Raw genomic sequence first — 57,671 nt, 5'->3', positions numbered from 1 at the left:
TACAAGCTTTTGAGCTATTTAAGTTAACTGTATAACCTTGTTTGTAGCTAGTCGGTTATGTGTTTATGTGGTGGCTGAGGAGCGAAATGGCAATTGTTTGTCTGATCTCGGCATTATCATGGCAGATCATGCAATCATTAAGCATGTAGTGACTCAGTTAAATCAAATATCATAAACTTTTACTGAGGTGGCTGTATGCGATTATGATCTAAGACTTAAAACATTATTGATAAGAATAAAAGAAGCGCTAAATTTAGAGATGATTCTAGCGGTTTATTTAAACTCAGCTGGGGTTATATCGCTCATAATCACAACGAAATATCTTCATTTTTTGTGCAAAGCTAAAACATAATAAGCTATTAATTTTTTATTATTAAGAAAATAAGTTGCTATTTTATGCATAAGGGGGGATTAATGTTTTAGCTTCGGTAACAAATTCCATCAAGGAATAAAAATGCGCTACTTTGCATATGAAAGACATCTATTACTTCTAGTAATATGTTCAGCCTTTAATTTAAAGATATTTCACAAAATTTTTTGGTGATACAAATACTTTTTTAATATCTATAAAGATTTTAAAAAAATCCGCATCATAGATATTTATGCAAGTTCATTTTATTCAAAAATAAAGTTGCATTGGGTAATCATTTGAAAAATTTTAGTAAAATTCCCTTTATTATGAATTCAAGATTCACAAGGATAGTTCATGCCTTTTTCAATAAGAATAAAGGTTTCGTCAAGTACATCATAGAATGAAGCGCGGTCTTTATGCTCTTTCCATATATCATAAGTAGCACTATACACATACTCTAATAAAGTTGATAATATCGTTGGTCTAACATCATATAAATAATCTACTCCCATTTTTTTTGCTATTAGTTCTGTAAGAAGCTGCTTTTTAGCTTTTAATATTTCATGATTCTTTGCGCGGATTGATGGATGGTTTCGGATCAAATCTCTAAGTGTTTTAAAACGATTTGGATCAATGCCATAAGCTCCTTGTTCACAAGATCTTGTTACATTTACCGATGCTTTTCTCATTGCTAGTAAAATAGGTTCATTTGCTGGTCGAGATTCTAATGCTGTGATAATTTCATCATATTCAACTAATTGATAATCCAACACAACATCCTCCTTACTTGAAAAATAACGGAAAAACGTCCTAGGAGATACATCAACAAGGTTTGCAATATCGTTTATCGTAGTATTATCAAACCCTTTTTGTACAAATAATTTAAATGCAGCTTCAACCAGCTCTTCACGCATTTTAATTTTTTTTCTTTCTCGAAGTGAGTCATTTAATTTCGTCACGTATTAATGCTCCGTTAATAAATAAGTTGCGTATTACAGTTTATAATTTATACCTTGTCGACTCACCAGCTTATAGTATAAAACCAGATTAGATATGTAAGCAAATATAGTTCACTAATTTCTTGTCAATCACAAGTACTTTGCATATACTTTATTTTATGTCATCAAATGACATTTTACATAAAGAGAAATGTTTCATTTTATGACAACTTGTATGATTAGCTATTCTACGAGCCTTTATAAATCACAATTTCGATTGTTAACATAATTAAAAGAGGGCATTTTTTATATAGAATTTATATCTTTTAACGTTAAGAATTCATTTAAAAAAGTCGTTGTTACGTATTTAATTCTGTTAGATGGGATGACTAAAGAGCAAAGCGTATTTTTAGTTTTTTAAGGAGAGAGAAGAGAATGGTTTATGAAGAAAAAGTCATTCCTGATGAAATTTATCACTTTTACTCGGAATTCTATCCTATTAGGGCTCATATAAAAGGCCATGGAGTGATTAGTTGAAATAAATAAAGGCATCCAACTAATGAAAAAACAAGTATTAAATAACAAAAATTTTTCATCGATGCAATTTCATCTGATTTAGTTTTAACTCCTAAAGGTACCAAAATTCAAAAAAATAAGCTCACTATTCTTAGTGACAATCAACCATTACAACACAAACTTTATCAGTTTAAGGAATGAATTATGATAGATAGAAATGAAGCGTGTTCTTTTGTAAACACAAAAGCGGATAACAAAGCATGGTTTGGTTTAATGACTATATTAGCGTTAGTTCTTTTAGTTTCAATGGATGGCTCTATACTGTATTTGGCTATGCCCAAAATTACATCATCAATTTTACCTACAGCTGATCAGTCATTATGGATCTTAGATATTTATGGACTTATTGTTGGTTCTTTATTAGTAACGTTCGGAAATATAGGTGATCATTACGGTAGGCTAAAATTAATCATATTTGGTTCAATAACTTTTGGTATTGGTTCACTTTGTGCAGCATTTTCTTCTAATCCAGGAATGTTAATTATCAGTCGAGCAATTATGGGGCTAGGAGGTGCTACATTATTGCCATCCGGACTTGCCATTCTCAGTAATTTATTTTTAAATCCAAAACAGTTAGCACAAGCAATTGGAATATTTGCAGCTACTTTTGCGGCGGGATTTGCTATTGGACCAATTATAGGCGGATTTCTTCTTAGTAAATTTGATTGGGGTGTGGTTTTTTTTATTAATCTGCCGATCATTATCTTGTTTTTAATTTTTTCACCTATTTATCTGAAAGAAGTTAAACAATTAAACTATGGAAAGATCGACATATTAAGTTTAGTTTTATCGTTTGTAGGGATTTTATTTTTTACTTATTCGATAAAAAGCGCTGCAGCTTATGGTATATCAACTTTACAAATCACAATTGGTTTGATTGGTATTATAAGTTTAATTTGGTTTATCACAAGACAACATCATATTAAATATCCTTTATTAAATATATCCTTATTTAAAGATCGTGTTTTTTCAATTGCGATTGTTACTGGTTTATTATCCTTGGTTGTATGGTCAGCTTCAGGTTATTTGACGGGTATCTATCTTCAATCTGTTCTAGGATTTGACGTTTTTACCGCTGCATTATTTGCTCTACCGGCTGCATTGGTATTAATCATAACATGTATCGTTACCAATAAAGTTGCTGATCGTATTGGCAAAAAAACTTCACTCATTATGACTCATTTACTAATTAGTTTAGGGGCAGCAACGCTATTATTTACCAATACAGCACACGGAGCCATAGCTGTAATAGTTTCATCAATTATAGCGGGTGTTGGATATGGTTTATCTTTTAGTCTGGTTGCTGAAATAGCTGTTTCAGCAGTACCTTCAAAAAATGCAGGTGCTGCTGCTTCTTTAGCTGAAACAAGTAATGAAATAGGAAATGCTTTGGGAATTACGATCTTGGGTTCTTTAGCTGCATTTTTCTTCAGAATTTCTGGCCCCCAAATTGCTGGAACATTAAATGAAACGCTTGATTATCCCAATTTAGCAATTGCATTAATAAATCAGGCAAAAGAAGCCTTTGTTGAAGGAATGCACATTGCCATTGGTGTGGCAAGTACGCTAACTTTTATTGTCGCTATACTAGCAATTTGCTGGATTCCTAAATCAGTTGCCAAATAAACCTTTAGTGTAATTATGCTTTGCTCCATATGATATCAACAACATAAGAAAATATTCAGCGATTACGGCTATTGGCGAGATTATAAATATTTCGAAGCCCTATCTATAAATAAGTAGCAATAAAATATTGCCACGATATAAAACTGTAATTTCTGAATAATATCGCTAAAGATTCAATTTTATTTCTAATCATGGGTATTGCTATTAGAAAATCCATTAAAGGAGGGAGCAAAATTTGCTAAACTTGCTTTTGATAGCAGTGACTATTTTTTTTAAAAATTAGGCGGTGCTTTTATTTACCAGCAGGCTCAACAAAAAACAAATATAATATTTAAAAGGGAAAAAAGTTATTTTTAATTATTAGTCATACTGCAATTTAAGTGGGAATATTGCGTGTTATTACAATATCCTCGGAGCTTGAATTTATGCTCTATAAATTGATAGATAGACAGTAAATGTTATTATGATTAATTGTACTATTATTATTGGATTTATAGAATCATATGTTAATTGGAAGATTATAAAGAAGTACTTTTTATAAATATAGAATATATAACTCTCATCATTTGTTTGATACGTAATTTTTTTAGAATCTATTCAAAAAAGCTATTAAAACTTATTCACTACAATAAGTTTGATTTAAGATATATATCGTCAATGTTTTTCAATGAAAAGCTAAATTGTAACGCTATTTTTGTATAATGACTTTTATTTCCAATTTATTATTTAACTTAATTTAAGTTAATTTTTTTGCAAAATAATCAATGAATACTTTAAGTTTGATCGATTTTTTATAAGCCGAAGGATAAAGAAAGCAAAACTTCCAATTATTTTCTTGTTTATAATCTGGTAAAATTTCAATTAATTCATTCTGTTGTAGTTCCTCTTGTACAGAAAAATTAAAGAGCTGAACTATGCCGCCATCATTTAATGCTAAAAATTTAGTTGATTGGATACTATCAAAAATTTGTATTTGACTATTGTTGATAGTATCTTTAATGGTGTCTTTGTTCAAGGATACCCATTGAAATCGCTTGTTATTTTGACTTAAACTAAAATTGATACATTTATGATATTTCAATTCAGAAGGGCAAGTAATCATGCCATTTTTAGCAAGGTAATTTGGGCTAGCGTAGAGCCCAGTTGTTGCATTAAATAAGTTTTTTTTGATTAGAAATGCTTCTAGTTTGGTATTTTCTCGTATAAGCCTAACAGATAGATCATATTCTTCAGCAACAAAATCAATATTTCTATTAGTGATATAAAAATCAAGTTTCAAATAAGGATACTCTTCGGAAAAATTAGCTAGAAAAGGCGAGATTTTATAGTTGAAAAAAGTCTCTGGTACACTAATTTTTAATTTACCACCGATAGTATTTTTTTCTGTTTTTATAAAATGTTCAGCGTTATTTAACATATCTAATATTTCGGAACATTTTTTATAATAGATACGCCCCTCTCGTGTTAATTTGACTTGCCGTGTTGTACGTGAAAATAAATCAAATCCGATTTTATCTTCAAGTCTTCTAATTGAACGGCTGACAGCAGCAGGAGTAATATTTAAATATTCAGCAGTAACTGAAAAATTTTCATTCTCTGCTGCAATTAAAAATAATTCAAGACTAGCGATATGCATATTCTTTAGCTGCTTTTTCACTGGATTGCCTTCATAAATCTAAAATAACTACCACAATATTCTATAATTTCGATTAAATGAACTCAAGTTAAACAAAAATCAAGATGTTATCTATTATTTATTTGCTAATCTCATGAAATAATTATTAAAAATAAGTGCAATAATAGTGATTGTTGAACCAATTACCTCGAAATATGAAAGACAATGACCTTGATATATGCCAATAATGAAAGAAAACACAGGTACTAAATTTACAAATAAAATACCATTGATAGCACCAAGACCATTGATTCCAGCATTCCAAGTGACGATTACTAATGTTGTGATAACAAGTATAAAAATATCAAAGCTGCAGGTGATGAATGCTTTTGAACTTGGTGGGCTGGCTATATTTAAATAAGATACTATTAAAGTAATAACAATAATACTTAACACGCCAAGAGAAGAACTTAATGCCGTCACTCTTAACGCACTCCAATTATGCTTTTTAAGCATTGTATTTGCAAAATAGGTATAAATAACCCAGCAAGTTGTAGCAGCTAACAGCATTAGGTCACCAACGACGCTTGATAATACTATCAGATGATTAAAATCCCCATTCGTAATAACTAAAACAATTCCTACAAAAGCTAATAAGGTACATAATATTGTTTTAATATTTGGTATGTTTTGATTAAGGATAGATGATAAAATCATGGATAACATTGGCATTAATGCTAATATGATTGTTGCATGTTCGGCAGAAGAGAACCCAATGCCAATGAAAGTCAGAAAGTTTAAGCCAGCAAAACCTATTGTTCCAAAAAGCCATAATTGGAAAGTTTTACCCTCCGTTTTATAACTTTTTTTACCTTCTATAATAAACAAAACAAAGTTTACCAGAATGGCACCGAGAATATAACGAATAAACGTAAGATAATAGCCATCTATGCCTGAAGATACTGCATGTTTTGAAGCGGGGTACATAACCCCCCAGCCAAATACAGTGATTAATAAATATAATGTGTATTTACCGTTTTCTATTCTAATGTTTTTCATAACAGTCAGCCTTTTTCACTTATAATTATTTTATTGACTTTTATAATCTTTTTAGAACAAAAGAGCATTATATAATGAGTAATATCATTTATTACAAAAGGTAATAAATGTGTTGATTGTCATAATAGTTTTTTTTTATTTTTAAATAAGGCAATTAGGTGACTTTGAAATGAAGTATTGTGTTGATAAAGAAATGGCTATGCAAGTAGTCAGTTATTTTTATGAAAATAAAAATTTTGATAAAACTTTAGAATGGGAATTTTTATAGTTTAGAGAAATACTATCAAAGTAAAATTAATTACCTGCATATCAATATAGAAGATTGATCCTCGCCCAAAAAATAGATTGATGGACCCTATAAATAAATTAGTGTATTTGTCTATATTTGAACTACTCTAATGAGAAAAAATAGGTAGATATAAATGGACGAAAAAAGACTAAGAGAAATGGCCGCAGAGCTCGCCAAAGGCATAAAAACTCAGGAAGATTTAGGTAAATTAACGGGCTTTATGAATAAGTTGGTGATTGAGACGGCTTTAAATGAAGAAATGGCACAGCATCTAGGTCATGAAAAACATCAGAAAAAACGAGGTAGCAATACTCGTAATGGTTATAGTAAAAATACCGTTATAAGTGATGATGGCGAGTTAGAGCTTGCCATTCCACGAGATAGAGAAAGCAGTTTTGAACCTCAGCTAGTTAAAAAGCATCAAACACGCATCGATAAAATTAATCATCAAATTCTCTTTTTGTATGCCAAAGGTATGACGACAAGGGAAATTACCAACACATTCAAAGAGATGTATGATGTTGATATCTCTCCGACTCTGATTTCTAAAGTGACAGATTCAGTAAAAGAGCAAGTGGTCGAATGGCAAAATCGTCCGCTTGAGAATCTGTATCCAATTATTTATTTGGACTGCATTGCGGTCAAAGTGAAACAAGATGGAAGTATCATCAATAAATCCGTTTTTCTTGCGCTAGCCATCAATGTGGAAGGTAAAAAGGAACTGCTTGGCTTATGGATGGCAGAAAATGAAGGTGCCAAATTCTGGTTGTCAGTACTCACAGAACTTAAAAATCGAGGTGTCGAAGATATCTTAATTGCTTGTATAGATGGATTAAAGGGCTTTCCAGATGCGATTAATACGGTGTATCTGGATACTAAAATTCAACGCTGTATCATCCATATGGTGCGCAGTAGTCTGAAATTGGTGAGTTGGAAAGATTACAAAGAACTAACCAAAGATTTAAAGATGATTTATCAGGCTCCAACCGAAGAACAGGCATTACAGGCACTCGCTCATTTTGAGGAGATTTGGGATGATAAGTACCCGTATATTGGTCAATCCTGGCGCAGACAGTGGGAAAACCTCAGCACCTTCTTTGTTTATCCTCAGGATATTCGCAAAGCGATTTATACCACCAATGCAATAGAGTCTTTGAATAGTGTTATTCGTCATGCTATCAAGAAAAAAAGGTATTCCCGACCGATGACTCAGTTAAAATGGTCATCTACTTAGCGATACAACAAGCATCTAAAAAATGGACTATGCCTATTCAAAACTGGAAGAGTGCGATAAATCGATTTATTATAGAATTTGGTGACAGAATGACTCGTCACCTCTAACTGGCAAATACACAAAATCTAGGATAGGGTCCTTCGCCAACCTGAATTTTATTGTTTATATCACATAGCTATCTTAAAAAATTTTTATAGAATATTGTAGAGCTTTTTTGTTGGCGTTGAAGTACAGGACTAATTTTGATTAAATTAATATTATTTTTAATCAAGTTCAAAGCTAGGTTTTGAGTATCACAAATTATTTATTTGCTAACTATTCTAGCTTCCCTTTTAATGAAACCGGTTATGAAAGTACCGCCTACTATATTCGCACAAGCTATTTTAAAAATTATTTAAAATAACAGTATTTACAGCTTTGTCTTTTCCTAAAATATTAACCGCAGCTTCAACATCACTATTAACTATAGTCTTTGTACCTATTTGTTAACCTATCCAATAAATATTTATCTCAAGTAAAGTCATATTTATTACTCCTTCTTTTTATCATTAAAAAATGCTAACCAATAAATTGGCCACTGGTTTTTAGATAGTAGATTGTTAACAGCATAGGCTATTATTACCAGAGAGATGGAGCCTGAAAGCACGGGAAACAATAAAAAACTGAAATCGTAATTAACCTGACTTGCTGTTAATAATATAACCAACGGATTCGCACCTGCTGGTGGATGTACACATCTTAAGAATTGCATTGCTGCAATAGCACAACCCACCGCTAAAGCAGTAATAAAAATTGAATCACCAAATAATTTCAAAAATATAAGACCAATAAATGCAGATATAAGATGCCCAAAAATTACATTCCTTGGTTGTGCAAGAGGAGACTGAGAAACAGCAAATAAGATAACACATGAAGCTCCAAACGGAGCCATAATAAAATAGCTACTAGAATAGATAGTCAGATATTCCAGAGTTAAAATTGCCAAAGTTCCGCCTAACAGTCCTTGAAATAAATCAAGTAATTTAGGTCTATTAGGTAGTTTTTCACTACCCCAAAGAAAGAATTTCATTAATTGTTTTCCTTATAAGTTATAATATATGAATAGAAAATATGAACAGATCTGTACACAAAATTGATAGTAGTACAGATCTGTTCACTTTGCAATTTATTTAGGTGATTTATTTTGAAAAAAACAGATGAATTAATTATTAAGACAGCAGAAAAACTGTTTTATCGAACTGGTTTTTCTAGTGTAGGAGTAGATGATATTAGGGATATATCAGGATGTTCTAAAACTACTTTATACAATCACTTTGGAAGCAAAGATAAACTTATCGTAGAAGTGTTGAAACATAGAGACTCAATATTTCGTTCAAAACTTGAGGATTCTATCAAAGGACTCAATGGAAAAAATGCTATTTTGGAAATATTTAAATGGCATAAAAAATGGTTTTCTGAAGTGGATTATAATGGCTGTTTATTCATGCGAGCAGTTGAGGAAATGCGTGAAACCTTGCCTTGCGTATCAGATATACTTATGGAGCATAAAGAATTTGTTAGACATCTAATTTATTCAAAACTTGAAGATTATTCATATAAAGAGTCTTTGACAAATAAACTGATGGTGATTCTTGAAGGATTAATTAATATTAGTGTAGTGTATAAAAATGATAGGGATCTTAATGAGCAGATTGAACAAGATACCATTAATTTAATGGCAGAGTTGTTGAATAGGAATTAAGTATACAAATTAAAAATGTTTAATTGAAAGTAACTGTCAAATCAGAAAAATAATAATTTTCGAATTCACTTAGTGCATTGTGTGAAATGAGGGATACTGATCAAAGTTATAAAGCCGCATTGAAATCGTTAATTCGTCGTCGAGCAGCATCGTTGTATCAACATTTAGGACTTGAACATAATACTGATGAAAATAGTGTCGATTATTATACCTTAATTGATCTCGAACATATTTGTCGTGAACTTTATGATGATAAGTTTGCTAAATGGATCTTAAAAAATAAAAATCCATCTGAAATGTTATTTAGAATTGCTGATGAAGCTGGTGTAGTTTTATTACCAGGTAAAGGGTTTGCAGTGCAACATCCATCTGCTCGGGCTTCATTAGCTAACTTAAATGAATATCAATATGCGGCAATTGGTTTATCTATGCGTAAACTTGCACAAGAGTATTATGCAGAGTATCAAGGTAAAGCTAATAAAAAATAGATAATCATACTGATTAACTTATCAACTCTACTATCAAACCCTAGTTTATCTAGGGTTTTTTATTGTGATTTTATTTAATAATTTAAGAATAGTGTATTGGTTTTTATTATTAATTTATGCTAGTAACAAAATAAAAAGCTTAAGGAATTTTCTGGATAAATTTATGATCTAAGGTTAATAAAAATAGAAACTATCGTTAGTTTAAGTTATCAATATTATTGATAACCTTGTAGTTTAGGTTCTACCAGGGATACAAGATAAATCTGATAAACTTATTTAAAACAGCTAAATAATTTTATTGGTTAATTAAATTAGATTATTATTTAAAAATTATATATAAAAAAGTAACACCCATTATTAAGTTATAAATAATGTATAAGGATGTATTATGAATACTAACCATCTATCAGCAGCAATGTCTAAAAGTATCAATCACGTCAATCAAGAAGCTATAGAAAACAAAAGAATCGTTGGTTCTGTTGTTATAGTGGCTAAAAATGGAGAAATTATCTATCAGCAAGCTTGTGGTTATGCTAATCGTGAACAAAAAATACCTATGCATACTGACTCGCTATTTTTATTGTCATCTGTTACGAAGCCAATAGTGACAGCTGCTGCATTATGTTTAGTAGAAAAAGGATTACTTAATTTACAATCGCCGGTTACCGATTATCTTCCTAGCTTCACTCCTAAGCTTGACAGTGGTGAGCAACCGATTATAACTTTACATCATTTACTGACTCATAGTGCTGGGTTGAAGTATCGATTTGATGAACCTAATGGTAAAGGTAATTATAATTCTTTGCAGATTTCTGATGGTTTTGATCAAATTGCTATCAGCTTGGAAGAGAATCTTAAGCGCTTATCTCAAACTACACTTATTTACCAACCAGGGACGAGTTGGTGTTATTCATTAGCACTAGATGTATTAGGAGCAGTAATAGAAGCGGCCACAAAGCAATCATTAGCAAGTGTCATCAAAACTCTAATAACCGAACCTTTAAACATGCCACACACTGGTTTTACTATATCTGAAAGCAGTCTATTGGTAACTCATTATTATGATGCCACTCCAGAGCCCTTACCAATGCCAAGTCCATATTTTATGCATTTAGGTGCGGAATGGAATAATGGAATTTTATCTTATGATCCTAAACGGATATACAATAATAATGCTTACCAATCTGGTGGCGCAGGTATGGTTGGCAATGCGTGTGAGTTTATACAATTTTTGTTAGCATTAACCGCAAAAAATAATCCAATAAGCGAACAAAAATTAATGGATAAAATGGCTAAATGTTATATTAGTAGTGACTTTGCTACTCAAGGTCCAGGTTGGGGATTTGGTTATGGCGGTGCGGTACTTGATAATCCAGCTATAGCTCAAACACCTCAAGGTGAAGGCACAATAGAGTGGGTTGGTGTGTACGGACATGATTGGTTTTACGACCCTCAACAAGATTTAGCAGTTGTTATTTTTACTAATACAGCGATAGAAGGAATGTCAGGCCTATACCCCAAAAAAATCAAAGAGGCGGTATATCGTTGTATTTAAAGTAATAGCTAACAAAATCGATAACTACATTTATTATTCTAAGTTAATATAATATTAAAAGTTCTGTTCTATCGTAATGAATTGATTAATAAATTGTTCTTATTGAGATTAGCTATAGTATCGTTTCTAACATTAGCTAACAACAGCACTGGTACTTTGTTAATGGTGAGTTATATTCTTTGGAAACAGAAGCTCTGATTATCATCGACACTAAAATCGATGTCTCATATCAATTTTAGAATGTAACAGAGCATGATGTTACTGAAACTATTTCCTTCACCTGTTTCAAATGGACAAAGTGAAAGTGATTTTGCCTATCCGACGATCTGCTTAATAATTTTTAAGTTTGGTTAATGGTATAAATATTAAACCTAACAGTCACCACAGCATTAATGTCATATGGCGTTACACGACCAATATTCCTAAACACTTCGACTTTCAGTAGCCATTGATTTAAAACAAGCAATGCTACGACTTGCCTAAACAATTTAGTTATATTTTTACAATTGGTACCAACTGATTAATACTGATTGGATAAATTACATTAACTATTGAAAGAGATACAGGTGAATTGATTTTCCCTTGTTGAGAATTATTTATACAAAAATCAATGAAAATCGATACCCAATTATCAGACAAATAAGGTAGTGTAATTAATTTATTAATTTAGCATTAGTATTTTCTCGTTGTTGATAACGACAAGATGAGTTAACTTGATAGTATCGATCAATTCAAAACTTGATTATAAACATATAAATAATTTGCTATTCACTATTATTGTCATGATAATAATATGAAAATATAAAATAGCTGAAAATATATAAAATATGCGAATTTTTATTACAATTTTGCTCTCAATTGAATACCTTTTAATTTTTTTTCGACTTGGTCAAAATAGAAACCTTATACTTAGCGATCAAAATGTAACTACAGGTTTAATTATCATTTTATTTATTTTTAATGCAATTATCGGGTTATGTTACTTACTAATCAAATCCAATAAAAAGACAAGTGACTACATAACAATTACAATGTTATTTACAATTATCTTTTTTATCCCGATAAATAACTTAATCATAGAAAATAAAAAGCAAAATTATAGGCAGCAAAAAAAAGCACATGAAGAGGAATTACTTGGCGATACTTTAAAACCTTTTTATGAAGATAAAGGAACATTAGATGAAAGACGGATTCAAAATCTAAGAGAGAATTTCGCTAAAGGTTATGCAACAAACGGTGGTAAATTTTATTATGGTAGTGCTAATTATGACAAACCAATTTGTCATAAATTTAAACACTCTTTTGTTACCGATGACCAAATGTACATTATTTTAAGTTGTCAAAATCCGGATAACAGCATATTAAGTTATGCGCTAGCTACTCAAAAAGGTAATTCCTCATTTGTTAATCCTTGGAATGGTGGAAGATTAGATCACTATGAAGATTATTTAGTTTCAGAATATCCTTATATCAATTTACTCGATGATAATGATTATACTATTATCTATAAAGATCCTGTTGATGGAACTAGATATGGCAAATATTATGACCAACTATATGTTCTACCAATGTTAGACAAGAATGAAAATGAACTAAAATCCCATATTAGTGATCGTATTATTGAATTTCAAAAACAACATACTCATCAATTCCCTAATGATAAAGTGATTAAATTAGCTTACTATTTACTTGGTTCAAATCAATGCCAATCAGTAGATGATGTCAGCTTATTTGGCGATGATAATTTGATAATGAAATGTAATCAAAAATCTTTTACCGTCAATTATGAAAAACTTTATCAATCAGTCCCTGTTCCATCTTTAATGATTCCATTAGAAGTATTGGGTGATAATCATGATCAGCAAGACTGTTTAATTTGTGCTTGTTCAAAAACAGGTCAGGTACAATTGGAAGAAGCGTCTGATTTTGATGCATCAGCTCTAAAAGAGAGAATTGCTGAACAATGTCAAAATGATAACCAATGGCCTTATAATAAGTGCGTTGGTATTTATTATGAGAGTTTATTAAAAACCGATTTTGGCAATTACTTAAGAGCATCTATCGTCCATGTAAAAGAGGGGACTAAAGTGGCTCAATGTATTGTGGAAGTGTCAGAAAAGAAGTTTACAGAAATACAAACTGGACTGAAAACGAATGGTAACCTGCGTAAAGCTAATTAGTTTAATTGCTAGATGGTATATTGAATAGTATTTTTATTTTATCTTGTTGGGTTTTGATTGGTATTTAGGAAAGATGGCGGAAGGGCTAACTTATCAAAATTATTTTTATACGATTGATTTAAAATCATATTTTAAATAAAAAATAAATCTGCACCCGTTTTAGTATCCGTTCACTGTCTGTACCTTAACTGATCTAAACAGAAACTAGCATACATATATTTTATTTTTTAACAAATGTAGTATAGCAAAGTTTACTTATTTTTAGCTGGTATCTGTAGTTAATTTTTCAGCATATTTTGAACAATAAATAAAACATTCCTTTTGACATGAATATGAAAATTTTTCATACACCTTTGCATAGATATCTGTCAGTATTTTTTGCATTTTAATTGTTCTAATTAGCTGCAATGCAGCAAAAGAACATAAATGTTAATAATCTAATCATTTAATATTATCTAACTCATTATTTCTTAAATTCTTCAGCACTAGCACGAATTTATTTTCAAAGATTCCAAAGTAATCTTCTAAAAGATTAGCCTGATCAGCCCCTGCCTTTTTAATAATTAACTCATCAATCTTAAGATAGGGTAATAATTTATAAAGTTTATTTGCTGCGTAGAAACTCTGATTTAAGCTTATAATTTCATAAACAACCATGCTGGTTGTTACATTCGATAATACTAATGGTAGATTTGTTTTGGTAAAAACAATGGAAACAACAAATTATAATCATATTGCTAGCAACACATATTATGTTGTCATTCCAGCGCACGCAACATTTAGTGTTAGTATGCACGAGAGCGATAAACATCATAAAACGGGCATTCCCGATATCATTACGCTTATGACATTAAAAAAATAAAAAAAACGCTTTAGTAGCGGTTTTTTATTATCTGGAGAAATTAAAATTATGGCAAAAATTTCGGGAGTTTTAACCGACGGTGCAGGTCAAGTTATTAATTAAACTTATTTAATTTTTTATAATAACCACATGCAATTACAAATTTTTGGTCACAAGATTTTTTAAACCATTCTTTTGCAATAGATAAATTTTTAGGTACTCCTTTGCCAAAATAATACATTACGCCTAAGTTGTGTTGAGCATATAAATTACCTTGCTCTGCGGATAATTTATAATAATTTATAGCCTTCTCATAATCTGTAATTGTACTGTTGCCATCAGAATATATCTTACCTAACTTATTTTGAGCTTCTGCGTCTCCGTTGTTTGCTTTCTTAATTAACTCATCAATATCATAAGAATAAACACTAAACGAAAATAAGATAAAAAATATCGCTATTATTTTTTTCATGGTTGATCTCAATAATTAATAAGATGATTATTAAATCATATCCAGTTAAAAGATTCATCTTCAATCTTCAACTTAACATACTCTACCGCATCTTGATACGATTCAAAAATTCCGATTTTGTTTAATCCGTTATTCCGATAAAAGCACTACCAGTCATTGTGTATATCGAGAGAGAGGAAAAATCAAATACGAATCAATTTCGCAATCGTAAATTGAATCGGTGTCAGGGTCGGTTAGTATGTAAATTGTTTTGTGTAGTTTATTGTGATCATGTTATGAAAGATTAGTTAGTTTTATTCATCATAACTAATAATTTTCTTGAGTGTGAATTGAAGTGAAAAGCTGGAAAGCGGATCGCAGAAATTTGCTAAAAATGGTATGAGTTTTACCCCAGCAAAAAAATTGATGATGATTTTCACTGTACGTAAAACAGGTATTTTAGGGAAAATAGATATGTGAGAAATATATTCTAACTGTATATTCTAAGTGATATATTTGGGAAGAGAGTTATTTATTGAGTTTTGAATTGTAACTATTTGATTAATCTTTAGGAAAGATGGCGGAAGCGCAGAGATTCGAACTCTGGGAGGGTCGCCCCTCGCCGGTTTTCAAGACCGGTGCTTTCAACCGCTCAGCCACACTTCCGCAATGGCTGTGAATATTAAAGTAGACTTGGTAATTTGTAAATAGCTTTTTTTATTTTTTTTATTGTTTGCTTTAAATTTCATCAAATATAGTAAAAAATACTGTTTTTTATAATAGTTAACGATGCTCAATAATATTTAATTCTGTATAATGTTCTTAATTTTATTATTGTCGGATCACTATGTTAGAGTTAAATGGTAAAGTGATTGCCACTGATAAAGATGGCTATTTAAAAAATTGGCAGGACTGGACGCCAGAATTAATTCATCAAATTGCAAGAAATGAAGCGATAGCATTAACGGATGCCCATTTAGAAGTTATTAATTTTGTAAGAAGTTTTTATTTGGAATATAAAACCTCACCAGCGATTAGAGCTTTGGTTAAAGCAATGGAAAAGAAACTAGGAGCAGAAAAGGGAAATAGTCGTTATTTATATAAACTTTTCCCTGCTGGTCCAGCTAAACAAGCAACAAAATTAGCTGGGCTACCTAAACCAGTAAAATGTATTTAAAGGTACTTCAATGTTGTTAAAATGGCGGTTATCAGTATTATTGATCATAATTTTGTGTTATTTACAACATTCTTTGTGGTTTGGTAAAAATAATCTATTTGATTACTGGCAAAATCGCGATATTGTTAATCAGTTAACCCAGGAAAATGATCAACTAAAAATGCGTAATGAGCATATGTTCGCTGAAGTTGCTGATCTTTACCAAGGTTCGCAAGCGGTTGAAGAAAGGGCAAGAAATCATTTAGGTATGATTAAGCCAGATGAACATTTTTATCGCATTGTTACTGAGTCCGTTCCATCAAGATGATCACTATGATTAAATCAAATGAAGATAATATAGTTGCGCTGGTACCTGCAGCGGGAATCGGTGCTAGAATGAATAGTCCAATAGCTAAGCAATATATTAAAATTGGTGCATTAACGATTTTAGAGTACACGTTAAATAATTTATTGGCTTTCCCTTTAATTGAAAAAATTGTGGTTGTACTGCATCCAAATGATAATCAATTTCATTTGTTACCTATTTCGCAGCATGCAAAAATTCAGATAACCTATGGTGGTGAAAATCGTGCTGATTCGGTTCTTGCTGGTTTAATGTTATTAGAAAATGATGATTGGGTTTTAGTTCATGATGCTGCACGTCCATGTGTAAATCATGCCGATATTTCGAATCTTATTAAACAAACATTACGAGAGCGTAAAGGCGGTATTTTGGCTACCAGAGTGACAGATACTATAAAAAAAGCATCATGTTATGATATGAATTATATTGAACAAACTTGTGATCGACGTTTATTATGGGCGGCAGCAACGCCCCAGATGTTTAATGTTAAGCAATTAAGAGAAAATTTAGCTTTTGCGCTTAAACAAGGATTAACAATTACCGATGAAGCATCAGCGATGGAGTTAGCGGGGATTCAACCTAGATTGGTTGAGTGTCGACGTGATAATATTAAAATCACCCGTATGGAAGATTTGGCATTAGCAAAATTCTTTTTGCAAGAACAAGGTTTTTATCAAGAATCATAACTTTTAAATTAAAAAGAAGAGAGTAGGTGATGAGAATAGGTCATGGTTTCGATGTGCACAAGTTTGGTGGGCAGGGTCCATTAACATTAGGTGGGGTGAAAATACCTTATGAATTTGGTTTTATTGCTCATTCTGATGGTGATGTAGTATTACATGCTATTACTGATGCTTTACTTGGTGCTTTAGCGTTAGGTGATATCGGTCAACTCTTTCCTGATACCGATAACCAATATAAAGGTATTGATAGTCGGATTTTATTAAGAAAAGCATTTGAAATTGTAAGGTCTAAAGGATACCAATTAGTAAATTTGGACGCGACTATCATTGCACAAGAGCCAAAAATGAAATCGCACATTCCTCAAATGCGTATAAATATAGCTGAAGATTTAAGCGCACATTATGAACAAATTAGTGTTAAAGCCACAACGACAGAACAGCTTGGTTTTACCGGCAGAAAAGAAGGGATTGCTTGTGAAGCAGTGGTCTTACTGACTAAAATCAATCACTAATAACTGTATAATATTATGGTAGACAAATTGGAACATCTTAATTATCTAAATGGTAAACCCCAAGTTACGGGGGTTTATAAACAATGTAACCAAGACTTCATTGTTAAGGAAGATCTAGGTTATGAGCTCGATGGTGAAGGAGAGCATGTTTTTGTTGAAATTCGTAAAGAAGATTGTAATACTTTATTTGTTGCAGAACAATTAGCCAAGTATGCCAATATTTCAACCAAATTAGTCGGTTATGCTGGATTAAAAGATCGTAATGCAGTGACGACTCAATATTTCGGCTTACACATTCCAGGTAAGCTAACACCTGATTTTTTTCAATTTCAGATTGCGGGCTGTGATGTTTTATCAGTGACCCGACACAAAAAGAAGTTGCGTATCGGTGGCCTAAAAGGCAATTTCTTCTCATTGCGATTAAAAGAAATTAGTGATAAATATGCACTTGAAGAACGATTACAAACTGTTCAAAAATGCGGTGTGCCTAATTATTTTGGGGAACAACGTTTTGGCCGTGATGATCACAATTTAACTCAAGCGACACTTTGGGCAAATAATGAGATTGTAGTTAAGGATCGAAAGAAGCGTAGCTTCTATTTATCGGCGGCACGTAGTGCAATATTTAATGGCCTAGTCAGCCAAAGAATAAAGAGTGATATTTTTAACACAGTGCTTAATGGTGATGTGTTACAACTTGCCGAACGTGGCAGTTGGTTTCTGGCAACAGTTGCTGAATTAGAATGCTTACAACAACGTGTTAATTCTGGTGAATTAAATATTACTGCGCCAATGTTGGGTGATAAACAATTAAATACCGCAGATGAAGCTCTCGCTTTCGAGACAACCTACATTACTCAGCATTGGTCACCATTATTGCCATTATTCAAAAAAGAACGATTGGAAACGCTGCGACGTGCAATAATCTTAAGACCAAAAAATCTTGAATGGCAGTGGTTAGATGATACAACAATCACCATTGATTTTTGGCTTCCTGCGGGATGTTATGCAACAAGTGTATTACGTGAATTAATCGCTTAATTCAATAACAAGGAATTGATCTGATGTTTAACTTAAAAGTGCAATCATTGATTGAACAGCTTATACAACTTGGTATTCGTGACGAAATGGTATTAAGAGCAATCGCCGCTATACCTCGTGAGCATTTTATCGATGAAGCACTTTCTCATCAGGCTTATGATAATCGTTCATTACCTATTGGTGTAGGACAAACAATATCTCAGCCTTATATCGTTGCTAAAATGACAGAACTATTAAATTTAAAACCTTCCTCAAAAGTTTTGGAGATAGGGACCGGTTCAGGTTATCAAACGGCAGTATTGGCTTATTTGGTAGAACATGTTTGTTCTATTGAACGGATTAAGAGTTTACAGTGGCAAGCAAAACGACGCTTAAAACAACTTGATATTCATAATGTTTCAACTCGCCATGGTGACGGTTGGTTAGGGTGGCCTGAGCGTGCACCTTATGATGGTATTATTGTTACGGCTGCTGCTACAGAAATTCCACAGGAGTTAATTCTTCAACTGGCCGATAAGGGTCGTTTAGTTATTCCTGTTGGACAACATCAACAATCACTACAACTTATTGAAAGAAATCAAGAACAATTTACCATTAAAATCATTGAAGCCGTTAATTTTGTACCCTTGGTAAAAGGTGAATTAGTATAATAACAAGTTTATTTACATTGAGAATTCATCCTACTTTTTGATATGTAATATCATTTGTCAAATTAAATCTAAAGAAATATGAAAAAATCACGGTATATAACGAATAGCATTTTGTTACAATGTTCATCATTTCGTTTGGCAAATAATACACTTTAAATATTGATGGGTTTATACTAGCATGACTATTAACAAATTTTTTATAAGGATAATCAATCATGCTTTATGGATTTGATATTGGTGGAACAAAAATAGAGTTGGCTGTGTTTGATCAGGATCTCAATCAGTTATGGACTAAGCGAATTGATACGCCTCAATCAAGTTATCAAGCATTTTTAGATGCAATGATTTCTTTGATTAATGAAGCAGATCAACGATTTAAAATAAAAGGTCAAATTGGTATTGGTATTCCTGGTATCATTAATGATCAAGAAAAAACAGTATATACCACAAATATTGAAGCTGTTAAAAATCAGCCTTTAATGGCGGATTTAGAACGTGCAGTTGATCGCCCGATATTTATGAATAATGATGCTAATTGTTTCGCCCTTTCTGAAGCTTATCATAAAGATTTTTTACAATATAACAATGTATTAGGCGTGATTTTAGGTACAGGACTAGGTGGCGGTATTATTATTAATCACCAAGTGATTAATGGAGCTAATGGTTGTGGTGGTGAGATTGGTCACCTTAATTTATCGGTTAATATGCTCAATATATTGGGAAAAGATATTCCTTTGACGCAATGTGGTTGTGGCTTAAAAGGATGCTGTGAACGTTATCTTTCTGGTACAGGTTTTGAGTGGCTGTATCATTATTATTTTCATAAATCATTAAAGGCTAAGACAATTATCGAACATTATTATCAAGGAGATGCAAACGCTGAACAACACATTGATCGTTATTTGGAGTTATTAGCCGCCTATTTAGTTAATGTTATGGTAATTGTTGATCCGCAGCTAATCGTTTTGGGGGGCGGTTTATCTAATTTTGAACTGATTTATCAGGAAGTGCCAAAGCGCATATCGAAATATCTATTACCGCAAATGACGATACCTCGTATTGAAAAGGCGAGATTTGGCGATGCAGGAGGCGCGAGAGGTGCAGCATTACTAAGTTTGGCAAAAGATCCTCTTAATGAGCATACTATTTCATAAGAATAAGTTAGGGTAACAGTACGATAAAAGCATATGATTAATAGCATTGATTTTTTAGAACAATTACGAAGCAAGGGCACATTTACTGCTTTGGATTTTCATATTGCTCGTTTTTTTATCCAAAAAGTAAATTTAGACGATCATAAACAGTCATGCCGACTCGCTTTTTTAATACTTTGGATGAGTGTTGAAATTCGAAGTGGTCATGTTTGTATTGATTTAACGCAATTATCCAGAGCGCAATTTGACTACCGTTTGGGTCGTGACATAGCAGAAACAATTTTTGAACAACTTGGGCATCCAAAGCTAACTGATTGGCTACAATTATGCAGTCAGCTTGGTCATGACATTATCGGCTATAGTCAAAATTTAACACCATTAATTTTACACGAAAATAAACTGTATTTTCAGCGTTTATGGTTATACGAAAAACAGGTTGCCCAATTTTTTGGATTAGGTCAGCAGTTATATATATCTAATGATAAACAAAAAATGATTGATATCATTAATAATTTATTTCCAGATACTCATTCAGGTGAAATCGATTGGCAAAAAGTAGCGGTAGTTTCAGCCCTAACTCGCAGAATTGCTATTATATCTGGCGGGCCTGGTACCGGAAAAACGACCACAATCAGTAAATTACTGGTAGCTTTAGTCAAGATTATTCAAGAACCAGATGCAAAAAAAATACAGATTATGGCAACTGCGCCAACAGGTAAGGCGGCAGCTAGGCTTACTGAATCTTTATCCAATGCGTTATCTCACTTAAATTTACCCTCTTCGATAAAAAATAGTTTACCCACAGAAGCAATTACTTTACATCGTTTGTTGGGAGCCAGACCCAATACCAATCAATATAGCTATAATGAACAAAATAAATTGAGTATTGATGTCTTACTTATTGATGAAGCATCTATGGTTGACTTACCTATGATGGCAAAAGTGATTGATGCATTACCTACACAATGTCGACTTATCTTATTAGGTGATAAAGAACAGTTATCTTCGGTTGAAGCTGGAGCGGTATTTGGTGATCTTTGTGAATTGTATGATCGTGGTTATAGCCAACCACATGTTAAAATGATAAATGAATTATGTGCCTATCAGTTAACCGGTAAAACAGAAGAAGTATCATTAGCCGATTGTGTTTGTCTTTTACAAAAGAGCTATCGTTTTAATAACCATTCAGGAATTGGACAATTAGCAAATTTAATAAAGGCCGGTGAGCATCAAACAGTGTTGAAATTATTAAACAACAATCAACATATAGATGTTATTTATAATACTTTAATAAACCAGCAACAATATTTAAAAGCTATTGAATATAGTGTTAATCATTATCGAAATTACTTTTTAGAAATCGTTAAGCAACCAGTAAATATTAAGCATATATTGAATTACTTTGCCCAGTATCGCTTATTATGTGCTTTAAGAGAAGGGGCATTTGGCGTCGATGGATTAAATAAAGTTATTGAACAAACGTTAGAAAATCAGCAAATTATTCAGCGTACACGACAGCAACCATGGTATGTTGGTCGTCCTATTATGATATTACGTAATAGTTTTACATTAGGACTATTTAATGGCGACATCGGTATTACTTTGCCTGATCCTGATGATGCTAGTAAATTACGGGTTTATTTTTTATTGCCGAATGGTGAAATTAAAGGGTTTTCACCTTACAGATTGCCAGAACATGAAACTGTTTATGCAATGACCATTCACAAATCACAAGGTTCCGAATTCGATCATATAAGTATTGTATTACCTAATGAATATTCACCTATATTAACCCGCTCATTGTTATATACAGCAGTGACACGAGCTAAACAAAAAGTAGCTATTTTTTCGGAAAGTACGATTTTAACTCGTACCATACAAACAAAAACTCAACGACAAAGCGGACTCTTAACTCAGCTTAAAAATATTGAATTAACCACTATAACGGAATAATAAGTCTTTTATCACATTAGAATAATGTAGGATAAACAGCAGGAAAATTGCGCTATCAAAAATAAAATAAGTGGATCATGCTGATCCACTAATCAATAAGATAAAAATATTAATGAATGATTTTAGCTAAGAAATCCTTTGCTCGATCTGTTTGCGGATCACTAAAGAATTGTTCTTTAGAAGTATCTTCAATGATTTCTCCTTTATCCATAAATATTACGCGATTAGCAACTTTTCGAGCAAAGCCCATTTCATGAGTAACAACCATCATTGTCATCCCTTCATAAGCTAATTCAACCATAACATCTAATACTTCATTAACCATTTCAGGATCAAGGGCTGAAGTTGGTTCATCAAATAACATAACTACTGGATCCATACAAAGTGCACGGGCAATAGCTACACGCTGTTGTTGACCACCAGAAAGTTGACCAGGTAGCTTATTAGCATGAGCAGATAAACCTACACGTTCAAGTAATGATAATGCTTTCTCTTTAGCTTCATCATCAGAACGACCAAGCACCTTAATTTGTGCTAAAGTGAGATTTTTTAAAATAGTTAAATGTGGGAATAATTCAAAGTGTTGAAATACCATCCCGACTCTTGAACGTAAGCGAGCTAAATTAGTAGAATTACTAGTGATCTCGGTATCACCAATAAAAATCTTTCCTTTTTGAACCGGCTCTAACCCATTAACAGTTTTGATTAGCGTTGATTTACCAGAACCAGATGGACCACAAACAACGACAACCTCACCTTTTTCAACTTGTGTTGTACAATCTTTTAAAACTTGAAATCGACCATACCATTTGGATATATTTTTTAAGGTAATCATTTTTAGTCCTTCTTCAAATAATTCACTAAACGCGATGCGCTAAAACAAATAACAAAATAACTAATAGCTGCAAAAATAATCATCGAATATTTTGCTGTCCCACCTTGAGCCATACCAATTTGCGTTACACTTGCACCAAACAAGTCGATTAAACTCATAACATAAACCAAAGAGGTATCTTGGAATAAGATAATACCTTGAGTCAATAGCAAAGGAATCATCGCTCTAAATGCTTGTGGCAAAATAATAAGTCGCATCGTTTGACCTTTAGTCATTCCTAGTGCAAAGGCAGCATGATATTGCCCCTTACTAACAGCATTAATCCCTGCTCTAATGATTTCAGAATAATAAGCTGCTTCAAATAACGCAAATGCTATCATCGCAGATGCGATTCTTACATCAGCGTAAGGTGGCAATTGGAATAAATATTTAATTGCTTGCGGTAGAGCTAAATAAAACCATAATAATACTAATAATAAAGGTATTGAACGAAATAAATTAACATAACCACGAGCGAAAATATTTAGTAGTTTAATATTCGATAAACGCATTAATGCTAATACGGTGCCCCATATAATACCAACAACAACCGCCGTAAATGTAATTTTTACCGTCAACCATAAACCCATTAAAAGTAATTCATTATGATGATTAATAAGTGTTGGAATATTCGCAATCCATTCTAATAATTGCATCTTTAACCTCCACTCATCATATTAGGTAAACGGGTTTTCTTTTCTACAAGTCGCATAATAGTTATTACTGAATAATTTATAAGCATAAAAGTTAGTGTTACACCACATAATATTTCAACTATACTGTTAGTTGATTCATTAATACGATCAATTTGTCCAATAAGATCAATCAAACCAATCGTTGATGCAACAGACGAATTCTTAATAATATTCGTCATTTCCGAAGTTAAGGTCGGTACAATTTTACGATAGGCATTTGGTAATAGGATATATCGATACATTTGTAATTTGGATAATCCTAAAGCTGTGGCAGCGTATTTTTGTCCAACAGGAAGGGTTTGAATTCCTGTTCTAACCTGCTCCGCAATACGGGCTGAAGTAAATAGACCTAAAGCAATAGCGGCTAAAATAAAGCTATGGACATTTGGATCCAAATCTTGAATAAACCACGTTTTCAAAGCTCCACTTAACATTTCTGGCATTAACATATACCAAATAAACATTTGTGCCAATAAAGGGATATTGCGAAAAAGTTCAATATACGCAACTGCAAATGTATTTAACCATTTGTTTTTAAAAGTGCGCATAATCCCAATAATTGAACCTAAAACAAAAGCAATAACCCACGATGTAATGGCTAATGAAAGGGTAACAACAGCACCGTTCCATAACCAGTTTAGATAAATTCCATCACCATAAGGTGTTGGTTCAAAAAATAAAGTCCAATTAAAATCCATAATTTATGTATTATTCATTAGGTTTGTACTGAATGATGATAACATTCAGTACTTTGATTAAAATTTAAAAGCAATTAATCTAATGCTTTATCGTTCGGGTTGGCAAAAAGCTCAATCATTTTCGGTGAAATTTCGAGGTTCATGTTTGCACCATTTGGTGGAACAGGTTGAGTGAACCAGCGATTATAAGATTCTAACGCCTTGCCTGATAATTGTGCATTGGCAATGGTTTTGTCAATTAATTGTTTAAATTGAGTATCACCTTTTCTAAGCATGCAGCCATAAGATTCATAAGATAAAGGTTCGCCAACTATTTTCCATTCTGCTGGGTTAACTGCTCTTGAACGTTCTCCAGCAAGCAGCGCATCGTCCATAAGAAATGCGGCTGCGCGCCCTGTTTCAAGGGCATTGAATGTATCACCATGATCTTTAGGTGTAATAATTCGAATTTTTAAATTATCACGATTATTAATCTGATTTAAACGAATTTCAGATGTTGTACCTGCTGTTGTTGTTACATTTTTACCTTTAAGATCCTCGATGTTATTAATATTGCTATCCGCCTTAACTAAAAAACGAGTACCAACAATAAAAATCGAGTTAGAAAAATCAACCACTTTTTGGCGCTCAAGATTATTAGTCGTTGAGCCACATTCAAAATCGTAGGTATAATTGTTTAATAACTGAATCCGTGTTTTAGAAGTGACAGGTAAATACTTCACTTTTAAATTAGGCATATCAAGTTCTTTTTTTACTGCTTCTACAATCAAATTTGAATAATCTTGTGAATAACCAATTACATTTTGATTATTATCATAATAAGAAAAAGGAATTGACGATTCACGATGACCGACAACAATTACACCGCTATCTTTAATTTTCGCCAGTGTGCCAGTTAATTCTTCAGCGTACGCATTGGTATGAATTAAACCAAGCACACCCAAAGATAACATTAATTTCGCCAGTTTAGTCTTAGACTTTTTAAATTTGGTCATATCAATTTCCTCTTTTTCTAAGGTTTATATTGTATTCAATATCTAAGATATTTTTACAACAGCCGCGTATTATAACTGATTTTTGCTTATAAAAGTAATTTTTTTGCATATTTATGCTTTATATAAATGCTTACAAAGTATAACATTTTGAATTTTAGAAACTTTTAATAAATTAAATGACCGTTTATTAACTCATTTTATTAATTTATTAACGAATTTTTGAACTTAAATGATACAAATTGTCGTTTTTAAACCACTATCTATTTAATTAATTACAAATAATTTTATATCGACTAAAGTACAATTTTTTTTGGGAATTGCCATTGGTGTTTAATAAGAAAAATATGCATTTTTTTATTAGTCATTTTAGATGCAATTCAAATCATTTGTTTAGTTCTTACCAATTATATTTAAGCAAGAAATGTGCCATATTGATAATTAATTATATCTGGTTTTAGGTATAAGTAGTAGCGAGAGTATAATCATCATAATGAAAAGTGGGAAATGCCCCCATTTAGCATAAGGGGTTAGACCCGTATTCGGAGATAATTGCATAGATAGGGTAGTTGTTTTAAATTGTGGTGCTTGTTGTAAAATTTTCCCTGAAGGATCAATTATAGCGGTAATACCATTATTAGTACTACGAATCATCGTTCTACCAAATTCTAAAGCTCTAGCTTGCACCATTTGAAGGTGTTGCCATGGTCCAATACTTTCACCAAACCAAGCGTCATTAGATACAGTTAATAAAAAATCGGTATCATTGCTAAAGTTTGCTAATACTAAGTCTGATAATATTGCTTCATAGCATATCACAGTTGTAAATTTGAATCCTTTCATAACTAATGGTTTTTGAATTCTTTCACCAAATGACATTGATGACATAGGAATCTGCAGTAAATTAGCTATCGGCTCGAGTAATAATTGTAAGGGAATATATTCACCGAAAGGAACCAAATGATGTTTATTATAACGGTTTTCGGTAGGATAGTGATATGGATTTTCATCCCCTAATACAATTAATGTATTAAAAATATCATAATCATCTGAATTATGACGCAGATCAATAATTCCTACAGCGATAGCACTCTGATTAGCACGAGCTAATTGATCAAGCTGACGTAAATAGAACTGTTGATTAGTTTCTAGATCAGTAATCGCAGCTTCAGGCCAAATTATTATATCACTTTGTTCTAACAAATTTTTGGTTAAAGAATAGTAAGTATGTAAGGTATTTTCAAGCTGATTAGCATTCCACTTTAATGATTGAGTAATATTGCCTTGAACTAATGAAACATTAACTTGACGCGAATTATCTTGATGCGTCCATTCGGCACAATTGGTCAATATTGGTGCAAAATAAAATATTAATAGTGCAATTAACGCATTAAAAAAGTGCGTTTTTGAAATGCGCCATTGTTTATAACGGATAAGATAAATTAAATGACATATTAGATAAGCTAGTAAACCACAAAGGATACTAAATATTAGATTAACACCGTCGATACCAATTATTGGAAATAAGCCTTTTAGCGGTGAATCAAGTTGGCTATAACCAAATTCTAACCATGAAAAGCCAGTGAGAATAGTACCACGAAGATATTCGGTAAATTGCCAAAGTAAGGGAGAAAGCAGTACTAATTGTTTAACTGAGTAAGCTGGCGCTAATTTATTGCTTAACCTTACTAAAGTGGCAAATAATAATGGATAGAGCGATAAATAAACTATCAATAACACTAGAATGGTTATCGCAACAATTGTTGGTAATTCCCCATACTGCTTAATGCTAATATAAACCCAGTGTATTCCAGAACTGAAATAGCCCAATCCCCAACTTAAACCAATAATGGCTGCCTGTTTTGCTGATTTGTCAGCAATTAACAGCAATAACCCACTAAAAGATATTAAAGCAAGTAATGAAAAGTGAAATGGCGCATAACTAAATACTGCTATACCACCAAGAATGGTAGCCATTAATTGCTGTATCAAAACTTGCTTAAACATTTAATTTTGTTTTTCTAAATCAGGTTCAGGGGCATGGTCAGGTAAAGTAACATGCAACTGAATAATCCGACGTTTATCAGCTAAGGCGACTTTAAATTGATAATCTTCAATGCTAACCATTTCTCCTTTAACGGGTAATCGACCAAACTGTTGCATAACTAATCCACCAACCGTATCTACATCTTCATCACTGAAATGGGTTGAAAAGATATCATTAAAATCTTCAATTGCCGTTAAGGCTTTGACTGTATAAACTGAAGGTGCTAGTTTACGAATATTACGATCTTCTACTTCATCATATTCATCTTCAATATCGCCAACGATTAATTCTAAAACATCTTCAATAGTAACTAATCCTGATACACCACCAAATTCATCGATGGCTATAGCCATATGATAACGTTGCATTCTAAATTCTTTTAACATGTGATCAACGCGTTTACCTTCTGGCACTATCACAGCAGGACGCAAAACTTTTTTTAGATCAAAAGTATCACTACCTTGTTGCATAAAAATTAATAAATCTTTAGCTAATAAAATACCTTCAATGTGATCGCGATCTTCACTAATTACCGGATAACGTGAGTGACCATATTCAAAAATAACATCTAAACATTCCTGTAAGGAATAATTTAATTTCAGAGGAACAATCTGTGTTCTGGGGATCATAATATCTCTAACACGTTGATCTGCAATATCCATTACACCTTCAATCATATCAAAGGTATCAGGGTCAATTAGTTGATTTTCTTGCGCTTCCCGAATTAAAGTAATGAGTTCATCACGGTTTTGTGGTTCTGAACTAAACAATTGATGTAGCCATAAAGAAAATTTTTTCTTTGATCGTTGGTGATTGTCATCGACCATTTTATCGCATTCCTTCCAAAAGATTATTAACTATAATAGATTTTATTTTATACATAATGTATCCCGATTTCCGACCAATTTTAAAATACTTTTTACTATTTTAATCGTGTGGATGAAAGGGAAATGATAACAATATCATCAATTAACTGCAACAAAACGCTTATTTATAAAATATATCCTGGTGAATTTGTTAAAAAGTTTTGAATGTACCCATTTTTTAAATTTAATTTTAGTAAAAATTATAAATTGATTAAGATTCATAAGGATTTGTGAATCCTAGTTCTGTCATAATTTCAATTTCAATATTTTCCATTTCTTGAGCTTCAGCTTCTTCGATATGATCATAACCTAATAAATGAAGGCAACCATGGACAATCATATGTGCCCAATGTGATTCAAGTGATTTATGTTGATCTTTAGCTTCTTGTTCAACTATCCCTTTGCAGATAATGAGATCACCTAAAAGCGGCGTTTCCATTTCAATTGGAGATTCAAAAGGAAATGATAATACATTTGTTGGTTTGTCTTTATGACGATAGAGGTTATTTAAATATTGGCTCTCTTGTTCATCAACCACACGAATTGTTAATTCAGCTTGTGGTACAAATTGGGGTAATATCACTGTTAACCATTGTTGAATTTTTTGTTCGCTAGGTATGGTATTCGTATCGGTAGTAACTATTTGTAAATCTAGAATGATCTGATCCATGATTAAATGTTTATTCTCTATGATAAGGGTGATTTGTTGTAATGCTCCAGGCTCGGTATAAGCTTTCCGCAACAATAACTCTAACAAGGGGGTGAGGAAGGGTAAGCGGTGATAATGACCAACTTTGATGCGCGGCCATTTTACAAGCAGGCGATAATCCTTCTGGTCCGCCGATTAACAAGCTTACATCGCGACCATCTAATTTCCATTTATCCAGCTCACAAGCTAAATTTTCTGTAGATAATGGTTTGCCTGGAATATCCAATGTCACGATACGATTACCTTTACCGCAACTTGCTAACATCTGCTCGCCTTCTTTGTCCAAAATTCTTGATATATCAGCATGTTTAGTTCGCTTTCCGGCAGGGACTTCGATCAATTCAAAAGGCATATCTTTCGGAAAACGTGATGTATAATCATAGAAAGCAGTTGATACCCATTGAGGCATTTTGGTACCTACGGCAATAAGTTGAAGCTTCACTAATTATTTGCTCCACAACTTTTCAAGCTCATAAAGTTGACGACTATCTTCTTGCATAATGTGAACCATAACGGAATCAAGGTCAACAACCACCCAATCGGCATCATTTTGGCCTTCACTACCTAATACTAAGTAATCCTGTTTTTTAGCTTCTTCTAATAGATGATTGGCAATTGAGCTAACATGCCGATTGGATGTACCTGTGCAGATGATCATGTAATCAGTAATACTTGATTTACCTTTAACATCTAATATAACGATATCTTTTCCTTTTAAGTCATCGATTTTGTCGATGATAAAATCTTGAAGTGACTGTTGCAAAATATTCCTCTAAATGTTTTTTTCATTTTAGTGTATTTTAACATATTATTTTTTGGTCAACAAAAACTGTAAATCAATCCTAACAATGTTATTAAATATTAAATTTCAAAAAAAATTATCAATAATAAAGTAAAAAAGCGGTTAATATTTTATGCTTTGTTATTAATCAGCTAACACCTGTTCACTAATTTTTCAGTAAAAAATACAGAAAAATATACACTATATTACTAATTATATTAAATAATATCATAAAAAAACTACCTGATAAATAATTTACAAATCTTATTGTTCAGCTTACAACTGTAAGCTATAATTAGCGAAATTTTTTTACATGAAAGATATTTCTTTGGGAGCAAAGTAATAAATGAAAAGAGTCGTAATAACAGGTTTAGGAATTTTATCAAGCATTGGTAATAATACTAAAGAAGTATTGGAATCCTTAAAACAAGGAAAGAGTGGGATTACTTTTTCTCAAGAAATGAAAGACAGCGGTATGCGTAGTCATGTTTGTGGTAATATCAAATTAGATACAACTGGTTTAATCGATCGTAAAATCGTACGTTTTATGAATGATGCTTCAATTTATGGCTATTTAGCATTACAACAAGCAATAGATGATGCTAAACTTACACCTGAAATGATATCTAACCCGCGTACTGGTCTTATTGCGGGTTATGGTGGTTCAACGAAAACACAATATTCGGTTGTTGCAGGAATGAAAGAAAAAGGCCTACGTGGGGTTGGTCCTTATGCAGTAACTAAATCCATGTCTTCTGCGATTTCTGCTTGCTTAGCAACACCATTTAAAATTAAAGGCGTGAGCTATTCAATGACTTCAGCGTGTGCAACTTCTGTTCACTGTATAGGTCATGCAGCTGAGCTTATTCAGTTAGGTAAACAAGATATTGTCTTTGCTGGTGGTGGTGAAGAACTTTGTTGGGAAATGTCTTGTGAGTTTGATGCTATGGGTGCATTATCGACAAAATATAATGATACTCCAGAGAAAGCATCACGCGCTTATGACGCTAATCGTGATGGTTTTGTTATTGCTGGTGGCGCTGGAATGGTCGTCGTTGAAGAACTTGAACATGCTTTAGCACGTGGAGCGCATATTTATGGTGAAATAGTCGGTTATGGCGCAACATCTGACGGTTATGATATGGTATCACCATCTGGTGAAGGGGCTGTACGTTGTATGCAACTTGCTATTGAAAATGTTGATTCGCCAATTGATTACATTAATACTCATGGTACATCCACCCCAGTCGGCGATGTTAAAGAGTTATGGGCAATTAAACAAGTTTTTGGCGATAATGTTCCTGCAATCTCTTCAACAAAGTCAATGACTGGTCATTCATTAAGTGCTACAGGTGCTCAAGAGGTTATTTATAGTTTATTGATGCTACAAAATAATTTTATTGCGCCAAGTATTAATGTCGATGAATTAGATGAAGCAGCAAAAGATATGAATGTTATAACTCAACCAACAGAAAAAGAATTAACGACAGTTATGTCTAATAGTTTTGGCTTTGGTGGTACTAATGCTGCTATCGTATTGAAGAAATTTAGTAAATAACATTCTAATTATGTAAATCTAGATAGCACTAAATTAGTGCTATTTTTTTATCTCATCAAAATGTTATTACCTACTTATTTTTACGCTAATTACTGATAATTCCATATATAATAAAATTACACAGAAATCGAAGATTTCAATTGTAATTAAAAAGTGTGTAAAAAAGATATAAAGCTGACGATATGTTTATAAACAAAATGGGCTTAAGTCTTTTTCCATTTATTTACATCACAACAATTTTAATAGTCATATACGAATTTAGTAAATTAACTAAAGGATTAGCGATTGTCCTATAAAATTTAATCTGTTTGATTGCTAACTTAATCTTAAAAAAATAATCCTGTTTTAGGTTAACTCTCTGTTGGTTTTAAACTGAATTTATATCATGAGTATAGAGCGGTATTTAATTACAATATTTGAAATATATTATGAATGACAGTTAGTATTGAGTCGGATAGTTTATACAATCAATTAAAGAGAAAACAGGGCATTGCCCTGTTTTTATTAATTAACTTCAGCACAATTTAAACAATAAATATACCGATTTTGTGGGTCATTTAAATTTTCCAATAATGTCATGCGCTGCTTAACCTCTTTGACCATTGGTAGTTCATTATATAAAATTTGCGTAAGCGATTTTGGTAATATGGCTGAATAATTGTTTAACATTGCATTAAAATAGTTAATATCTTGTTTTTGCCAATAAATTGTATAATCAGTGATACCGGCTAAAGTTGCTGCTTTAAGTACAGCATTGTCAATATCACCAATTTCATCGACTAGACCATTTTCTTTAGCTTGTTCACCTAACCAGACTTGCCCTTGAGCAATTTTATCGACAGCTTCATAATTCATATTTCGTGATTGTGACACAAGCGATATAAACATGTCATAGCCATTATTAATGGTCATTTGCATGAGCTGATTGAATTGCTCTGATGGCGCTTTAGTTACCGATAAACTCGCTAATGGTGAGGTAGCGACACCGTCAGTGTGAACACCGATCGAAGAGAGGCTATTTTCAAAATTTGGTAAAATTCCAAAAATTCCGATTGAGCCTGTAATGGTATTTGAACTTGCATAAATATAATCTGATTCTGTCGCTATCCAGTAACCACCAGATGCAGCTAATCCCCCCATTGACACAACAACAGGTATATCTTTCTCTCTCAATGCTGCTAATTCACTGCGAATTTCCTCAGAACCATCAACACTACCACCAGGACTATTAATGCGCAAAACCACCGCGCGAATATTGCTATTATTGGTCAATTTTTTTATCTGTTGAGCAATAGTTTCACTTCCAGCTGTATCATTAGTGCTGTCACCCTTAACAATTGTACCATTAACAAAAACAATAGCTATTTCAGGCTTGTGATTCATCGTAGATTGTCCATCAATGATTTGCTGTTCATTTGTTTGAAGCTGATAATCATAAATGCTGACTGAATCATTTGTATTAAAAAACGCCTTCATCTCTTGTTCGAATTCACTATTTGTTTTAATTGAATCAATAATTTTATTTTCAAGAGCATATTCAGCCAAATTACCTGAGACCATTTTTAAGCGTTCTAAAAATGTATCAGAATCTGGTGCTAACATATCATTAGGTATGTCACGTTGTTGAGAAATATCAGATAAATAGTTTTTCCACATTGGCATTAACCAACGACGAGTATTTAGCTTAGCCTCTTCAGACATATCATCTCTAATATAGGGTTCTACAGCAGATTTATAGGTTCCCACTCTATACACATAAGTGTTGACTTTTAAATTATCTAATAATGATTTGAAATAGAAGTTGTTAGCGGCAAAACCAAAAATTTCTACACTTCCAATATTACTTAAATAAATTTTATCGGCAAGACTGGCTAAATAGTATTGTTTTTGATTAAACTTGCTACCATAAGCATAAATAGGTTTTCCGGCTGCTTTGAATTGTTTTAAATGTTTTGCCAGATATTCCAGAGAAGGCAATGATCCACCATTAAATTTATCTAATTTAAGGATGATACCTTTTATTGCATTATCGGATGTTGCTTGATCAATTTTCTTAGTAAGTTCAAATAAGCTATTTTCACGAGAAGGATCAAATTTATTACCACTCAGTTTTTTACTTAATTCATAAAAATCTTGATCAACATTTGTTGTATCAACAAGTACGCCTTCAATATCGAGAATTAAAACACCTGATTGGGGGATATTCTCAGAACTGGATAACCCTATAAGTAAAAATAAACAGAAAAAAAAGACAATATTTAAAAAGATAATTCTAATTAGATTTAAGGTTTTCCCAATATATTTTAGCCCGGTACAAATCGTGTGCCAAACAAACATAAACAATCCTTACTTTTTTATTTAGTGTTATTAGTATAGCGTTATTAATTTAAAAATTACACCAGCGCAGTTAAATTCGTGCTTAATGTATTAGATTTAAGACATAACAAAATGTAAACAATTAAGATACCGATAAAAGATATGATTAACAAAACTAAAAGAATTAAAGGTAATGAAATATCGATATATAGTATTAAATTTTATTTTAAATTTTGTCAGAAGCGTCTTGATTGCGTTTAAAAAAATAATGCTTATCTTCCCAACGTAAACATGTTAATTTACCTCCCCAACAACAGCCAGTATCCAAACCATAGATGTTTTCAGGCGTACCTTTACCTTTTAACGATGCCCAATGACCAAATATAATACTATAATTTTCGGGTATTTTACGGGGTAACTTAAACCAAGGTTTAAGTTTGCTTGGTGCGTCTTCTGGTGCATCTTTGCAATAGAAATCTAGGCGACCATCATCATAACAATAACGCATACGCGTAAAAGCATTGGCTATGAAGCGTAATCGATCTAAACCTTTTAAATCGTCCTGCCATGAATCAGGAAAATCACCATACATTGAATCTAAAAATAAAGGATATGTGTCGCTGGATAGCACAGAACTTAGATCCTTGGCACATTTAATTGCTGTGTCTAAATCCCATTGCGGAGAGATGCCAGCGTGTGCCATAACTAATTTCAATTGGTTATCAATTTGTAATAAGGGCTGGCGTCTTAACCAATTAATTAACTCGTCACAATCCGGAGCTGTTAGAATTTGTTCAATGTGATCTTTTTTATGATTTTTAGTAATTCCCGCATAGACGGCTAAAAGATGAATATCATGATTACCTAAAGTAAGACGTATTTGGTTACAATGTTGTTTTACAAACCGTAATACCGCTAACGAATCAGGTCCTCTGGCAACGAGATCTCCCGTTAACCAGATTGTATCAGATTGGCTAAAATTAGCTTTCTCAAGCACTTTCATAAATTCATAGTAACAACCATGAATATCGCCAATCAGTAAGTTTGCCATGATTTATTCACTCATTAAGCTATAAGCATCAGCCAGCTGGCAATATTGTTGCAACGTTAGATTCTCAGCGCGCGCATCTAAATCAAGATTTAATGCAGTGAGTTGTTCTGAATTAAATAAATTCCCCAAACTATTACGAATCGTTTTTCGGCGTTGATTAAATGCTTCAGTTGTTATGCGAGATAGCATTCGTACATCCTTTACTTTATGAGGTATATCAGCATGAGGTATTAATTTAACTACCGCAGAGTCAACTTTTGGAGCAGGTTTAAATGCATAAGGTGGTACCTCTAAGATAGGAATAATCTGACAATAATATTGTGCCATAACACTTAACCGACCATAGGCTTTAGAATTGGGTGCTGCGACTAAGCGATTTACAACTTCTTTTTGTAACATAAAATGCATATCAGAAATTGCATGTGTAAATTGAAACAAATGGAACATTAAAGGTGTCGAAATATTATAGGGTAAATTACCAAAAACTCTTAATGGCTGCTTCATCTGTTCTGCAAGAATGGTAAAATCAACCATCATAGCATCCTCTTGAATCACATTGATTTTATGTTTTAAAAAAGGATTATTAAGTAATCTTGCTGCTAAATCACGGTCAATTTCAACCACTGTTAACTGGTCAACTAATTGACTAATCGGTACAGTCAGTGCAGCAAGGCCAGGACCAATTTCGACCAGAGCTTGATCCTTTTTGGGTTGAATGGCTGCTACAATATTTTCAATAACGTTGTCATCATTTAAAAAGTTCTGACCGAATCGTTTCCGTGCAAAATGCCCTTGATGCATACGATTATTCATACTAATTATCATCACCCATAATTTTTATATAAGCATCCCCTTTAAGTTCTTGAATCCAAACTTGTAGCTCTTCACCAAATTTACGATTAAAAATTAAACGATAAGCTTGATCTTTTTTCGCATCTTCCGTTTTGTCAACATTACGACTATCCATTAATTGAATTAGATGCCAGCCATAACTTGATTTGACCGGTTGACTTATTTCACCTTTACTTAATCTTAATAAAGCTGCTCTAAAATTACTATCAAAATTATTAGGATTGTTCCAGCCTAATTCTCCACCGTTATCAGCTGAACCAGGATCTTCCGAGTAAAGTTTAGCAGCAGAAGCAAAAGAGGTTGAGCCATTTACTATAGATTGTCGAATTTCCTGAATTTTATTTTTTGCTATTTCATCTGTCACTAATACATTGGTTTTGATCAGAATATGACGTGCATTTACTTCTTTGATCGTGATGATTTTAGGTGCCTCAGAATGATTTCCTTCGACTTTCAAAATATGAAATCCAACACCTGATCGGATCGGTCCAATGATATCATTTTTTTGCGCACGAACTAAACGTTCTTCAAAAATAGAAGGCAACTCATTGAGCTTATGCCAACCCATTTTTCCACCTTCTAATGCTTTTTCATCATTTGAATATGTAGCAGCGAGTTTAGCAAAACTTTCCCCTTTTTTCAGACGATCAACAATATTTTGTGCTTTTGTGTTGGCATCTTCAATCTGTTTTTTGCTTGGGCTTTCTGGTAAAGCAATTAAAATATGGCTAATATTAACTTCACGATTTTTATTCGGCTGTTTAGCTATTTCATTGGCCAAATTATTGACTTCCCGATCGCTTATCATGATACGTTGCTTAATAATATTCATACGAGCCTGCTCGATAAGTAACTCTTTTGATATTTTATGGCGATAGCTATTGTAACTCATGCCAACACTTGCTAAATAACCACGCAAATCATTAATAGTCATATTATTTTTTTGGGCAATAGATTTAATGGCTTCCGTTATATCATCTTCACTAATTTTAATATTCAATTTTGCAGCTTGTTGCAAAATGAGATTTTCATTAATTAGGCGTTCTATGATTTGGTGTCTTAGCGCTTTATCATCTGGCAAATTTTGGGGATCTGTACTTGCCTTTACATTTTGTAACATTTCATCAATGTCACTTTGTAAAATGACATTGTTATTCACAATAGCCGCAACGCCATCGACCACCTTTGGTGCGGCCTGAATATTCGCAGCGCAAAATAAGATTAAAAAAGATGTAAAATAAAATTTAATTTTAGTAATCATGGTCAACCATTTATTCATTTATATGTTAATTTGACAATATTATTTGTTATTTAGTTCCATAATTTTCGTCAAATGCAGTTTTATAAGGCAATAAACCAAAGTCTAACATTTTAGCAATAGTATTACTATTTTGGTTAAAACCTCTTAATTCGAAGTTTATTGAAAATTTGTTTTCATATTTACTCGCTCTTGAAACGCTGTTCCAATCAACGATTTTTCGTCCATATTGTAAACTTACTCCCCAACAACAATCTTCATAATGTATACCGATGAAATCATCAGCAATTTGTTTATTGTCAATATCATAGAAAAGCGAACCCACCGCATTGATATTATCGGTCAATGGCCACGATGTCATAATTCCAAATTGCGAAATATTTTGTTTATAAGGTATATTACCTTTATCTACTTCTATGTTGTCAATATATTTTTTATTAGCATAACGATAAGAGAATTGTGCCATTTTGTTTTCACTGACACGATATTCAAAAATGGCATTGGCCAAAGAAATTTTATCGATTCGTGTGTCATATTGAATCCCACTTCTGAAAACCATATTATTATCAATACGCCAAAAATTATCCGTTGCCCAGGTCAATGTACCAGTATCTTTATCGATTGGTGAACGATAATCGCCTGTTTTGGAACGGGTAAAATAATAGATTTGCCCAACGGATAAATTGAATTTTTCAACCTGATCATCATCATATATACGCGTGGTAATACCTGTAGCTATTTTATTGGCTGATGGGATACGATCGAGTCCGCTATAAGGCTGTTCTCTAAATAAACCAATATAATCGGATTGTAATAGGGATGAATCGTATTTATCAATACGTGATTGATTGCGATATGGAATATAAAGGTATTTTACTCTAGGTTCTAATGTTTGCGTGTATCCAGTAAATGTATTAATATTGCGTTCAAAAATCATTTTTCCGTCAATACTAAATTTTGGTAGAAACCGATTAACACTTTCTTTCAAATAATTTTTACTCGTATTTGATTTAGGAACATTTTGATCATAGTGGGTAGCTAAAAAGCCGACTTCAGTATTAAGTGATGCCCAAGAAGACATCAACGCATAGTTTAATCCTGGTTCAATATGAAAGCGCCAAGTTTTTGGATTATCTTTTCCAGAAGTCACAAAGTGTGATACCTGCGAAAAGGTCTTAAAATTAAAGTTGCCGATATCATCATAGTAATTGATATTTAATTGAGGTTCTGGGCGATATAGTTGATGCTTTAAATTATCATATAATGCTTGAAAATATTTATAATTCAAATCAATATCCCAATTTTCATCAGCATAGCCAATGGTATAACTTTGTGTGAGATAACCATCTGTTTCTGCTGCATATTTTGAACCTAAATCAGTAATATATTGGTTATCACTTACCCGAGTAGAATTCACTGTTAGTCGCCAATTATCGTTAATCTGTTCTTCATTTTTCCAATGAAATAACCATCGGTAATTATTATTACTATAGCCAGCTTCATTGCTATGACGTCGACCTTTTCTGTCCTTGCTATATTGATCGTCATATTGCAACCAGTCAAATGCAACAGTACCTAAACCAATTGCGTTAAGATAGCGCCCTTCAGATTGTAGTTGAATACCTCGTTTTTGAATAATTCTAGGTGTAAATGTCGCATCATAATTTGGTGCGATATTCCAATAAATGGGTAAAGAGAAATCAATTCCACTAATGCTATCATAAGAAAAATTCGGCATAAGTAAACCCGAACGGCGTATGCTCCCAGTAGGGAGTTGTAAATATGGTGTATATAATACAGGCACATTGGCTATTCGAAAAACTGCATCCCATACTTCTAGAAGTTGTTCATCATTATCATGAATAATTTTTGAACCCTCGATATTCCAGGTTTTATTTTCTATTGGACAAGAGGTAAAACTCCCACCTTTAATAACCAAATAGCGGTTATTTGTAAATTGCATTTTTTTTGCTGAACCACGTCCAAGCCTGCCAACCAAATGATATTGTGAATTATCGATTTCAATTTCTTTATTAACTAGATTCATGGACGCTTTTTCGGCATGCAGTTCAACCATATCGTCTTGATAAATAATATTACCATTTAAAAAAATATCACGATTTTGATTCTGTGATTGAATTAAGGTCATCTGGTCAGAATTGATTTGCCGATTACCTTGGGTCACTATAACATTGCCGGTGTAAATAGCTTTACTTGGTAATTCAGCTTTGAAATTATCGGAAATAACATTAATTGGTTGTTCATTAATATCTTTCTGAGGAGAAGGTCGATTATTGAGCGGTACATTAACAAGACATCGTTGATTATTCTGAGGTTGAAATTGCTTAAGTATTTTATTATCTTTAGCATAATTGTTTGGAGAATAAAGAGATATACAAACAGTGACTGCAATAAAAGTAGGAGTGAGTTTTTTCATTAGTATTTCTGTAAGCAATAATCACGAATTAATATTTATCGCAATATTATATCGATAATTTACAAAAGTGCTAACTAATAAGCGATAAAAACAGCAAAGATTTTCATTTTCAGCTGAATTAAATTACTAATAATCAAAACACATACTTAATAACAACTTTTGTAATTGACGTCACCAAGACCCCTTCAGGGATTTATACCAAAGTAAAATAAGTTTAGGATAATCTTAATCAGATTTCTTTAACTCATTTCTTGAACGATTGGTTTTTGTCCGAGTACGATTTCTATTTGTTTTTTTTGCGTAAATTTTCGGATTATTGTGTGATACCTGTTTTATTAATGTTAAACGTTGTTCATGACCAGCTTGCTGATATTCATCCCACCACTTGGCTAATGTCAATAATTCACCATTTTCAATAGAAGCGCGTAGCTCTAATAAATCATAGGCTGCTCGGAATTTAGCATGCTCGAAAATGGCATTAACTCGTTTAGGACTTCGTTTATTAAAGCGTAATTGTAAACGCCAAATGTCACACATGGTAGCCGTAAGTTTTTTGGGAATGGCAATTGCCGAGCACTGCTTAGTTAAAATATCATTCATAGCTAAGTCAAATGCATCATGATAGTTTAGACCACTTTCCATGATCAGATTTTGTGTATGTTCGGCTAATGGATACCACAGCATTACAGCAAATAGAAAAGCGGGATTAACACGTTTGTGATTAGCAATACGATAATCGGTATTTTTTAACACTTGCTCAATGATTCGCTCTAAATGACTAGCACCGGCTTTATGACTGCTTGTTTCACGGTCAAATAAATGCGCTAGTGTCGGAAATAATAAAGGAAAAAGCTGATATTTTCTCAATAGTTGATAAGTTGCATAACCTTGTCCAGATTGTAGAAGTTTGAGGGATTCATCAAATAATCGAGCGCCAGGGATATTTTTTAACAATGGTGCGAGTTTTGGAATCGGTGCAGCAGTTTGAGAATCAATTTTCATCGCCAATTTTGCAGCGAAACGTACTGCACGTAACATTCTAACTGGGTCTTCACGATAACGAGTTTCTGGATCGCCAATTAAACGAATAATACCATTTCTTAAATCTTCAATACCATGGCAATAATCACGAATAGTAAAGTCTTTTACGTTATAATATAAACCATTAATTGTGAAATCACGGCGCATTGCATCTTGTTCAATAGTGCCATACACGTTATCTCGCAATAGCATACCAGATTGTGAACGCTTCGACCTATTAGCATCTAATTTGATGGATTGGTTTTCTGTAATCTCAACATTTGTATTGTTATGTTCACCTCGAAATGTTGCTACTTCAATAATTTCTTTGCCAAACATAATATGCGCTAAACGAAAACGACGTCCCACCAAACGACAATTGCGAAATGCTTTTTGTACTTGTTCTGGTGTTGCATTGGTTGTAATGTCGAAATCCTTTGGTATTTTGCCTAATAAAAGATCGCGAACGCAGCCACCGACTAAATAAGCTTGATATCCTTGTTTATTTAAACGATATAAAACTTTTAAGGCATTTTCACTTACCGCCTGACGAGAAATATTATGTTTATTACGAGGAATAACTTCGCATACTGGAATTGAATGCGTAACCGTATTGGAATCTGATAATGATTCAATACTTGATTCAGTTTTATGAGTTGATTGGGGTTGAAAAAACTTATGATAAACTCGAGTGACTAACTTAAAAATATGACACCTCAACATGATGACATGGTCAAAAACAAAATTACGAGTAATTATAACCTAAGCTTACCAATTATCAAAAATTAATTAAATTATCTTATCTTTAAGGATTAATCGATTTGTCCGCATTGCCTTTACTAAATTCTGTAATAGAATAAACAACATTTACGATAAATGAAGAGCATTGAATGATGAAAAAAACGATTAATTTTAGTGCCGGTCCGGCAATTTTACCGCATGATGTTTTAAAACAAGCACAATCTGAATTATTAAATTGGCATCAAACAGGGTGCTCAGTAATGGAACTAAGTCATCGTGGCAAAGATTTTGAACAGTGTGCATTAGAAGCTACCCAAGATTTACGGGAGCTATTAAATATACCTGAAAATTATCATATTTTATTTTTGCAAGGTGGTGCCCGATCTCAATTTGCTGGCGTACCTTTAAATATTTTGTCAAATCATACTTCCGCCGATTATATTATAAGTGGCTATTGGAGCAAATGTGCTGCCGATGAAGCAGAAAAGTATTGTCAAGTTAACCGTATTAACGTCAAGACAGTGCATGAAGAAAAAATTGGAATAAAATCTTTCAATCAATGGCAATTGACTTCAGATTCTGCTTATGTTCATTACTGTCCGAATGAAACGATTGAGGGATTGGCGATTTTTGATGATCCACAATTTAACGATAGAATTATCGTTGCTGATTTCTCATCTTGTATTTTGTCAAAACCGATTGATGTTACACGTTACGGTATTATTTACGCAGGGGCACAAAAAAATATTGGTCCATCTGGGGTAACTATCGTAATTGTACGAGAAGATTTATTGGGTAAAGCAAAACGAGAATTACCGTCAGTATTGGATTATACGATTCAAACTAAACATGATTCAATGTTTAATACACCGCCAACTTTTGCCTGGTATATGTCAGGGTTAGTATTTAAGTGGCTTAAGCAATTAGGTGGCTTAACAATAATGGAACAACGTAATCGTTCAAAAGCACAAATGTTATATCAGTATATCGATCAATCTGATTTTTATAGTAATAATATTGCTACCGAAAATCGTTCGATTATGAATGTTCCCTTTGTTTGTGCACATGAAGAATTTGATACCATGTTTGTCGCTGAAGCTGCTCAACATGGAATTATTGGTGTTAAAGGACACCGTATTGTAGGTGGGATCAGAGCATCTATCTACAATGCAATGGATTTGGATGGTGTTCAATGTTTAATTGAATTTATGAAGGAATTTGAAAGAGTAAAAGGATAAAAGTTTAACTATTATTACATTACCTGATATATCCAATTGATAAAGTGAATTTTAAAAGATAATGCCGGCATTTGGCATTATCTTAAGGTTGGAAGATACTAAAAAATCACCAAAAATGTATCGTGATTTTTGAAAAATGCTTAATAAGCGTAAATTAATAAACAATGTATTTTTGACATACTCAATTATTTATCGATTTAAAACATTTAAAATAACCAAAATCATGGGATTTCAAAGATAATAAAAAAGATTTTCGTTAAATTAAACGTTAAAAATACCATCAATGTAAAACCAATGATCGCCTTGTTTGATGAAATGACTGGTTTCATGCATTCTTTCAGCTTTGCCATTTTTATTACGATAACGAGCAGTAAATTCAACATAGGCTTCATTCGTTTCCTTTCCTGCCCAACTTTTATGAATAACTAAATCAATCCACTTAGCATCACTGATCTCTTCGGCTAATTTACTTGGTAATGTTTTGGGATGCCACGTTTTTATTAAATAATCTGCTTGACGTAATGCATAAGCACTATAACGTGAACGCATTAGTATTTCTGCATTAGGGGCATTTTTTCGCCATAAATGATAGGGTTGACAACAATTTTTATAAAGTTGCCCAGAACAACATGGGCATAAATCCATATTTTTTTTATTCATAATGCAATTTACAATGTCCTAAAAATAATAATTAAGTAATGTCATTAATATTGGCATAATCAACGTCAATAGAAAGCCTTGTACAATTGCTGGCGGCACCATCATAATACCACCTCCTTTTTGTAACATGGGCAAAGTAAAATCCATTGATGTTGCTCCACAAATGCCTAATGCTGTGAGTTTATAACGTCGAATTAGACTCGGTATCAACATAATAGCGCACAATTCTCGCAGAATATCACTAAGAAAAGTGATACTTCCAACAACAGCGCCTTGTGCCTCGGTCATTAAAATGCCCGAAAGTGAGTACCAACCAAATCCGGCGGACATTGCCATGGAAGTATTGACCGGCAATTTGAGCAAATAAGCCGCAAGCCAACCACCAAGTAATGTCGATAAAATTACGATGAGCGTTGTAGTTATTCCCACTTGATTTATCACGATTTGTTTTACCGTAATGTTATTACTACGCAATTGAATACCGACCAATATTAAAAGAATCACCAGAATAACTTCACTAATAATTTGATTATATTGCCATATAGCTAAAGGTAAAAGACCACAAACAAAGCCTATTATTAATGCAAAAAAGATAGTTAATGATTCTAAAATCATCTTCCATCGTGCTGGAAGCTCATGGTGATTAGCTTGATTTCGCCACGGATAAATACGATCTAAAATTAACAGAAATATCATATTAAAACCAAAACTGCAGATAAATAATATAATTGTTGATGACAGGATGGTTTGTAAATTATTCAATAAATCATTTAATTGCGCCAGTTCATTCCCCATCAAAAACAAGATAGCATAGACTAAATAACTTAATGATTTATTTACTCGTACAATCCAAACGGCATTTTTCAATTTAATTGAATAACCGATAAAAAGCGGAACGAGTGCAATTAAAATACCAAACCACATGTCTTTATTCATCCTAATTATACTAATGATTATCATGTTATCACATAATAATGCATTCAAAACCTTTATTAAAAGTTACTAAATCTGAATTTTGACCATTTCATTCGATAGTTATTGCTGATTATAGCAAAGCTGACATTCGCTGATGAATTGATTCATGTAATTCATCTAGTAAAGCATAACGACTACGATACATAGACCGTTTTTTACTTGCAATTTCTTCAATAGCTTTTCGGTGAATGGTATTGGGTAAAATATACAAACCTTGTGAGTTTTGTTTACCGCCTATTGTTTGCCATATTTCATCGTAATCAGAATGGACACGATTAAAACGTTTTCGATAACGCCAATTATTATAGACATGAGTATTTTTACTGACTGCAACAATTTGTTTTAAACCAAAAACGTCAGCAAGTGTGAGAGCTGCATCAACAATTAAACGCTTTGGAAACAAACCATAGCAATCTTTAGTAGCTTGTTGAATCGCAGATTTGGCATCATCACGGTCAGGACCCTGTAAACCTGCAATAAATAATGATGATTTTTGACCATATTGCATTATAGTAAAGGTTAATGTAGCTAAATCAACATTATTTTCATCAAACAGATAGAGTGTAATTTCGCCCTCGCGAGCATATTTATTTTTTGCCTGAATCATTACGCGAATTTTGTGAGCATTTTTGGTAAACAAATCAGCTAACAAAAAAGGTGGATGATTGTAAAATGCTTGAGTAAGCTTTTCACTATGCGCAGAAAAAAAATTGTAATGATATACAAGAGCTTGAAAACAGGCTTTTTTGCTCAGGCAAGAAGATAAATAAGGGCGTAAAAGCTTACATGGTAAATTAGATTGTCGCGAAAAAAAATAACCCATTAGCGGATATCTGGCTAGGTGACTGAGCCATTTAAAAGTTATTGGACTGACAAAAAGGGCACGTAACGCGAATTTATAACGAAATGCTCTACTTTCCCAAAGCGAATTAAGCTTAAGTTTACCGGTGGTTAACCATCTAAATAATACTAAAGTGTTTTTTGGCGCAATAATGTTACGAATATCATTCATGGGATTTATTTACAACTGATCAAAAACTAGTCAATAGTCTAAAGTTTAAAAAATTAATAGGTTACGTGAGTGATTGGTATGACAATAACTTCTTGACGTAAATTAAGTATTAATCATAACTAAAAATAGGTATTATAACTGATAATGAACAATAAGTAGAGTGTTAATTATGAGCGTAAGGCAAAGTATTCAAAATCTGAGTCTAAAAAGTTTGGCTCCACCCAATAAATATTGTGTCATTTTACATAATGATGATTACACCACGATGGAATTTGTCGTTGAAGTGTTAATTCGATACTTTAACTTTGAAGAAAATGAGGCAACACAAATTATGCTTGCCATTCATAAAAAAGGGCAAGCGATTTGTGGTATTTATACGGCAGAAATTGCTGAAACTAAAGTGTACCAAGTAAATCATTATGCTCGCCAACACCGGTTTCCGTTAAAATGTACTATGGAGCAGATACCGTCATGATTAGTAAGCCATTACAATCGGTAATTAATGATGCATTTACAAAAGCACAAAATTTAAGATATGAATATCTTACTGTTGAACAACTTTTACTATCATTACTTAAAGATGAATCAATCATCCAAATTTTCAATAACCTAAACATTGATATGGATCATCTCATTAATGAGATTAATTGGTATATTGAAGAAAATGCGACATTTTTATCAAATATTGGACTTAACCAACAAACCGAACCAACACTGGCATTTCATCGTGTTATTGAAAATGCAATTATTCAGGTTCAATCAGCGGGGAAAAGTGAAGTTACTTGCAGTGATTTGTTAGTTGCTATTCTTGGTGAAGAAGATTCTCAAATCGTATATTTATTAACTTGTATGGGATTAGATTGGTTAACATTAACCCAATATTTATCTGAATTACATTACGGTAGCTCAATCAGTAAAGATTTTGGGTTGGAGTCTGACTCATCGTTTTATAATAAGGCACATCAATATTTCTTTGAATCGCATCATAATAAAGAAAGCGATAAAGAATTAAATCAAGATCCGCTTTTACTCTATACCACAAATCTCAATCAATTAGCAGAAGAGGGTCAAATTGATCCAATAATTGGTCGTGAACGAGATATTGAACGGGTGATGCAAGTTCTCTGCCGACGACGTAAAAATAATCCAATTTTGGTGGGCGAAGCTGGAGTAGGGAAAACAGCGATTGCTGAAGGGTTAGCTTGGTTAATTGAACAAAACAAGGTACCTAAAGTACTCAAAAAGGCGACAATCTATTCCTTTAATATTTCAGCTTTGATTGCTGGTACCACTTATCGAGGAGATTTTGAAAAACGTTTTCAGCAATTGATTCAAGCGTTAGAATCGCAACCAAATTGTATTTTATTTATTGATGAAATTCATGTCATTATTGGGGCCGGTGCGACAGGAGAAAGTAAGCTTGATACAGCGAGTTTATTTAAACCATTGTTAGCATCTGGTAAAATTCGTGTTTTTGGATCAACCACTTACCAGGAATATAATCGCCTCTTTGAAAAAGACCGTGCATTAGCACGACGTTTCCAAAAAATTGATATAACTGAACCGTCCATTGCTGATACTGTGAAAATATTGATGGGATTAAAATCACGATATGAACAATTTCATCATATAACCTACACGCCGGAAGCACTGAAAAGCGCAGTTGAGTTATCTGTTAAATATTTACCTGATCGATTTTTACCGGATAAAGCGATAGATCTTATTGACGAAGCTGGAGCACAAAATCGCTTACTTACAGCTAAAAAACAGAAAAAAATCATCGATACTGTCGATATTGAGAAAATTATTGCTCAAATGGCTCGTATTCCCGAAACAACCGTATCTACTTCCGATAAAACCAAATTACAAAACTTATCGGACGATTTAAAATCGGTAGTGTTTGGACAAGATAAAGCAATAAATGTATTAAGTGATGCCATAACACTAAATCGAGCTGGATTAGGTCGCGATCATAAGCCGATTGGATCTTTTTTATTTGCTGGACCAACTGGAGTAGGGAAAACCGAAGTTACGTTACAACTCGCCAAAATGCTTGGTATTGAGCTTTTGCGCTTTGATATGTCGGAATATAAAGAATCGCACACAGTTAGCCGTTTAATTGGTTCACCACCTGGATATGTTGGTTTTGAACAGGGTGGATTGCTAACAGATCAAGTATTAAAACATCCTTATGCTGTATTACTTCTCGATGAAATTGAAAAGGCACATCCCGATATTTATAACTTGTTATTGCAAATTATGGACAATGGGACATTAACAGACAGTAATGGACGAAAAGCTGATTTTCGAAATATTATCATTGTCATGACAACGAATGCTGGTGTACAAGAGTCCATCAAAACGTCGATTGGTTTTTCACAGCAAGATAATAGTCATAATGCGATGTTAGAAATTAAGCGTGTATTTAGTCCTGAATTTCGCAATCGTTTAGATAATATTATTTGGTTTGAACATTTATCTAAACCAATTATGTTACAAATAGTAGATAAGTTAATAACAGAATTAAAAGACCAATTAAAAGATAAAAACGTTTCATTAAGCCTGACTAAAGAGGTAAATAACTATTTAGCTAATTGTGGATACGACAAAACCATGGGGGCCAGACCAATGGGCCGCATTATTCAAGAGCAGATTAAAAAACCATTGGCACAGCAAATCTTGTTTGGAGAACTGCAGCATGGTGGTAATGTGAAAATTAGTTTAATAAATAATAAACTAAATTTTATTTATCGGGCTAAAGTGGTTGCTTCTAAATAAATCAAAAAGATAAATTATAGGATGTAAAATGAAAAATCAATTAACCATAAATTGGCAGCATTTCTTGACAACTTATTGGCAAAAAAAACCAGTAGTGATACGGCAAGGAATAGCAAATTTCAGTGATCCTATCACACCAGATGAGTTAGCTGGTTTAGCGTTAGAAGAAGACATTGAAAGTCGCATTGTTACTAACAAAGATGGTAAATGGGATGCGCAATATGGGCCATTTGAAAGTTATGATCATTTAGGGGAAAGCCACTGGACGCTTTTAGTTCAAGCTGTTGATCACTGGCATGAATCTGCTGCAACACTGATAGAACCTTTTCGCGTATTACCACATTGGCAGTTTGATGATTTGATGATCTCTTATGCAACTGCACAAGCTGGGGTTGGGCCGCATATTGATAATTATGATGTATTTATAATACAAGGTATGGGAAAACGCCGTTGGATGGTAGGTGACAAAAATCCTAATTATCTCGAATTTTGTGCCCATCCGGCATTATTACATGTTGAGGAATATCAACCGATAATTGATGAAGAATTGAATCCAGGTGACATCCTCTATATTCCAGTGGGTTTTCCACATAATGGTATCAGTTTGACAGAATCCTTAAGTTATTCAGTGGGTTTCAAAACGCCAAGTTCACAAGAGATGTTAAGTAGCTTTGCTGATTACGTATTAGATACTGTAAATAAACAGATTTATTACCAAGATCCTGATTTAAAATTATCACAGGCACCTTATCAAATACAAAACTATGAAATTGAGATGCTTAAATCACAGCTATGCCAATTGATAAATAATCAAGAATTGTTTATTGATTGGTTTGGTAAGCATATTACACAACCAATGCATGAACTGGATATCATTCCACTCGATCCACCCTACACATTTGAAGAACTACAGCAAGAAATCAATGATGGTTCGCAATTACACCGAGTTCCGAGCATCCGAATATTTAAAATCGGAAAGCAAGGGTTTATACATGGCCAACGAATTGCTCTGAACGAGCAGTATATTGATTTATTATGTCAGAAAGAAATACTAACTGAAAAAGATTTTAATGATCCTACGTTGTTAAATGGCATGTTAGATTTGATTAATCAAGGATTTTGGTATTTTTCCGATTAAAGTTTTAGCTAGATTTTAACAACTTAAATCAATGGCTGAGGTTGATTATACCGTGGTAACTTTCCACTTTTGTCTGGGGTTACCATACGGTTGATGAACTAGTTCATATAAAAAGACCAGCTTGCCAATCTTTTATCTGATAAAGTGTTTTTTGCATTTCATATTACTGATGTTTAGTTTGTAAAATAAAACATATTTAACTGTTAATGTTTGTTGGCAGATTAGTCGTTCAAAAGAAGCCTTAATTAACGGTATAGCGCTATTAGTTATCACTGTCTCATAGACAATTAAATAAAATCGAGATGCTCAATATCAATTGCTTTCTCGTTTCATGGAGAGGGTTGAGGTTTTAGTTAAATAGTATTTTTTAATATTTTTTTGCCGTATTTGAACTATGTACCAAGACAAAACCGCATGATAGTAATAAGAAAGATTTTTATTAATTTCTTTTTAATATCATGTGGTTTTTTATCTAAACTTTATGCATTTTCTTTTTTAAAAAATCAATAGGTAATTTAGTTATTGCAAAACCACACAACATGATAAAAGTACAGATAATAAAATTAGTCGAAATGATTTTATTATCATAAATAGATGAAATGAAAATCGCAACAACGGGAAAAATTATGAAAATAAATGATAGTATAACTGGACTCATTCGCTTGAGTAAAAAGAAATAGGCTATAAAGCCACCTACTGATGCGAAAATACCTAGATAAATTAATGCTAACCAACTATTTAAAGATATATTTTGGAAATGATTATCTTCAAAATAAAAACTTAAAAGACATAGCATAATGCCAGCGACGCCAATTGGAAGTGTATTGAAGGTAAAAACATTTATGCCTTCACCAGCTTTTTTCGAATAAACATATAAGAAACCATGCATTAATGCCGCTAAAAGGATAGAGATAACCCCCAAAAAATCGGTATACGAAATAACCAACCCTTCTGATATCAAAATATAGATCAAGCAAAGAAAACCGACTGAGATACCTATTAACTGATTTATAAAAATTTTGTCTTTGAGAATTATTTTAGCAAAAAGAATAGAAAAAATAGGCATGGTACTAAATAGGAGAGATGTTAAACCAGATGATACATATTGTTCACCAAAACTTATCAAATAGTAAGGTATCGTGAAATAAAATATCGTTAATAATATGAAAAAGTGCCCTGTTTTTTTGGGAAATAATATTGGTGATTTTGCGAAAATCGTGATTAAAATTAAAAAAGGAAAGGCAATCACAAAACGTAAACCGGCAGCTAGAAGCGGGTTAACCGTTTCAACCGCAATTTTTATGCCAATCCATGTAGTTCCCCATGTCAAACATACAATGATGAATAATAAAAAAATAACAAATTTACTATTAAAAAAATTTTTTTTGTTCATGCGATTTTATTTGATTATGTATTAAACAACATGCTAGATACTATAATACTGAATATATTAGTTTGTAAATCTGTGGATATTTTAAAATATTATTATTGAAATATTGATTAATAAAACTGCGATATAATTAAAATGTAAATTGAATTTATTTTAAACATTTAGCTATGAAATTTAATTTATCTTTAGACATTATCTAAATCACTTACGCTGCGATCGATATTTATCTTAATTGAAATAATTACATTGCTTTGTAAATTATTTAAACTTATCCAATTATATATAATTGGATTAACAACTGAGTAGAAGAGATAAGGTTTATCTATATCATTGAGGAGAAAATCAATAATGTTTTAAAGGTTTGATCTTTCTGGATCGTAATAACTATCTAATTATAATCATTTTGTGTAGTGTTTAAATATTAATAAATAGCGTTTAAATGTAGAATAAATTTATTAAAATTGAATATTAAAGCAATAAAAAACAATAGATTATAAAATTACCCAAAAACAATGTTTTCTACTCCTGATAAAAACAAAACCTGCACAGTTAAAAAAATAATGTGTATAATAAATAAAACTGTAACCAGTATCACTTTAATTTTTTATGAATCAATATCTTAAATCGCTTTGGTTAACTGAAACCATCCGTTTAATTGAAAAGGATAATGGTCGTTTTCAAGATGATGATGCTAACCGACAGGCAAGAGCGATGGATGGTAATTTAGCTCAGCGAATCATCCAACGCGCTCAGACGATTAGTATACAATATGGGGTTAAATTAGCCCAGATTAGATGGTTGCGCGCAGCTTATACATCGTTGTTTTTATTGGTTTTATTGGCTTTTTTTAGTGGTGCTGGTATAGCATTTAGTGCCTTAGCGACCAATCCTGTTAATCTGTATTGGGCTTTAGTATGTTTGTTAGGTTTTCATTTTTTAATGTTAACAATCTGGCTATTATCATGGATTATCTTACCGAGTGAAAGTGGAAGTTTCTTTGTCTATATTTGGTCTTGGTTAACGCAAAAATTCACTAAAAAGAATACAGTAACTCAATTATTGCCGGCATTGATATCTTTGTTTGGTGGACAAATTCGTTGGTTGATTGGTACGGTGGTTAATTTGCTATGGTCAGTACTTTTGATTATGGCATTATTTATACTTATCGCCTTACTTTCAACCAAACACTATAGCTTTGAATGGCAAACGACATTGTTAACTACGGATACTGTAGTTAAAATAACCTATTTGTTAGGAGAAATTCCCTCATGGCTTGGGTTTTCGATACCCGATGATGCGATCATACGTACCAGCGATCAGGCAATTGCCGCAGCAGAGGCGAGATCTGCCTGGGCAATATGGTTATTAGGCGTTTTTATTGTTTATGGCGTACTCGTTCGTTTTGGATTACTCATCTTTTGTTGGATAAAATGGCGAGTGGCTTGCCGAAGCATAATGCTAGATATTCAACTTCCCGAATATCAGTTATTGTTGCCCGATTTAGAGTCTTATATAAGTAAAACGATAATTGATAAAGAAATTGTTTATGCGAATAACCAGCCCACTAAAATCGACAACATTCCAATTCAAGGTCAACAGAATGTTTTAGTGGCTATCGAAATTGCGGAAAGTTGGTCGATACCAAATAATACCAATTTTTTAGGTTTTATGAATACTAATGAACAACAAAAACAGGTTTTAGAGCATTTACAACGTTATCCAGCAGAGAAATTATTGATCGCAATTGATACCGATCGCTCTCCTGAACGAGGCATAACACATTTAATAAAATCTTTACAGGGTAAATCACATCATTGTCGTATTTGGTTAATCAATCAGGGGCGTCAATTTCATAATTGGCTTGATTGTATACAGTCACTACAACTTGAACAAGCTAATCCTACTTGGTTAAATAATTAGGTGAGAATGATGTTAAATGAACTTAATTTAGCCATTGTAGGTCATACTAATGTTGGGAAAACCTCTCTGTTACGTACTTTAACGCAAGATAGTGAACTAGGTAAGGTCTCCGATAAGCCAGGAACTACTAGACATGTTGAGGCAATCAAATTTTCGCTCAATCAAGGAAAAAAAATTGTCTTTTATGACACTCCAGGACTGGAAGATAGTATTGCGCTATTTGATTATATATCACGTTTAAATCGTGATAACCCGAAGCAAGACGGTATAGATAAATTACAGCAATTTTTAGCGAGTCCCGAAGCAAAATATCAATTTGAACAAGAAGCCAAAGTTATTCGCCAATTATTAAATAGCCAAGCCGCAATTTATGTGATCGATGTCAGAGAACCAATATTGGCGAAATATCATGATGAATTAGCGGTTTTGACCTACAGTGATAAACCGATTTTAGCAGTATTGAATTTTACAGCGAGTGATTCACCTTATGAAGAAGGCTGGAAGCAGCTATTGTCAAGGGTTGGTGTTCATATTACGGTACGTTTCGATGCAGTATTTCCTTCCCTTGAAGGTGAGGAACGTTTATATAGTGGATTATCATTATTACTAGAATCGGCTAATGTCGTATTAAGTTTATGGCAGGAACGTATTAATCAACAACGTCTAACACGGCAACAGACTGCTAAATTGATTATCGCCGAAGCATTGATCGATGTGGCAGCTTATAGTGAAAAAGCAAAAGATGATATTACTTCGATTGCAAAAATTATGCAGAATAAAGTACGTCAACGAGAACATAAAGCCATTAACGATTTACTCAAATTGTATCGTTTTAATATAGCATACGAAACCAACGAAAATCTCCCCTTAGTGGAAGGGCGTTTTTCTAACGATTTGTTTAATTTGGAAGCAATTAAATTAGTTGGAATTTCCGTTGGTAAAGGAATGATTTCAGGTGCCACAATTGGTGCTAGTTTTGATTTAGCTTTAGGGGGCATTACATTGGGGTCGGCCGCTTTAATTGGCGCGACCGTTGGTGGATTGGCGCAAGCAATTAAACATTATGGTTCAAAAATTAAAAATCATTTTGCAGGTTATACTAAAATGAGTATTGATGATGCGGTGATTTGTTATTTATCGATACGTTTAATGCAATTAAATGCCAGCTTAGCAACACGTGCACATGCCGATAAGCGACCAATTGTATTAGAAAAATTGAATGAATCGGCTTGGAAGAAAGGGAAATTACCTCGATCTTTACAAGTTAGCCGAATCCATCAAGAGTGGTCGAGCTTAAATAAAAAGATCAAAATCGGCAGTTATAGTGAACAACGACAAGAGGTAATTGATAATGTGGCCAATGAATTGCAATCGGTTAATTAATTTACGTAATCTACTATTCTTTTTAGTTATCTGTTTGACGGCATGTAGTTCCGAATCTAGTTTATATGCTGACAATCAATCACATCCACAAATTATAAAAAAGATCGAATCATTTTATCAGGTATGGAAAAAAACGCCTTATCGCTATGGGGGCAATAATTCAAAAGGGATCGATTGTTCAGGCTTGACAAAGACATTTTATCATCAGAAATTAGGTAAAGTGTTACCACGAGTTACTAAAGAACAGATAATAGAGGGTAAAGCGGTGAAGCAATTATCTGCAGGTGATTTAGTCTTTTTTAAAAGTGGTCGTGGTACAACAGGATTACATGTCGGTATATATTATAAAAACGGCTTATTTTTGCATGCGTCAACTAAAAATGGGGTACAATACTCAAATCTAAACGATCATTATTGGCGTAATCACTACTTGAGCGCTCGACGTATTGTGGATTGATTAGTTATGGTGTAAATCAATTGATTGATCATCTAACTATTATAATACATTGTAGTATACAGGCTATACTAATTAATTTTAGCCACTTATAATGTCAGGCATTTTGAATAATACTTTTATCATTTATGCCAACTTCATTGTAAGTTGTCTATCTCTTGGCAACATTTTCATTATCTATTATTCCATCGTTTAGGCTGTGCTATTATGATGCTGTGTTTAGCTATGTTGTTAGCGGTTTATTACAAAAAATAATTAATTGAGCGATAATCGTTAACCTAAAATGGTCACAAAACTATGCTATGATAGTACACGCATAATAATCATGAACAATATTTATTTAGCTAACCGTTCTTAATAACGGTGATAAACATTATAAGGTTTTTTTATCAATTATGAGTTATCAAGTATTAGCCAGAAAATGGCGACCGAAATTGTTTAGTGAAGTCGTCGGGCAAGAGCAGGTATTAACGATTTTGTCTAATGCATTATCATTAGGGCGAATTCACCATGCTTATCTTTTTTCCGGTACGCGTGGAGTAGGTAAAACGACGATAGCTCGCTTATTTGCTAAAGGCTTAAATTGTGAATCAGGTGTCACAGCCACGCCATGTGGTGTTTGTGATAATTGTCTCAGCATTGAACAGGGTCGATTTGTTGATCTGTTAGAAATTGATGCCGCATCACGTACCAAGGTAGAAGATACGCGAGAAATAATTGATAATATTCAATATTTACCGACAAAAGGTCGTTTTAAAGTCTATTTGATTGATGAAGTGCATATGTTATCGCGTAGTAGTTTTAATGCATTACTTAAAACACTCGAGGAACCACCAGAACATGTTAAGTTTTTGTTGGCAACTACCGATCCACAAAAATTACCTGTAACGATTTTATCCCGTTGTTTACACTTACATTTGAATGTATTAGATGCAACATTGATTAAAAATCAATTAGCGAAAATTTTGCATATTGAGCAAATAAATCACGAAGAAAAAGCATTACAATTATTAGCTAAAGCTGCAAATGGTAGTATGCGTGATGCATTAAGTTTGACTGACCAAGCGATTGCCTTAGGTAATGGTCAAATAGAAACATCTGCTGTAATGATGATGCTTGGCACATTAGATCAAACCCTACCGTTTGCACTAGTCGAAGCGCTTTATCATGCCGATGGAAGTGGATTAATGCAACACCTCGAAACTGCTGCTAAACAAGGTGTTGAGTGGGATAATTTATTAGTAGAAACAATAGCATTATTACAACAAATTGCATTTTTACAGATTGTACCAACCGCTTTAGGTGATTATGCTGACGCTGAACAACGTATCCGTTATTTAGCCCAGGCTATGCCTCCAAACGATGTCCAACTGTTTTATCAAATTTTGATAAATGGACGTAAAGAACTTGATTATGCACCTGATAAAAAGATGGCTGTCGCAATGAGTTTTTTAAGAGCTCTGGCGTTTATGCCAAAATATTTTGCATCAGCCGGTGCGGATATGACTCAGGCTAAAATCATTGATAACACGCCATCTCCCGAACCAGCAGCGATTCATACCAATTCCAGTAGTAATGATAAATATGTGGTTAATCCAGCCACTAAGTTTCGACAAGAGGACAGTGTTGTTGCTGCAGAACCATCATCAACTAGACCAGAAACAGGAATTACAGATAGTGAGAACATATCAGATATTACTAAATCGATTTTGTCAGCTAGACAACAATTAATTGATGGTGAAAAAACCTTAAAAAAGTCTAAACAGGTTGAACCTGTACAATCGATTATACCAAAAGATAAAATCGAACAAATTAACACAAAATTAAGTTTACCAACGATAGACGTCGCTAAAGAGAATGGTGAAACAACCTCATTTGATAGTATAACAAATGAGGCTGAAACTGCTGAAACCTATCAGTGGCAGTTTAGTGAGCATTTTACCGCTAATGTAGATAATAAATTAGATGCTAAGTCGATTCGTTCAGCTTTTGAACATGAAAAAACGCCTGAGCTGGTTGAAAAACTCATCCAAGAAGCAATAAAGATTGATGCTTGGAGTGCTGAAATAGAGAGGTTAGCTTTACCACCTTTAATTAAACAAATTGCAATTAATGCTTTTTTAGAACACATTGATGAGCAACATATAATATTACATGTGCGATCAGCATATGCTCATTTAGTAAAAAATCCAGCCAATGTAAGGCGATTAAGTGAAGCATTAGCAAGTTATCGTCAGCAAATCGTCAATATTGATGTTGTGATTGATGATGACAATACACATTCAACTCCTGCAGAAGTACGTGAAGTCATCTTTCAGGATAAATGTACCCAAGCTAGAAAGGCGGTCAATTCGGACAGTAAAGTCGCTTTGCTATGTCAATTTTTTGAAGCAAAAATTGATGATGAAAGTATTCGCCCTTTATAATATAATTCGTAGGCATAAAATTTGCGCAGTTATTGATTAAGCAATCGTAAAATATAAAGTAGTGACGCTCTATCTAGCGGATTTAATAAAGTAAGCGCATTAAATGAAGGTATGCATGTAGAAAGCCAGAATGTGGGTATATATCATGTTAAAAGTTAGCGTGAATGGCGTAGCGCATTGTCGGTGTATTACATACAAATCATTTATAACCTGCCCGATGATGGTAAAAATTTAATAAACGGCTACTTGTTATCCAGCAAATAAATAATGCGTCGTATAAATGACGCTGAGAAAACACCACAACTTATCGATTGAATACTATTTTAGGAAGGGAATATGAACTATCGTTTACCATTATTGTTTTCAAGTATCTGCTTTATTATATTGTGGGTTGTAGAATCATTGTTACTAATGAATTTTAGTCCTACTTTACCAGATATTTCTCAATATATTTTGTTAGGAATACAGCAAATAACGTTTTTTTTCTTTTTTCTGTTATTGAGTTGTATCTTTTTTAATAATCAAAAATTGTATTTGTTAACCACTAAAAACTATCAGCAAACAATTGTATTAGCAATTGTTTTTTCAGTTATTTTCTGTCTAACTAAATTTTTAATCTATGAATTTTCGCTAAAAATAATTTCACCAACGTTATGGGACTATATGTCCAATTTAAGTTCCGAGTTAGATTTTGATATTCATGACACGATAGCATTTTTAGTGGTTTTTTCCATCATACCACAACTATTTGCAATTACTTGGATTTTACCTATTAGTGGATTAATTCTTTATGGCTTAACGTTGTTAAATAAGGGTTACTTTGATATACCGACAATTGAAAACAGCCAACCGTTTCAGTCGCAACAGATTGTTAATCAAAATACAGCTAATCCAAAAATAGGGAAAGCATTGCCAAAATTGTATGGGATGATTTTTAGTGCATT

The 57,671-nt window shown here is 32.8% G+C and carries 47 protein-coding genes, 1 tRNA gene and 2 pseudogenes; 25 read left to right on the top strand and 25 right to left on the bottom strand.

Going from position 1 to position 57,671, the window contains the following annotated elements; translation table 11 throughout:
* Positions 1 to 684 precede the first annotated feature (684 nt).
* Complete coding sequence (locus FcAc13_RS07265; RefSeq protein WP_220679029.1) at positions 685 to 1,311, bottom strand: TetR/AcrR family transcriptional regulator; 627 nt, start codon at positions 1,309 to 1,311, stop codon at positions 685 to 687.
* A 699-nt stretch (positions 1,312 to 2,010) separates the two neighbouring features.
* Between FcAc13_RS07265 and FcAc13_RS07260 the strand changes: the two genes are divergently transcribed.
* Positions 2,011 to 3,492 carry an MFS transporter gene (locus FcAc13_RS07260; RefSeq protein WP_187755549.1) on the top strand — a complete coding sequence of 494 codons (1,482 nt, stop codon included), beginning with the start codon at positions 2,011 to 2,013 and terminating at the stop codon, positions 3,490 to 3,492.
* 736 nt (positions 3,493 to 4,228) lie between these two features.
* Here the strand turns inward: FcAc13_RS07260 and FcAc13_RS07255 are convergent.
* Positions 4,229 to 5,149, bottom strand: a complete 921-nt coding sequence (locus FcAc13_RS07255) for a LysR family transcriptional regulator (protein WP_187755548.1) — start codon at positions 5,147 to 5,149, stop codon at positions 4,229 to 4,231.
* A 93-nt stretch (positions 5,150 to 5,242) separates the two neighbouring features.
* On the bottom strand, positions 5,243 to 6,166 hold the full coding sequence (locus FcAc13_RS07250) for a DMT family transporter (protein ID WP_187755547.1): 924 nt from the start codon (positions 6,164 to 6,166) through the stop codon (positions 5,243 to 5,245).
* 422 nt (positions 6,167 to 6,588) lie between these two features.
* Between FcAc13_RS07250 and FcAc13_RS07245 the strand changes: the two are divergent.
* Positions 6,589 to 7,796 (top strand): annotated as a pseudogene (locus FcAc13_RS07245) (IS256 family transposase).
* A 422-nt stretch (positions 7,797 to 8,218) separates the two neighbouring features.
* On the opposite strand, the gene FcAc13_RS07240 reads toward FcAc13_RS07245, so the two are convergent.
* Entirely contained in the window at positions 8,219 to 8,758 is a 540-nt protein-coding gene (locus FcAc13_RS07240; RefSeq protein ID WP_187755546.1) for an HPP family protein, read from the bottom strand.
* A gap of 114 nt (positions 8,759 to 8,872) precedes the next feature.
* Here FcAc13_RS07240 and FcAc13_RS07235 point away from each other — a divergent pair, with 114 nt between their 5' ends.
* From FcAc13_RS07235 to FcAc13_RS07215, 5 genes and pseudogenes are all read left to right on the top strand, one after another.
* A complete protein-coding gene (locus FcAc13_RS07235; protein ID WP_187755545.1) occupies positions 8,873 to 9,430 on the top strand; it encodes a TetR/AcrR family transcriptional regulator in 558 nt (185 codons plus the stop codon).
* A gap of 68 nt (positions 9,431 to 9,498) precedes the next feature.
* Positions 9,499 to 9,918 (top strand): annotated as a pseudogene (locus FcAc13_RS07230) (bifunctional aspartate transaminase/aspartate 4-decarboxylase); the annotation flags it as partial.
* Between the two features lie 388 nt (positions 9,919 to 10,306).
* Entirely contained in the window at positions 10,307 to 11,473 is a 1,167-nt protein-coding gene (locus tag FcAc13_RS07225) for a serine hydrolase domain-containing protein (protein ID WP_187755543.1), read from the top strand.
* Positions 11,474 to 12,504: 1,031 nt separating this feature from the next.
* Positions 12,505 to 13,653, top strand: a complete 1,149-nt coding sequence (locus FcAc13_RS07220; protein ID WP_187755542.1) for a hypothetical protein — start codon at positions 12,505 to 12,507, stop codon at positions 13,651 to 13,653.
* A gap of 709 nt (positions 13,654 to 14,362) precedes the next feature.
* Positions 14,363 to 14,515, top strand: coding sequence for a hypothetical protein (locus FcAc13_RS07215; RefSeq protein WP_187755541.1), 153 nt, complete (start codon positions 14,363 to 14,365; stop codon positions 14,513 to 14,515).
* A 94-nt stretch (positions 14,516 to 14,609) separates the two neighbouring features.
* Here FcAc13_RS07215 and FcAc13_RS07210 read toward each other — a convergent pair whose 3' ends face one another.
* Positions 14,610 to 14,966: a tetratricopeptide repeat protein gene (locus tag FcAc13_RS07210; protein WP_187755540.1), complete on the bottom strand. Its 357-nt coding sequence runs from the start codon at positions 14,964 to 14,966 to the stop codon at positions 14,610 to 14,612.
* 557 nt (positions 14,967 to 15,523) lie between these two features.
* Positions 15,524 to 15,611 (bottom strand) — tRNA-Ser (locus FcAc13_RS07205).
* Between the two features lie 181 nt (positions 15,612 to 15,792).
* On the opposite strand from FcAc13_RS07205, the gene FcAc13_RS07200 reads away from it, so the two are divergent.
* From FcAc13_RS07200 to recD, 8 genes are all read left to right on the top strand, one after another.
* Positions 15,793 to 16,122, top strand: coding sequence for a TusE/DsrC/DsvC family sulfur relay protein (locus tag FcAc13_RS07200; protein WP_187755539.1), 330 nt, complete (start codon positions 15,793 to 15,795; stop codon positions 16,120 to 16,122).
* 10 nt (positions 16,123 to 16,132) lie between these two features.
* Complete coding sequence (gene ftsB / locus FcAc13_RS07195) at positions 16,133 to 16,429, top strand: cell division protein FtsB (protein WP_187755538.1); 297 nt, start codon at positions 16,133 to 16,135, stop codon at positions 16,427 to 16,429.
* Positions 16,430 to 16,434: 5 nt separating this feature from the next.
* Positions 16,435 to 17,151, top strand: coding sequence for a 2-C-methyl-D-erythritol 4-phosphate cytidylyltransferase (gene ispD, locus FcAc13_RS07190; protein ID WP_220679026.1), 717 nt, complete (start codon positions 16,435 to 16,437; stop codon positions 17,149 to 17,151).
* A gap of 29 nt (positions 17,152 to 17,180) precedes the next feature.
* Positions 17,181 to 17,660 (top strand): 2-C-methyl-D-erythritol 2,4-cyclodiphosphate synthase, encoded by a 480-nt coding sequence (gene ispF, locus FcAc13_RS07185; protein WP_187755536.1) that lies wholly within the window; start codon positions 17,181 to 17,183, stop codon positions 17,658 to 17,660.
* Positions 17,661 to 17,675: 15 nt separating this feature from the next.
* A complete protein-coding gene (gene truD, locus FcAc13_RS07180) occupies positions 17,676 to 18,701 on the top strand; it encodes a tRNA pseudouridine(13) synthase TruD (protein WP_187755535.1) in 1,026 nt (341 codons plus the stop codon).
* A 23-nt stretch (positions 18,702 to 18,724) separates the two neighbouring features.
* The gene (locus FcAc13_RS07175; RefSeq protein ID WP_187755534.1) at positions 18,725 to 19,351 is read left to right on the top strand and encodes a protein-L-isoaspartate(D-aspartate) O-methyltransferase; all 627 of its coding nucleotides are present in this window, start codon (positions 18,725 to 18,727) and stop codon (positions 19,349 to 19,351) included.
* Positions 19,352 to 19,566: 215 nt separating this feature from the next.
* Positions 19,567 to 20,505, top strand: a complete 939-nt coding sequence (gene nagK / locus FcAc13_RS07170; protein WP_187755533.1) for an N-acetylglucosamine kinase — start codon at positions 19,567 to 19,569, stop codon at positions 20,503 to 20,505.
* Positions 20,506 to 20,538: 33 nt separating this feature from the next.
* Positions 20,539 to 22,458 carry an exodeoxyribonuclease V subunit alpha gene (gene recD / locus FcAc13_RS07165; RefSeq protein WP_187755532.1) on the top strand — a complete coding sequence of 640 codons (1,920 nt, stop codon included), beginning with the start codon at positions 20,539 to 20,541 and terminating at the stop codon, positions 22,456 to 22,458.
* Positions 22,459 to 22,567: 109 nt separating this feature from the next.
* Here recD and FcAc13_RS07160 read toward each other — a convergent pair whose 3' ends face one another.
* The 9 genes from FcAc13_RS07160 to rsfS form a co-directional block, all read right to left on the bottom strand.
* Entirely contained in the window at positions 22,568 to 23,293 is a 726-nt protein-coding gene (locus tag FcAc13_RS07160) for an amino acid ABC transporter ATP-binding protein (RefSeq protein ID WP_187755531.1), read from the bottom strand.
* 2 nt (positions 23,294 to 23,295) lie between these two features.
* Complete coding sequence (locus tag FcAc13_RS07155) at positions 23,296 to 23,988, bottom strand: ABC transporter permease subunit (protein WP_187755530.1); 693 nt, start codon at positions 23,986 to 23,988, stop codon at positions 23,296 to 23,298.
* Positions 23,989 to 23,990: 2 nt separating this feature from the next.
* Positions 23,991 to 24,725 carry an amino acid ABC transporter permease gene (locus FcAc13_RS07150; protein WP_187755529.1) on the bottom strand — a complete coding sequence of 245 codons (735 nt, stop codon included), beginning with the start codon at positions 24,723 to 24,725 and terminating at the stop codon, positions 23,991 to 23,993.
* 74 nt (positions 24,726 to 24,799) lie between these two features.
* A complete protein-coding gene (locus tag FcAc13_RS07145) occupies positions 24,800 to 25,720 on the bottom strand; it encodes a glutamate/aspartate ABC transporter substrate-binding protein (RefSeq protein WP_187755528.1) in 921 nt (306 codons plus the stop codon).
* Between the two features lie 438 nt (positions 25,721 to 26,158).
* Positions 26,159 to 27,724 (bottom strand): apolipoprotein N-acyltransferase, encoded by a 1,566-nt coding sequence (lnt, locus tag FcAc13_RS07140; RefSeq protein WP_187755527.1) that lies wholly within the window; start codon positions 27,722 to 27,724, stop codon positions 26,159 to 26,161.
* The gene (gene corC / locus FcAc13_RS07135) at positions 27,725 to 28,591 is read right to left on the bottom strand and encodes a CNNM family magnesium/cobalt transport protein CorC (RefSeq protein ID WP_187755526.1); all 867 of its coding nucleotides are present in this window, start codon (positions 28,589 to 28,591) and stop codon (positions 27,725 to 27,727) included.
* A 250-nt stretch (positions 28,592 to 28,841) separates the two neighbouring features.
* Positions 28,842 to 29,300 (bottom strand): rRNA maturation RNase YbeY, encoded by a 459-nt coding sequence (gene ybeY, locus FcAc13_RS07130; protein WP_187755525.1) that lies wholly within the window; start codon positions 29,298 to 29,300, stop codon positions 28,842 to 28,844.
* Between the two features lie 10 nt (positions 29,301 to 29,310).
* The gene (rlmH, locus tag FcAc13_RS07125) at positions 29,311 to 29,781 is read right to left on the bottom strand and encodes a 23S rRNA (pseudouridine(1915)-N(3))-methyltransferase RlmH (RefSeq protein ID WP_187755524.1); all 471 of its coding nucleotides are present in this window, start codon (positions 29,779 to 29,781) and stop codon (positions 29,311 to 29,313) included.
* A 3-nt stretch (positions 29,782 to 29,784) separates the two neighbouring features.
* On the bottom strand, positions 29,785 to 30,105 hold the full coding sequence (rsfS, locus tag FcAc13_RS07120) for a ribosome silencing factor (protein ID WP_187755754.1): 321 nt from the start codon (positions 30,103 to 30,105) through the stop codon (positions 29,785 to 29,787).
* Positions 30,106 to 30,466: 361 nt separating this feature from the next.
* On the opposite strand from rsfS, the gene fabB reads away from it, so the two are divergent.
* A complete protein-coding gene (gene fabB, locus FcAc13_RS07115) occupies positions 30,467 to 31,678 on the top strand; it encodes a beta-ketoacyl-ACP synthase I (RefSeq protein ID WP_187755523.1) in 1,212 nt (403 codons plus the stop codon).
* A gap of 504 nt (positions 31,679 to 32,182) precedes the next feature.
* Here the strand turns inward: fabB and sppA are convergent.
* From sppA to pcnB, 6 genes are all read right to left on the bottom strand, one after another.
* The gene (sppA, locus tag FcAc13_RS07110; RefSeq protein ID WP_187755522.1) at positions 32,183 to 34,015 is read right to left on the bottom strand and encodes a signal peptide peptidase SppA; all 1,833 of its coding nucleotides are present in this window, start codon (positions 34,013 to 34,015) and stop codon (positions 32,183 to 32,185) included.
* Positions 34,016 to 34,220: 205 nt separating this feature from the next.
* A complete protein-coding gene (apaH, locus tag FcAc13_RS07105; RefSeq protein WP_187755521.1) occupies positions 34,221 to 35,045 on the bottom strand; it encodes a bis(5'-nucleosyl)-tetraphosphatase (symmetrical) ApaH in 825 nt (274 codons plus the stop codon).
* A gap of 3 nt (positions 35,046 to 35,048) precedes the next feature.
* Positions 35,049 to 35,858: a 16S rRNA (adenine(1518)-N(6)/adenine(1519)-N(6))-dimethyltransferase RsmA gene (gene rsmA / locus FcAc13_RS07100; RefSeq protein WP_187755520.1), complete on the bottom strand. Its 810-nt coding sequence runs from the start codon at positions 35,856 to 35,858 to the stop codon at positions 35,049 to 35,051.
* A 1-nt stretch (position 35,859) separates the two neighbouring features.
* A complete protein-coding gene (surA, locus tag FcAc13_RS07095; RefSeq protein WP_187755519.1) occupies positions 35,860 to 37,158 on the bottom strand; it encodes a peptidylprolyl isomerase SurA in 1,299 nt (432 codons plus the stop codon).
* A gap of 46 nt (positions 37,159 to 37,204) precedes the next feature.
* Positions 37,205 to 39,592 (bottom strand): LPS assembly protein LptD, encoded by a 2,388-nt coding sequence (lptD, locus tag FcAc13_RS07090; protein WP_187755518.1) that lies wholly within the window; start codon positions 39,590 to 39,592, stop codon positions 37,205 to 37,207.
* Positions 39,593 to 39,817: 225 nt separating this feature from the next.
* Complete coding sequence (gene pcnB / locus FcAc13_RS07085; RefSeq protein ID WP_187755517.1) at positions 39,818 to 41,335, bottom strand: polynucleotide adenylyltransferase PcnB; 1,518 nt, start codon at positions 41,333 to 41,335, stop codon at positions 39,818 to 39,820.
* A 170-nt stretch (positions 41,336 to 41,505) separates the two neighbouring features.
* On the opposite strand from pcnB, the gene serC reads away from it, so the two are divergent.
* A complete protein-coding gene (serC, locus tag FcAc13_RS07080) occupies positions 41,506 to 42,591 on the top strand; it encodes a 3-phosphoserine/phosphohydroxythreonine transaminase (RefSeq protein ID WP_187755753.1) in 1,086 nt (361 codons plus the stop codon).
* Positions 42,592 to 42,852: 261 nt separating this feature from the next.
* Here serC and FcAc13_RS07075 read toward each other — a convergent pair whose 3' ends face one another.
* From FcAc13_RS07075 to FcAc13_RS07065, 3 genes are all read right to left on the bottom strand, one after another.
* A complete protein-coding gene (locus FcAc13_RS07075; RefSeq protein WP_220679016.1) occupies positions 42,853 to 43,251 on the bottom strand; it encodes a YchJ family protein in 399 nt (132 codons plus the stop codon).
* Positions 43,252 to 43,269: 18 nt separating this feature from the next.
* Complete coding sequence (locus FcAc13_RS07070; RefSeq protein WP_246415105.1) at positions 43,270 to 44,187, bottom strand: LysO family transporter; 918 nt, start codon at positions 44,185 to 44,187, stop codon at positions 43,270 to 43,272.
* 109 nt (positions 44,188 to 44,296) lie between these two features.
* Entirely contained in the window at positions 44,297 to 45,238 is a 942-nt protein-coding gene (locus tag FcAc13_RS07065) for a VirK/YbjX family protein (protein ID WP_187755516.1), read from the bottom strand.
* A gap of 169 nt (positions 45,239 to 45,407) precedes the next feature.
* Here FcAc13_RS07065 and clpS point away from each other — a divergent pair, with 169 nt between their 5' ends.
* From clpS to FcAc13_RS07050, 3 genes are read left to right on the top strand one after another with little or no spacing between them, the layout of a single operon-like run.
* Positions 45,408 to 45,713, top strand: coding sequence for an ATP-dependent Clp protease adapter ClpS (clpS, locus tag FcAc13_RS07060; RefSeq protein WP_220679014.1), 306 nt, complete (start codon positions 45,408 to 45,410; stop codon positions 45,711 to 45,713).
* On the top strand, positions 45,710 to 48,016 hold the full coding sequence (gene clpA, locus FcAc13_RS07055; protein WP_187755515.1) for an ATP-dependent Clp protease ATP-binding subunit ClpA: 2,307 nt from the start codon (positions 45,710 to 45,712) through the stop codon (positions 48,014 to 48,016). Before clpS ends, clpA begins: the two co-directional genes overlap by 4 nt.
* 28 nt (positions 48,017 to 48,044) lie before the next feature.
* Positions 48,045 to 49,154: a ribosomal protein uL16 3-hydroxylase gene (locus FcAc13_RS07050; RefSeq protein ID WP_187755514.1), complete on the top strand. Its 1,110-nt coding sequence runs from the start codon at positions 48,045 to 48,047 to the stop codon at positions 49,152 to 49,154.
* A 472-nt stretch (positions 49,155 to 49,626) separates the two neighbouring features.
* Here FcAc13_RS07050 and FcAc13_RS07045 read toward each other — a convergent pair whose 3' ends face one another.
* Positions 49,627 to 50,547, bottom strand: coding sequence for a DMT family transporter (locus FcAc13_RS07045; RefSeq protein WP_187755513.1), 921 nt, complete (start codon positions 50,545 to 50,547; stop codon positions 49,627 to 49,629).
* 603 nt (positions 50,548 to 51,150) lie between these two features.
* Here FcAc13_RS07045 and FcAc13_RS07040 point away from each other — a divergent pair.
* From FcAc13_RS07040 to FcAc13_RS07020, 5 genes are all read left to right on the top strand, one after another.
* The gene (locus FcAc13_RS07040) at positions 51,151 to 52,464 is read left to right on the top strand and encodes a DUF2868 domain-containing protein (RefSeq protein ID WP_187755512.1); all 1,314 of its coding nucleotides are present in this window, start codon (positions 51,151 to 51,153) and stop codon (positions 52,462 to 52,464) included.
* A gap of 9 nt (positions 52,465 to 52,473) precedes the next feature.
* Positions 52,474 to 53,847, top strand: a complete 1,374-nt coding sequence (locus FcAc13_RS07035) for a GTPase/DUF3482 domain-containing protein (protein WP_187755511.1) — start codon at positions 52,474 to 52,476, stop codon at positions 53,845 to 53,847.
* Positions 53,816 to 54,304 carry a C40 family peptidase gene (locus tag FcAc13_RS07030; RefSeq protein WP_187755510.1) on the top strand — a complete coding sequence of 163 codons (489 nt, stop codon included), beginning with the start codon at positions 53,816 to 53,818 and terminating at the stop codon, positions 54,302 to 54,304. The genes FcAc13_RS07035 and FcAc13_RS07030 overlap by 32 nt, the downstream gene beginning before the upstream one ends.
* Before the next feature lie 392 nt (positions 54,305 to 54,696).
* Positions 54,697 to 56,727: a DNA polymerase III subunit gamma/tau gene (gene dnaX, locus FcAc13_RS07025; RefSeq protein ID WP_187755509.1), complete on the top strand. Its 2,031-nt coding sequence runs from the start codon at positions 54,697 to 54,699 to the stop codon at positions 56,725 to 56,727.
* 336 nt (positions 56,728 to 57,063) lie between these two features.
* Positions 57,064 to 57,671, top strand: a 608-nt coding sequence (locus FcAc13_RS07020; protein ID WP_187755508.1) for a hypothetical protein, incomplete at its 3' end; no start/stop codon positions are given.

It is taken from the genome of Frischella japonica (assembly GCF_014489845.1).
Classification (GTDB): Bacteria; Pseudomonadota; Gammaproteobacteria; order Enterobacterales; family Orbaceae; genus Frischella; species Frischella japonica.
The sequence above is the reverse complement of the archived record's forward strand: the minus strand, read 5'-3'. Positions and strand labels throughout refer to the sequence as shown.

Coding starts and splice junctions, on each gene's coding strand:
- FcAc13_RS07260 (WP_187755549.1), top strand. CDS start 2,011: ATGATAGATAGAAATGAAGCGTGTTCTTTTGTAAACACAAAAGCGGAT.
- FcAc13_RS07250 (WP_187755547.1), bottom strand. CDS start 6,166: ATGAAAAACATTAGAATAGAAAACGGTAAATACACATTATATTTATTA.
- FcAc13_RS07240 (WP_187755546.1), bottom strand. CDS start 8,758: ATGAAATTCTTTCTTTGGGGTAGTGAAAAACTACCTAATAGACCTAAA.
- FcAc13_RS07225 (WP_187755543.1), top strand. CDS start 10,307: ATGAATACTAACCATCTATCAGCAGCAATGTCTAAAAGTATCAATCAC.
- FcAc13_RS07220 (WP_187755542.1), top strand. CDS start 12,505: ATGTTATTTACAATTATCTTTTTTATCCCGATAAATAACTTAATCATA.
- FcAc13_RS07215 (WP_187755541.1), top strand. CDS start 14,363: ATGGAAACAACAAATTATAATCATATTGCTAGCAACACATATTATGTT.
- FcAc13_RS07210 (WP_187755540.1), bottom strand. CDS start 14,966: ATGAAAAAAATAATAGCGATATTTTTTATCTTATTTTCGTTTAGTGTT.
- FcAc13_RS07200 (WP_187755539.1), top strand. CDS start 15,793: ATGTTAGAGTTAAATGGTAAAGTGATTGCCACTGATAAAGATGGCTAT.
- ftsB (WP_187755538.1), top strand. CDS start 16,133: ATGTTGTTAAAATGGCGGTTATCAGTATTATTGATCATAATTTTGTGT.
- ispD (WP_220679026.1), top strand. CDS start 16,435: ATGATTAAATCAAATGAAGATAATATAGTTGCGCTGGTACCTGCAGCG.
- ispF (WP_187755536.1), top strand. CDS start 17,181: ATGAGAATAGGTCATGGTTTCGATGTGCACAAGTTTGGTGGGCAGGGT.
- truD (WP_187755535.1), top strand. CDS start 17,676: ATGGTAGACAAATTGGAACATCTTAATTATCTAAATGGTAAACCCCAA.
- FcAc13_RS07175 (WP_187755534.1), top strand. CDS start 18,725: ATGTTTAACTTAAAAGTGCAATCATTGATTGAACAGCTTATACAACTT.
- nagK (WP_187755533.1), top strand. CDS start 19,567: ATGCTTTATGGATTTGATATTGGTGGAACAAAAATAGAGTTGGCTGTG.
- recD (WP_187755532.1), top strand. CDS start 20,539: ATGATTAATAGCATTGATTTTTTAGAACAATTACGAAGCAAGGGCACA.
- FcAc13_RS07160 (WP_187755531.1), bottom strand. CDS start 23,293: ATGATTACCTTAAAAAATATATCCAAATGGTATGGTCGATTTCAAGTT.
- FcAc13_RS07155 (WP_187755530.1), bottom strand. CDS start 23,988: ATGCAATTATTAGAATGGATTGCGAATATTCCAACACTTATTAATCAT.
- FcAc13_RS07150 (WP_187755529.1), bottom strand. CDS start 24,725: ATGGATTTTAATTGGACTTTATTTTTTGAACCAACACCTTATGGTGAT.
- FcAc13_RS07145 (WP_187755528.1), bottom strand. CDS start 25,720: ATGACCAAATTTAAAAAGTCTAAGACTAAACTGGCGAAATTAATGTTA.
- lnt (WP_187755527.1), bottom strand. CDS start 27,724: ATGTTTAAGCAAGTTTTGATACAGCAATTAATGGCTACCATTCTTGGT.
- corC (WP_187755526.1), bottom strand. CDS start 28,591: ATGGTCGATGACAATCACCAACGATCAAAGAAAAAATTTTCTTTATGG.
- ybeY (WP_187755525.1), bottom strand. CDS start 29,300: ATGGATCAGATCATTCTAGATTTACAAATAGTTACTACCGATACGAAT.
- fabB (WP_187755523.1), top strand. CDS start 30,467: ATGAAAAGAGTCGTAATAACAGGTTTAGGAATTTTATCAAGCATTGGT.
- sppA (WP_187755522.1), bottom strand. CDS start 34,015: ATGTTTGTTTGGCACACGATTTGTACCGGGCTAAAATATATTGGGAAA.
- apaH (WP_187755521.1), bottom strand. CDS start 35,045: ATGGCAAACTTACTGATTGGCGATATTCATGGTTGTTACTATGAATTT.
- rsmA (WP_187755520.1), bottom strand. CDS start 35,858: ATGAATAATCGTATGCATCAAGGGCATTTTGCACGGAAACGATTCGGT.
- surA (WP_187755519.1), bottom strand. CDS start 37,158: ATGATTACTAAAATTAAATTTTATTTTACATCTTTTTTAATCTTATTT.
- lptD (WP_187755518.1), bottom strand. CDS start 39,592: ATGAAAAAACTCACTCCTACTTTTATTGCAGTCACTGTTTGTATATCT.
- pcnB (WP_187755517.1), bottom strand. CDS start 41,335: ATGTTGAGGTGTCATATTTTTAAGTTAGTCACTCGAGTTTATCATAAG.
- serC (WP_187755753.1), top strand. CDS start 41,506: ATGAAAAAAACGATTAATTTTAGTGCCGGTCCGGCAATTTTACCGCAT.
- FcAc13_RS07075 (WP_220679016.1), bottom strand. CDS start 43,251: ATGAATAAAAAAAATATGGATTTATGCCCATGTTGTTCTGGGCAACTT.
- FcAc13_RS07070 (WP_246415105.1), bottom strand. CDS start 44,187: ATGAATAAAGACATGTGGTTTGGTATTTTAATTGCACTCGTTCCGCTT.
- FcAc13_RS07065 (WP_187755516.1), bottom strand. CDS start 45,238: ATGAATGATATTCGTAACATTATTGCGCCAAAAAACACTTTAGTATTA.
- clpS (WP_220679014.1), top strand. CDS start 45,408: ATGAGCGTAAGGCAAAGTATTCAAAATCTGAGTCTAAAAAGTTTGGCT.
- clpA (WP_187755515.1), top strand. CDS start 45,710: ATGATTAGTAAGCCATTACAATCGGTAATTAATGATGCATTTACAAAA.
- FcAc13_RS07050 (WP_187755514.1), top strand. CDS start 48,045: ATGAAAAATCAATTAACCATAAATTGGCAGCATTTCTTGACAACTTAT.
- FcAc13_RS07045 (WP_187755513.1), bottom strand. CDS start 50,547: ATGAACAAAAAAAATTTTTTTAATAGTAAATTTGTTATTTTTTTATTA.
- FcAc13_RS07040 (WP_187755512.1), top strand. CDS start 51,151: ATGAATCAATATCTTAAATCGCTTTGGTTAACTGAAACCATCCGTTTA.
- FcAc13_RS07035 (WP_187755511.1), top strand. CDS start 52,474: ATGTTAAATGAACTTAATTTAGCCATTGTAGGTCATACTAATGTTGGG.
- FcAc13_RS07030 (WP_187755510.1), top strand. CDS start 53,816: ATGTGGCCAATGAATTGCAATCGGTTAATTAATTTACGTAATCTACTA.
- dnaX (WP_187755509.1), top strand. CDS start 54,697: ATGAGTTATCAAGTATTAGCCAGAAAATGGCGACCGAAATTGTTTAGT.